Raw genomic sequence first — 57,671 nt, forward strand, 5'->3', positions numbered from 1 at the left:
GCATTATGCGAACCCTCATTCAAATTGGTCCGAAAATTTTAGCTAATCCTTCTGATGAAATCAGCGCTGGCAACTTTATGTGGTCCTGCACCATGGCACTAAACGGATTGATTGCACAGGGAGTTCCAACTGATTGGGCCACCCATATGATCGGACATGAACTCACTGCCTTATATGGTATCGATCATGCCCAAACGCTGGCTATAATTGGCCCTAATTTATACCGCGTGATGTTTTCGAATAAAAAAGAGAAACTGGCGCAATATGCTGAACGGGTATGGGATATCCGTGTAGGCACATTAGAAGAAAAAGCAACTGAAGGTATTGAGAAAACTGTTGACTTTTTCCACTCACTGGGCGTTAAAACCAAATTATCAGAATATACTGCCGATTATAAACAAACTGCAGGAATTATCCAGGAAAGATTTACCAATCGTAATTGGCTTGCATTGGGAGAAAATGGCATTGTAACCATCGAAAAAGTAAAAGAAATTGTTGAGATGAGTTATTGATTTCAAATCATAATTGATCAACAGAAACCATCTGTTGATAAGAAAGGCCTGTTCGTTGAAAATCGGACAGGCCTTTTGATTCTTACTGTAGTTTAGCACTGGTTACATACTTACCTACTAATTTTCTCATGTTACATTAATATTGATTTGTAACGTTCTCGGGATGTTTCTACATCCCGTTTACTTTTCTATCAGCATCTGAATTTCAGCTATTTCGATACACATGCCGCTCATACTTTAGTTAATGTTATCTGTACGGTGTTTTGGTCACCTGATTGAATCTGTCCAATCAGGATTAAACTGCCCGCTAATTTCAATGGTTCAATTAACCAATTCTAACAGTATGAGAAGTAAATGCATGATCGCACTATTGTGCCTGTTTGTCTTTGCAGGGCAGGTTTTGGCACAAGACAAGGAAGTAACCGGAACGGTTATGGATTCCAGAGGAGAACCTCTCTCCAATGCCAATATTCTGGTCAAAGGAACCCGGATAGGAACCAGTACAGATGGTGCCGGAAAATTTCGTATCCTGGTTCCCAATAATGCAAAAACATTGGTGATCAGTTCCGTAAATTTCAGTTCCAGAGAAATTGCCATCACCAATCTTCCATTGAGCATTCAGCTCCAGGCAAGTTCAGACAACCTTTCAGAAGTTGTGGTGGTAGCCTATGGCTCCTTAAAAAAACCGGAACTTACGGGCGCCATCAATACGGTAAAAGCAGCCGATATAGAGAACCGCCCCTTTACCTCCATTGATAAAGCACTGCAGGGGGCGGTACCCGGACTCCAATCTGCAGCAGCTTCCGGAGCACCCGGCTCCATTCAACAGATCCGCCTTCGCGGGATCGGCTCCATCAACGCCAGCTCAGAACCACTTTGGGTAATCGATGGCATTCCAGTTAATACCGGAGATGCATCACGCGCTACTACCTCTGCCAACCTGCTGAGCACATTAAACCCGAATGATGTTGAAAGCATTTCCGTTCTTAAAGATGCATCAGCCGCTTCTGTATATGGATCACGTGCCGCAAATGGTGTGATCCTGGTTACTACCAAAAAAGGAAAATCAGGTAAAACCAGATTCCGCTTAGATATGGAAGCCGGACAGAACGATATCGCCTATTTCAATGATAATTATCGTCCACTAAAAGCGGCTGAATATTTTGATTTAACCAGAGACGGACTGATCAATGCAGGTATAGCCAATGCTGGAAATGTGGATGGTATTATGAGCAGCAACTTTGGCTTTGGCAATGGTGTCGATTTCAACTGGCTGGATGCAACAACAAGAAAATCTCCTCAGCAACAGGTAAATCTAAGTGCCTCAGGTGGAAATGATCGAACCACATTTAATATATCAGGAGGGTATTTCAGGCAGGATGGAACCAGTATTCAAAGTAGTTTCAAACGTTACAATGGAGCCATCAGTCTGGTAAATAAAGCAACCGAACGTCTTACTTTATCAACCAATATAACAGCCGGATTTGTAAATCAGTCATCTCCTCTTGCCGGGGGTGCATTCGGTAATCCTATCCTTACTTCATATTTCCTTTTGCCATCACGCGCTGCCCGTAAATCTGATGGTTCACTGAATATCACGGCACCTGATTTTGGTCCAGGTGCCTTATTTAATACCGTTGCAACAGCAGAGCTGGACAACCGTAGACTTAAACAATTGGGCGTACGTGGAGGTTTCAGTGCTGAATATAAAATTCTCAATAATCTTAAATTCATATCAAGAATAGGAACTGATTATAATGTACTTGAAGAAAACAACTATGAAAATCCATTCCACGGCGATGGCCTGAACACCAATGGCCGTGGATTTTCCTTCTATACGCGTATATTCAACTATACCTGGAGTAATTTATTGGATTACCAGCAAACCTTCAACCAGGAAAAAGATATTACCCTGAATCTCCAATTGGGATATGAAGCCCAGGATTCAAAAACTTTCCAGAGTTCCATTCAGGCAGAAGGCTTTCCTGCAACAACAGCACTTACTTTACCAGTTGTAGCAGCCACACCAATTACAGCAAGCGCAACAGGGTCAGATTATGCTTTCGCATCTGCATTTTCTGTTTTGAATTTTAATTATAAAGACAGATTTATAGTTTCTGGTAGTTTCAGAAGAGATGGCTCCAGTCGTTTTGGAATAAATAATCGATATGGAAATTTTTGGTCAGCAGGTATTTCCTGGAATCTGGACCGGGAAACATTTATTCAGTCCTTGGAGTGGATTGAACAGTTTAAACTAAGGGCCTCCTATGGAACAAATGGAAATGCTTCTATAGGCAATTATGATTGGCAACCGACCTATGCATTCGGGTTTAACTATAACCAACAACCTGGAAGTGCACCCAATACAATCGGGAATCTGGACCTTACCTGGGAGTTAAACAAACCACTGAACATTGGAATGGATCTCGCATTTCTGAAAAACAGGATTACTCTTAATGCAGATTATTATATCCGAAAAACAACCGAACTGCTGCTTGATGCGCCGCTTTCGCGCACTTCAGGATTCTCTACCATCCGTGGAAATTTTGGCTCCATGGAAAACAGAGGAATCGAGTTGAATCTTGGACTGGTACCCGTACGAACCAAAAATTTCGAATGGAACATTTCTGTTAATTATGCTTATAACAAAAATAAAATTCTTGAAACGGTAAACAATCAGGACATTCTGGCCGGTATTTTTATTCGTCGGCCAGACTATGATTTTCAATCTTTTTATGTCCGATTATGGGCAGGTGTAGATCCTGCAAATGGAGATCCGCTTTGGTATACGGATGCATCCAAAAAAGAAACAACCAATAACTGGAATGCAGCGCAGCGTACCATTTTCGGATCTGCCTCTCCAAAATATTTCGGCAGCATCAATAATAGTCTGCGTTTCAGAAACATTACACTGGATGCACAACTCTATTACAATGCCGGAAATTATATACAGGATGCATGGGCTGGTTTTTACATGGGCAGTGGAAATGGAGGTGCATTTAATAAAGTATTGCGTCAGTTCGAAGAACGCTGGAAACAGCCAGGCGATCAGGCGGTATTGCCCAGATATGTTTACGGTGGAAATAAACTGGCACAAAATGCCTCGACGCTTTATCTCTACAAAGCAGATTATATACGGTTGCGCGATATTACCCTGAGTTACCAGCTGCCATCAGAGGTATTGAAACGCATTGGCATTGGTTCTGCCAATTTTTATGTTAGAGGAACCAATCTATGGACATGGGTTCGCGATAAAAATCTTCCATGGGATCCTGAACAGGGAATCAGCAGTCAGACAAATCTGAACATTTTTATCCCTAAATCCCTCACGGTAGGTTTAAACCTTGGATTTTAAACATCTTAATTATGAACATCATGAAACGTATTCAAATAAATATATTGATCACCGCTTTCATTCTCACGGTGACGGCTGGCTGTAGTAAAGATTACCTGGAGAAAAAACCCTACAATGCATTACCTGTGGAATCTGCCATCCAAAGTGAAGCGGATCTGCTGATTGCCGTGAGGGGAACTTATGCCGGATTACGCAACCTCGATCTTTATGGAAGAACCATTCCCCTATTAGGCGATCTTATGGGTGATATAACCTATCAATCCGTTTCTAATTCCAATCGATATACACTGTACAATCAATATGCCATGTCTGTAGCAGATGGAAATGCACTGAATATGTGGACTGCAGCTTATAATGTGATCTTACGAACCAATAATATCATCAATGCAAATATTCAGGAAACGGACAATGTAAAAATCTACAAAGGGGAAGCTTATGGCATTCGTGGATTAATATATTTTGAATTGCTTCGATTTTTTGCCCGGCCTTATACGGAGAGTCCAACCGCTGATGGCGTTCCAATCATACTTGAATTTAGTCCCAATATAAAACCTTCCAGAAAATCGGTAGCCGAAGTATATACACAGATACTTTCCGATCTCGGTCAGGCATATTCTTTATTAGGTAGCTACAGTAATTCATCCCGCATCAGTAAGTTTGCTGCAAAAGCAATCGAGGCAAGGGTACACCTGACCAAAGGCGATAAAACATCCGCCCGCACAGCTGCGCTGGAAGTGATCAATTCCAATGAGTTTACTCTTATAGAGGACGATAATTATGTGGCATACTGGAGAAACCCCGCTCCGCTAACCAATAAACTTGAGACGATTTTTGAAATCTCATCTGATGGAGTATCGAACCTGGGTTTTGATGCACTTGGTTATATCTACAATCAAAATGGTTACGGAGATTTTTTATGTGCTGATGATCTGTTTGCACTTTTTTCAGATACAGATGTTCGGAAATCATTGCTGTCAGAAGGTATCCGGGGCGGAACACCAGCAGTTTTTGTAAACAAGTATACTAATATAACTACCGACCGGGATGACACGAAGGTTATTCGACTAAGTGAGTTATACCTGATAGCAGCAGAAGCTTCTCTTGGCACCGATGATGCAGCAGCCCGCAATTATCTCAACGAAATTGCAACCCGACGTGATCCTTCCTTTACAGGCTACACTTCCTCCGGAGATGTATTATTGGAAGATATTCTGATCGAGCGCAGGAAAGAACTGGCATTTGAGGGACAACGGTTCCATGATCTCAACCGCTTGAAGCGTCCGATTATGCGGAGTGCCAATTTCCCTTCAACTGCCCGCGATATTCCCTACCTCTTCAACAAACGTCTCCTGCCCATACCGCAGGCCGAACGGGATGCCAACCCCAATATCTCACCCAACCCCGGGTATTAGGTGTCAGACAGGTGTTAGAACAGTGTTAGAGAGGTGTCAGACACCAGTTGTAACTGGTGTCTGACACCTTGCCGTTTTTATCCCCCTATATAGCCGAATTAATACCCCTATAGAAAAGCGGTTTGAGTCTACTTTAAAGGAACTAATACGACCTGCCATGACTTTTCAAAAAACACGCTTCGCCCTAATCTTACTTCTGACTTCCCTCTTAAACCAACCTGTACACGCACAAGCACCCTCCGATTTCAACACCATTATGGACCGAATCAGAGCCGGCTTCTCTAACGGAACCGTAGCATCCCATGATTCCAGCGTATTAAGCCTTCGATCCTCTCTTCAAAACAACGGTTCCTGGAACGATATCAATTACGGTTCAACGGCCCAAACTAACTGGCAACCAGGGAATCATTTCGTCAGAATAAGCACACTCTCCAGAGCTTATTCCCGACCCGAAAGCAGTTTTTATGGAAACGATACGCTGCGCCAGCAAATCATCAACACCCTACAATACTGGCTTACCCTTTCACCAGCCCCAACCAGTACCAATTGGTTTTACCTAAGCATTTCCGTCCCAAAAGACATCGGAACCATTCTGATTGCTATGCGTTACAGTCCCGTTCCGCTGCCGGCATTACTTGACTCTTCCCTGATCAGTTGGATGACCAAAGGCACACCTATCACGCAGTCACCGGCCAAAGACGGGTCCAACCTGACCGATGTTGCCCAACATTATATTATGCGGGCCTGCCTTACACAAAACCAATCGCTCCTCAACCAGGCAGTGACGGCTACCTCCAATTCCATTCTCGTTTCAAGTGGAGAAGGTATCCAATCCGATCATTCCTACCGCGCACATGGAGCCCAACTTTATCTTTATGGATACGGGCGCGAATACATTTCCGGCATTTCCAATATCGCGGCCTATGTTACCGGAACCGGCTATGCATTCAGCTCCGAAAAAATGGTCCTCTTCTCCAATATGGTCCGGAACGGTTTCATGAAAGTGAGCAGGGGTGGATTCACTGATTTTAATGTTTATAATCGTAGCATCAGTCGCCCTAATGCCGGACGCGCAGATTCATCGCTTATTCGTAAAGTTCAGGCCATCGATTTAGCTCAGTATTATAACTACTATGAACAAACACTCAACCGTATGAACGGGAACCAGCCGCCATCTTATATGGTTAGTCCCGAAAACGTCCATTATTGGAGAAGCGATTACATGGTACACCATCGAGCATCTTTCCTTTTCTCAGTAAGAGCTGTTTCAACCCGAACCGTAAAAGCTGAAATGGGAAACGGCGAAAATATTAAAGGATATTACCTGAGTGATGGCGCCAATTTCATAGCAGTAAATGGTGATGAATACTTCAATATCTATCCTGTCTGGGAATGGAATAAAATTCCCGGCACAACGGTTCCTGAAATAACGACCTATCCTGTCCGCAGTTCCTGGGGGACCAATCCCGGCACCGCCAGTTTTGTTGGCGCAGTTTCCAATGGCCAATATGGTGCATCCGCATTTGCCATGAATGATTATACTACACAAGCAAAAAAAGCCTGGTTCTTTTTCGACAGAGAGGTAGTTTGTTTGGGTACAGGCATCATTTCAACAGCCAGCCAGCCAATCAATACAACACTAAATCAATGCCTGTTAAATGGATCAGTTAATATAAAAACCAGTTCCGGCGAATCAACCCTGACAATTGGAAATCACAGTTTTAACGGTAACCTTAAATGGGTATACCATAACAATGTGGGCTATTATCTTCACACATCCGGCAATCTGCAATTGAGCAATCAATCGCAATCCGGAACCCAAAAAAGTATCAACACCGGGTACAGCGATGAACTAATTACAAAAGATGTATTCAAGCTCTGGTGGAAACATGGAACGCAACCAGTTAATAACAGTTATGCCTACTCGATTTTACCCGGAACCTCTCTTACAAACCTTCAGCAATATGATACATCAGTAATTCAAATAATCTCCAACTCGCCATCAATTCAGGCTGTCTACCACGATTCACTTCATCAACTACAGGCTGTTTTTCATCAGGCAGACAGTTTGCAATTCAATGGAGTTAAGATTAAAACCGGACAAGCATGTATCCTGCTCTTAACAAATATTCATTCCAATACAATTCAGGTAAGCATTGCAGATCCAACTCAGCTTCTTCAGCAGGCATGGCTAGCCGTTGAAAATCCAGCACTTGGTACAATGCGCCAGTTTCAATCTTCCCTCCCCGAAAATTTAGAGGCAGGGGGCTCTGTCCAGGGCGAAATCAATCTTTCAAGCATGGTTTATACGCCCCCAACCAACTCCCCCGTACTTGCAACAATTATAGCCAATGCAGATGCTTTTGTGAGAGACGGCTCCTATGCTAATACCAATTATCCAAATGGAAATCTGGTAATAAAAACAGATGGCAGCGGTTATTCGCGAAAAGCCTTCCTGCAATTTGATCTCTCTAATTTTAGTGGATCGGTAGACAGCGCATTTCTTCGCCTTTATATCACCAATGCCAACACAACGGTTCAAACCACCAATTGGGAAATCCATGAAATCACTAACAACAACTGGACAGAAACCGGTGTAACCTGGAATAATCAACCGGTAGCCGGACAATTGATCACAACTCTACCCGGACAATCAGCCGGAAATACACTGCTGATTCCCGTTACCTCCCTCATCCATTCAACCTTGGCTGGCAGCAAAAAATGGGGTATCCGGATTAGTTCCACCGCAATCGGCAGCACCACCGATGCGCAATTTGGATCTAGAGAAAACGCAACTTCCCACTATCAGCCGGCACTTTTGCTCCATGGCAGAGAAGGACAATATCAATACCAGTATGACACCCTGGTTGTTGCCCGTGATTCATGGATTCGTTCAGGCGCAGGCTCTGCCGATAAAAACTTTGGAGCAGCCGGTTATTTGGCCATCCGAAATAATAGCACAGATCATCAAATTCCCTATCTGCAATTTGACAGAAGGGGGGAAATCGGAAGAACGATGAAGGCACACCTGCAGGTATTTGCAACTGCGAGCGATACCAGTATCCAATACCTGCTGTATCAACTTAATACGAATAATTGGCTTGAAGGCACAGGGAATTATCAGGGAGCCAATAATTCAGTGATCGGTGCCATTACCTGGAACAATGCACCCATTGCTGGGAACCTCGTCCAAACCGCCACTCAAATCTCCGCCAATCAGTTTATCCGATTTTCCTTAAATCCGAATGATCTGGTTATGAGTGGAGATAGTGCCTTATCCTTCAGAATAATCAGCAGTAAAAACATATATGCAAGTTTAGTCAGCCGCCAAGCTGGAAATTCCAGTCAATATCCAAGCCTGATCCGATTAATGGAAAAACCAACCGGACAATTAAATGCAGCAGCAGCGGTAAACCCATTAATGGAATCACCCAGAAGTCTTACAGCCAATCCTGGATCCATAAGATTCTTTCCAAATCCCGCCCGACAGCAAATAACCATTCAGGCAAATTACCCAATCCAACAAATCCGGCTTTTTTCCAATACCGGACAGCTTGTAAAACAACAAAATGGAAATTTGTCCGGCCAACAAACCATAAATCTTCAAGCATTACCAGCTGGTATTTATAATCTGCAGGTAAGTGGGAAAAAGGAGAACAACATTCGGAAAATTATGATCCTGCCTCAAAGATTACCCTAAAACTTAGCAAACATGCTATTTAAATTATTTATATTCACTAAAACTAATTGCTGAAACGGTTTTTTGCCATATTACTTTTGTCTGTATGCCTTATCAATCTGGCAGGCTATGGTTGGCTGTTTGACTATCTGGAAGCCAAAACAACTAATGCGTTGATTCAACAACTGGACAGACATGAATATCAGGAGGAAGAATTAATCGAAGTCAAATTCCCTTTCCAGGTTCCCTATAATAATGATTGGCCGGATTATCGCAGAGAAGATGGTCAACTTGAAATCAATGGTAAATATTACAGTTATGTAAAAATAAAAATCAGCCAGGATACCATTTACCTAAAATGCCTTCCTAATCAGAATATGAACAAACTTGCTGCGGCCCGGCAGGAAGTGAATAAAAAGTTGAATAATCTACCGTGTGATGATACTGAAAACAATTCCATTGTTAAAAAAGCAAACCTGCTTTTCGGTTTCAATCAAAAAATAACGTCCTACCAAATAGAATCTCCGCAAATCAATCTTACCAGGGAATACGAAATCTACTGCATTGTTCCCATGAGTGGATATACAGGGGAACAGATCCATCCCCCTATAGCCTGATTTCAGTTCCATTGTCTATTCGCATACACCAGCAATTGGTGTTAAATGTCATTCATCCATCTGAAAAGAAAGGCTATGCCGTATATTCCATTAGCAACCCATTTGCCCGGAATAACCGGGCTCTTAGAATATCGAAGGGATACAGCTGCTCCCATTCGGGAGTTGACACAATTCCTGTTACGCGGTCCAAATTCCTTAACAGAAGCGGAACGCGAATTAATCGCAACCATCGTTTCATATGGAAACGAATGCAGGTTTTGTACAACTGCACATGCTACAGCAGCCGATGCATTAATGGGCAACTCCGCAGTTACTGAACAAATCAAAATTGATCACTGGCAATCCACGCTTTCAGAAAAAATGAAAGCTTTGCTGGAAATTGCACGCCTGGTTCGGATCAGCGGAAAAGCGGTTACCGATAATGCCATCGAACTGGCCAAAGCTGCCGGAGCAAGCGACCTTGAAATTCATGACACAGTACTGATTGCTGCTCTTTTTTGCCTTTATAACCGCTATGTAGATGGGCTGGCTACTTCCTTTCCGGATGACCCTTCCTACTTCGGACAGCTTGCCGATCGGTTAGTTAACCATGGATATCACCGTCTTCCGCAAGGCTACGACCACTTGAAAAAATAAGACTCCAGGCGCTCACACCAAATAACTACCAATCATGAAACAACTGTTTTTAATAATTTCCCTCTTTCTCACTATTGCAGTTCATGCCCAGGATATTGTGCTGCAGGGAACAATTCTTACTTCTGAAAACAACCAACCAATCGGAACTGCAAGCATCCGGATAAAAGATAAATTAATTGGCACAACCAGCAACAGCAAAGGTCAGTTTCGACTGGTGCTTTCCAAAACAAAGCTTCCGGTAACGCTGATCATTTCATCAGTAGGATTCGAAGAGAAAGAACTATTGGTTCAGGAAGCAGGCTCCAACTTAGCCATTCTGCTTGATAAAAAATCCGTCCTTCTGAATGAAGTGGTAACCGCAGCATCAAGAATTCAGGAAAGCATACTTTCTTCCCCGGTTACTATTGAAAAAATGAGCCAGCGCTCAATCCGCGAAAATCCATCACTGGGCTTCTACGATGGTCTTCAACACATTAAAGGAATGGAAGTCGTTACCAGCAGCCTTACCTACAAGCAGGTAAATACCCGGGGATTCAACAGCACAGGCAATTCCCGCTTTCTGCAACTTATTGATGGAGTAGACAATCAGACTCCGGGTTTAAATTTCGCAGTTGGCAACCAGTTCGGTGCATCCGATATTGATATAGAAAACGTTGAAATCATACCTGGATCTGCATCCGCGTTATATGGACCAATGGCATTTAATGGCGCACTTCTAATGTATACTAAAGATCCATTCAAATACCAGGGTTTAAGCATTCAGGCAAAAACCGGAATCAATCATATAGGTGAAGAAAGCGCCGGCGTTCACGGGCTCTATGATATCGCCGCCCGATATGCCAAAGCCTTCAATAATAAATTCGCTTTTAAACTTAATGTATCCTATTTGAGCGGCCTCGACTGGCACGCCACCAATTATACTGATGTTAGTGCTCAGACTCCTGCCCCCCAACGAGGCCCCAATAACCCTGGTCGTGATGCACTCAATATCTATGGTGATGAAGTTTCACGTACCATCGAAGGAATCGGACTTGTTTCAAGAACAGGATACGAAGAAAAAGATCTGATGAATTACAATGTATACAGTTTCAAAATGAATGGCGCCTTACATTATAGAATTGCCAACAACTTAGAAGCTATTTATCAGTACAATGTAGGTAGAGGTACAGCCAGTTATACAGGCAGCAGTCGATTTGATTTAAATAATTTTGTTCTGCAAACACATCGGCTTGAACTAAAGAGTAATCAGTTTTACATTCGCAGTTATGTAGTTGCAGAAAATTCTCATGATTCTTACAATACCCGCTCGCTGGGTCAGTTTATTAACCGAACCTGGGTGCAGGATCTTGATGGAAACATAGTACAGCCAAATCAGGCAGACGATATGTGGTTCAATCGATATGAAGCAGCTTATACCGGAAATATTACAGGTGTAAATCCAAACAATCATACAGCAGCCCGGGCTTTTGCTGATATTGGTCGCGCATTACCCGGATCTGACCAATATGAAAGGGCTAAAAATACTTCCATAAAGAATTATGGACTTAGCGGGGCAGGCGTTTTCAGCAATAGTAAGTTTTATCACACAGAAGGGCAATATGATTTGTCAAAAACAGTCAAGGTGATTGAACTATTGTCCGGTGCAAATTTCCGCTACTATGACATGTTTACCAATGGAAGTTTATTCCAGGATAAAGATCAGAAAATCACTATTAAAGAATTCGGAGGATTCCTTCAGGCAGGTAAAAAATTACTGGACGATAAATTGAAACTTACAGCTTCCATACGCTATGACAAGAACGAAAACTTTGACGGCTATTTCACACCTCGTTTTGCTGCCGTATTTACTGCAGCCAAAACACATAATTTCCGAGCATCCATTCAATCAGGCTTTCGCAATCCAACTCCAGTTGATCAGTTCATTCACCTCAACGTAGGCCCAATCACCATCCTTGGGGGTGTGCCCGATAACAGCAAAGGATTACCAGCCTATTCCAATTCTTTCACGGCAGCATCTGTAGGTGACTTTGGCGCAGCTTTTGGGGCAGCAATGCAGAATGGAACACCCTTTCCACAGGCGGTAAATGAAAACAAAGGATTACTGGTGAAATCCAGTGTACCTTATATTAAACCTGAAAAACAAAGAGCATTTGAGGTAGGTTATAAAGGATTATTTGCAAACAAACTATTGCTGGACCTCAATTACAATTATAGTAATTATACCAACTTCATATTAAATACAGTAGTACTTGCGCCTGATAGCGATGTTTTGGGTGCTGATGGCACACCCAATTTTGATGCAGCTGCTGATATTCTAAACGGAGATGTTCGGGCTTTTCAACTGTACACCAATGCCGCGGATAAAGTTTCTGCACAAAGCATTTCTGCCGGACTAACCTACATGACTGAAAATGGATACCAGTTGGGCGGAAATATTACCTGGGCTTCCTTTAATTTACTGGATGCCAATCCAAATAATATTCCTGCATTCAATACCCCTGAATACAGCGCAAATATGACATTTGGCAACCCGAATGTATTTCATAATTATGGTTTTCAACTCAGCTGGCATTGGCAGGATGCATTTGACTGGTATGGCACTTTCAATGGAATGCGTCCGGGAAGAATCAATACCTACTCACTTGTGGATCTTCAGCTCAATAAAAAACTTCCCGGAATAAACGGTATAATTAAACTTGGGGGAAGTAATATTTTGAATCATCAAATTTATCAAAGTTATGGATCACCGCAAATTGGTGCCATTTATTATGTATCCTTCACCTTTGACGGTCTCTTAAAATAACCAGTATGCAACAAGAAAAAATCAGCACTTCGTATTGGCTTCTTTTTCTGATCTGTTTTCTAAGCAGCATCATCGGAGGAACTGTCTCAACCCTTATGGCAGTATACCTTCCGATAGTTGTTAAGGAGCTTAACCTGCCAGCAGACGTTCTCTCTAACATTGGAGCATATATCAATGCCTTATTTATTTATGGCTGGGCAATTGGAGGTTTTAGTTGGGGATTGATAAGTGATCGCATAGGAAGAAAAAAAGCACTTCTGGCAGCAATTTCATGTTATGGCCTGGCAACAATAGCTACGGGATTTCAACAAAGCTGGGAAGGATTAGTTTTGTTTCGTTTCATCAGTGGATTTGGAGTTGGCGGTGTATTGGTTATCTCTTTCTCCTGGCTGAGTGAAATCTGGCCGTCAACTTCAAGAAGCATCACCATCGGGATTCTTTCTATTGGAATCCCGGTGGGCATATTTTCCGCAGGTTTAATTAATTTTTTTATTTCATCCTGGAGAGATGGATTTCTAATAGGCGTACTACCGCTCCTTTTGGCACTGATAGGAATTTGGCTGATAAAAGTGCCTGACTACCGGGCTTCATACAATAAATCTCACAATGAAATTCAGATGCATCATATTGGATTCTTCTCAGAAGAAACCCGCGCAAATCTCCTGACGGGATCTCTTCTGTTCAGTAGCATGCTGATTGGTTTATGGGCTATATTTTCCTGGCTCCCTACATGGATTCAGGGACTGGTTCCCGGAACCAATGCGCAGAAAGAACGAGGATTGAGTATGATGCTAATGGGAATCGGCGGATTAACAGGTGGCTTTTTTTCCGGTTGGATTGTCAATGCACTCGGTATCCGTAAAACCATGGCAATTTGCTTTGGAATGTGCACCATTCTTTCTTTTGTACTTTTTAGGTCGAATTCCAGTTTCCATACTATTGTTCTGGTGGAGATTGGACTGCTTGCCTTCTTTTTTGGCGTGAGCCAGGGAGCACTATCTGTTTATATTCCTCAACTATTCCCATCCGTTATCCGTGCTTCATCCGCAGGTTTCTGTTTTAATATCGGGAGACTGTTTACTGCTACAGCTGTTTTATTTGTTGGAATTCTTGTATCCGGACTAGGTGGTTATGGAAATGCAATTTTTTTGTTTTCCCTTACTTTCCCATTAGGCTGGCTGGTTCTGGCTTCCGGCAGAAAAAAAATAAATAATACTACTACCATTCAACCCGCAAACCCCTGATTTATGCCACATATATCATTACCGACATTCATTCCTGGCATTCGCAGCCTGGTGATTTATCGTCCGGAAACCGGAAAATATCTTTATGAACTGGTGCAACTTTTATTGAGAGGAGATTCCCCGCTTTCAACAGGTGAGCGTGAACTGATTGCCAGCTATGTTTCTTACCTGAATAATTGTCAGTTCTGTTATCAGAGTCACGCTGCTGCAGCAAGGTGTCTGTACGGCGATAAAGAAAAACTGGTGGATGAGGTGTTGAAAGATTTTACCACTGCATCCATCACAACAAAATTAAAAACACTGTTACATATTGCAGGGAAAGTGCAGAAACTCGGAAAAGAAGTACAACCAGAAGACATTGAAGCAGCCAGGGCCGCCGGAGCAGAAGATCGTGACATCCATGATACTGTTTTAATTGCCGCTACTTTCAGCATGTTTAATCGTTATGTAGACGGACTTGGCACAACCATACCTGATAATGTTTCGGATTATGTTGCAATGGGTGAACGTATGAGCAGCATCGGTTATGTTTTACCAAATCAATCTATATAAAAATGGCATACATCAATTTAAAAAATGAACTTCCCGGTATACGTGGATTAATGGCTTATAGTCCGGATACAGCTAAAATTCTGAATGAACTGGCTGAAATCCTATTAAGAGATGATGAGAACACATTGAGCAGAGGAGACCGTGAACTGATCGCCACTTATGTTTCATATAAAAATGACTGTTTTTTCTGTCAGAATGTTCATGGAGCACTGGCTGGTCATTATCTTAAACTAACCATTCCCGAAATTGATGCAATCAAATCAAATGCTGTTTCAGCACCTCTAACTGATAAAATGAAAGCATTATTGGAAATTGCAGGTAGTGTTCAGATGGGAGGGAAATCTGTTCAGGAACAACAAATAACAACAGCCCGGAGTGCAGGTGCTACAGATCGTGAAATTCATGATACTGTATTGATAGCTGCTGCTTTCTGCATGTTTAACCGATATGTTGACGGACTGGCCACCTGGGCTCCTGATGACCGGCAATTATACGTAGACAGAGCACCCATCAGAGCAAATGAAGGTTATATCAATACTCCACTTAACATAACAAAATGAAAATTGCATTTTTAATACTAAGTTTCCTGTTTCTTATAATACTCGAAATTACCCGGGTCTATTTTATCATGCCATTTCCCGGTAGCCAGTACGATGAAACCATTAATATTGCTTATTGGATCCATAAAAATCTCTTTTGGCTCCGTTTGATTGGCTGGCTGCTCATTGCTGTATCACTTTTTCTTGCATGGCGCAACGCTAAAAAATCGCCCAGGTTTATTGCAGGCGCCGGTCTCTCGCTCTATATCATAGTGTTCTATTTTTTCAATTTTAGAATGCTGGCAGAAAAAATGTTTATTCAACCACAGGAAAAAATATTTTCGACCTTAACGGATAATAAAATACCTGAAAGCAAACTGGTGATAGGCATTACACAGAATGGAGAATCAAAGGCATATCCTATTCAAATCATAGGCTATCATCACCAGGTGCGGGACACGGTTGGAAAAATTCCCATTATGGTAACCTATTGTACTGTTTGCCGAACTGGAAGAGTATTTAGTCCAATTGTAGCTGGTCAGCCTGAAAATTTCCGACTCGTTGGAATGGATCATTTCAATGCTATGTTTGAAGACAGCAAAACAGGGTCCTGGTGGCGCCAGGCAACGGGAGTAGCGGTTGCCGGCCCTTTAAAAGATTCAGTCCTTAATGAAATCCCATCACAGCAAACCAGTCTCGCTGCATGGATAAAAGCCAACCCTTCAACTAAAATCATGCAGTATGACCCTTCTTTTATGAAGGATTATGAAGATTTGGAAGAATTTGATATAGGCACAATTAAAAGCAGCCTGGAAAAAAGAGATTCTGCCTCCTGGAAATTTAAATCCTGGGTAGTTGGAATTTACAATGATCGTTCAGCCAAGGCATACGACTGGAATGAGTTGCTTAAAAAGAAATTTATCCAGGATTCGTTGCCCGACTTACCAGTTCTCCTCGTCCTGGAAAAAGATTCTGTTAGTTTTCATGCCTTCAATCGAATGCTTGGCACAAATGCCATAAATTTTGAATGGAAGGAGGAAACACAACAATTGCGTGACCAACTAACTGGATCTCTATGGAATTTAAAAGGCGAATGCACGGAAGGTCCTTTAGCTGGCACACAAATGGATCGGATTCAGGCATATCAGGAGTTCTGGCATTCCTGGAAGAGTTTCCATCCTAAAACAAAAAAATTTCCTGAATAATTACCGATTCTTTTGATGAGTTACCACTCATTCATATTTATAGGAGGAAGAAGAGAAATTTGGCAAGAAATGGGTGAAAGAATTCCCTTTTCTGCTTGAAACCAAACTGATTGAACGCGGTGTCAAAATAGACGATCGATTAATAACCGGGGCAAAACCCCTATTCAACAACAAGTGTTGCTGAAGAACTGGCAAAAGCATTGGGCAGCAAACCTGTAGCCAGAGAACGCTATCCCGACAAAAATTCTATGTTAAGCCTACTCTCAAATTGGAGAAAAATCAACAGCCATCCACCTATTAGAACAATTAATTCAAAAAACACCCAACAAGCAGGAAGCAATAGATTTGCTCAATAAACTGAAAAATTCGAAATAATTGCTTCATCCGAAGATTCAGTAACTATCAAACGAAGATGATCGGTAGAAAGCGGTTCATTTAAATGATGAATAAATTTATGTCCGATGGCAGATCCTGTAAATAAGATCTGCCATTTACCTTTTACAAATCCCTGTATCTGAAATGCCTTAACTCTATGCCCTTCCAGGATATCTTCCTGAACGACAATATCCTTAATTGTAACCGGTTTTTTAAGTTTAAGCTGAATCATTTTCCCTTTACCTGATACTGTAGCCAATGGATTACCAAATCGCTCATCTATCGCCTTTCCCCATTCCTGCAATCGCTGCTGATCCAAATCCGGTACCAATCCCCTGTTATCCGGTGTGATGCCAATAATGAGGGTTGAATTTCTTCCCACTGATTTATTATAGATCTCCATTAACTTTTCAAGTGGGAAAATATGGGCCTCATCACCTGGCTCCCAGAACCATTCATGTCTCCCGTTATAACCCCTGAGAGGTGCATCTGCCATGGCAGGCATCCAGTAACGACCCTCCGGATCTCCCTGTTTTAGCAATGCATAGTCATTTTTAGCAATTCCAGCTAGGGCTGACTCACCCGAACCTGTATGCGAATACGGAAAGGTGGACCAACAGGGATAAGCTACTGTACCGGATTCCGATCCGCCCCATCGGGCTTCCGCCAACTGATCATTATGATAAAAAAGAGCACCCGGCTGATACTTTTTTACAATTGGTAAAACATCAGGTGCTCCTTTAGCAGGATGACTGGCGCCACCATCGAACCAGATTTCAAATAAGGGGCCGTATCGGGTACAGATCTCCGTTACCATGGATTCAACCATTCGATTATAATGTTCCTGCCTGTTTTTTTGCATGGCTGATCCGGGAGCACCATCCACCACAAAATCATGTACCCCATAAAATGAATTCCAGCGAATTCCGATATAAACGCCCGGTTTAATCCCATGTTTGTGGCAGGCATCAACAAAATCTCTCAGCAAGTCCGCCTTGCCATTTCTCCATTTTAAAAGTTTCACATTATAGGGATTCGCATCGGAAGGATAGAGTGCAAAACCCGTTTCATGGGTTGCAGTTATTAAGGCAAACCGGGCGCCTGCAGATTTAGCAGCAAGCACCCATTGCTCCACATCCAATTCTTTCGGATTAAACTGATTATAGTCAGCAACCGGTCGGATCCGATTTTCAGACTGTCGGTATTTCGACGTATCAAACACATGCAAATCATAATGAAATATCATTCCGAGTTCGGCTTCCTGCCAGGCCAGTTGGGCAGCATTAGGTCGCGGTTTCACTGGCAATCCGATTTCATTTGGCCAGGGTACCTGTTTACCGCTTGCCTTATATACCGGCATCGGTGCATTCCAGATTTTTAGCTGATCACTAAGCAAATTTGCCAACTGCTGTACTTTTTCCGGATACCTGTGGGCAAGATCCCGCAACTCACCAATATCTTCTTTAAGATTATATAATTCCAATTCAAGTCTGCGCATCGAATAAACCAATTTCCAGTCGCCCAACCGAATGGCACTGAAATAATTGATACCCGGACCATCCATCCTTTGCCATTTATTTGGAATATGCCAGATCAATGCCCGATCCATTTCTTTTCGGTTATTGCTATTTGTTAGTACAGGTACAAAACTTTTACCATCAATCTGCTGAATCGTCTTGCTTTCCTTAATACCTGCCATTTCAAGAATACTGGGAAAGAAATCTTCAATAATGACCGGTTTAGCTGTACTTGATCCAGCCCTTACTTTCCCTGGCCATTTAACCAGCATTGGTTCGCGGATTCCACCTTCATACACAGAACCTTTACCGGCCCGCAATGGATAATTATGCGTATGCGCAGTTCCGGCTCTTGGAGGTGTATAACTTAATCCGCCATTATCACTCATGAACAGAATTATCGTATTCTCAGTAATTCCTTTTTGTTGTAGAAAATCCATCAGATCTCCCAGACTTTTATCCATTCCTTCAAGCAGACTTGCATAATTGGCTTCTGCAACAGGCAATCCTGCATCAAGGTATTTCTGTACAAATCGCTGATCCGGCTGGATGGGATCGTGAACTGCATAATGCGCCATATGTAGAAAAAAAGGACGCTGTCTGCTGATTGGATCCTCCATCGCTTTAATTGCTTCAAGCGTTAACGCTTCAGTCAGAAATGTTTCCGAACCATGATATTCCTGCAAATCAGGAACCGCCTGCCAGGATGCTTTACCGGGTATATTTCCGTAGTTATCCTTTCCCAGATAACTCTGTGGATGACCCGCTGCATGGCCGGCAATATTTACAAGAAAGCCAAGGTTATATGGATTGGCGCCTGGTGTTCCAGCCGACCCCCAGTGTGCTTTACCAACATGAACGGTGAAATAACCTGCATCACGAAGTAACATCGGCAGAGTTGTTGCCTGTACAGCATGCGGTGTAGGCGTTAACCCCGAAAGTCCGTTGTAATTCCAATCTGCCCGGTTATATTCTTCATCAGCCTGGTCAGTGGGATTGTCCATTTTTGGAGAGGTCCAGTTGGTGACGCGATGTCTGGCGGCATTCATACCAGTCAGCAAACTCGTTCTGCTCGGTGTACATACCGGTGTTGCATAGGCATTGGTGAATTTCATACCCTCCCGCGCCAATCGTTCCATATTCGGAGTATGATATCGTTTATTCAGGGGATAAATACTATCTCCAAATGGAACCGAGGTATCCATCCAACCCATATCATCCAGGAAAAAAAGTACAATATTGGGTTGTTTCTGCTGGTTAAACGCAGTGATGGAAAACACCATCACTGCAGTTGTCAGAATACATTTTTTATATCGCATACAAATTTGTTAATAGCCCGGATTTTGCACCAGATTGGGATTTGCGTCAATCTGTTGTTGAGGAATAGGAAATAATACCTGATGTGCCTGCGCATTATACCCTCTTGCCTGAGCACCCGTAATAAATTTTCCATGACGTATAAGATCTTCTCTCCTCAATCCTTCCGAGAAAAATTCTCGTCCCCTTTCTTCAAGAATAAAGTCTCTGAATGCTTCACTAGACCCAAAATCACCTATTGATACACGCTCAACGTCTGCCCGGTCACGCAACTGATTAAGTAAATCTACAGATTCCTGATTGGGTCCATTCTTTTCGTTTAAGGCTTCAGCACGACTCATTAAAATATCTGCATATCGGATATAAACTATATCATTTCCATTTGCTTCGCCAACTGCAACAGGGTCCGGCATATACTTGAAGCTTCGAGCATTATTCAGGGCAATACCACTCGCATCTTCCACCAATTGCCTTAACACTCCTGAATTATCGGTATACGATCCAATAATCAGATTTCTGCGCTTATCGGATGCCTCAAAGGTTTTATAGAACGAGGTATATGTCCGGAACTGCGCACCAAAATTCACCCAGTTGGAGAGAATTGGATAATTTGGCGGAAATGCATGTGGCATATAATTATTATGAAAACCATTTTGAGCAATGCAGGGAGCCCTATAGATATATTCTTTATTACTTTCGCCAGCAACCGAAAAAAGAGTAGTATACTCCGGCCACAAACTATAGTAATTCAGATCAAGCAAGCGCTGGGTGGTTTCAATAACCTTATCCCAGTTTTTCTGATGAAGATAAAGTTTGGTCAATACTCCAAGTGCAGCACCACGCGTTGCTCTTCCAATCGGATTTTCGGTCACAGGCAAATTGGAAGCAGCGAAATTCAAATCAGCTTCCAGATATGCAACAAATTCGGCAACTCCTGCTCTTGGTGTTGATTTTCCAATCGCTTCAATTTCATCCGGCGAGGCATTAACAGGTACTTCAATTATAGGAGTAGGTCCAAAAATATTAAACAGGAAGTAATAGGAAACGGCTCTAATAAAGCGGGCTTCTCCTTTTACACCATCAATAGTTTCCTGAGGCAGGCCGCTTATTCCATCTACAACACCGAGAACTGTATTTGCACTCGCGATTGCTGAATACATTTTATTCCAGTGTGTATTCAAAAACAAATCCGTTGGAGTCCAGTTGAACTGAATATAAGGAGCCGCATCCCGTTCAAGTCCACCACCTGTCTCAAAAGCTATGTCAGTAGTAAACTCATTCATTATATAAGTATAATTACGGCTGTCATAGGCAACTATACGGGAACGGGCATATGCGCCTGTTAGTAATGCATCTACGCCGGATTTATCCTTTAAAAACGCAGTCGGGTCATATTGTGTATAAACTTCCTCTTCGAGGAATTTTTTACAACCTGATATGGACAGGAGCGACACAGCAAGGAATAATATAGTAAGTTGATTGAATCGTTTCATACAATAAACAATTAAAATTGGAGATTAACACCCATTCTGAAAGTGCGATTTAGCGGATAACTGTTATAGTTTACTTTTGATATGGCCTCACTACCTGTATTGCTGGCATCCGGATCAAAGCCTTCATAATCAGTTATAGTTACAATGTTATCAGCAGCCAGATAAACCTGAACCGAGCGAATGGTTTTCTGCGAACGTAGCGGAACAGAATAACTAAGGTTGGCAGTTTTGAATCGTAAAAAAGAAGCGTCCAATACAGTAAATGAATTAATACTATAGGCCCCTCCATAGGAGGAAGGATTCACCCCGCTTGGATATGGCGCATTCGGATTTTGCGGCGTCCAGCGATTCTCATAATATTTCGCAATACGATTACGGTATTCATTTGTTGGGTAAAACGACTCCAGAACATTCGCATCGAGTGTATTTATCCCGGTAACCAATTGAAAAAATAAATCCAGTGAAAAACGTTTATAAACAAACCGATTGTTTAGTCCGGCTGTAAAATCAGGAAACGGATCACCTAAAATCACACGGTCCGTTGCGTCAATTTTACCGTCTTTATTCTGGTCTCTGAAACGAATATGGCCTGGTTTGGCATTTGGTTGTGGCGAGCCTGCAACTTCTTCTTCTGAGCGGAATATTCCATCCGCTTTATAGCCATAAAAAGATTGCATGGGCGAGCCAACTGCAACAATTTGGTAATTGCTGATAAATCCTCCGGTAGAGCCGGTGATTATTTGAGGAATTGAAGGGGGCAAGCTGGTCACTTCATTTTTAAGAAACGACATATTAAAGGAACTGCTCCAGGTAAAATCGGTCTTGTCAATATTAATACTATTCAGTTGTATATCCCATCCGGTATTTCGTACTGCGCCGGCATTTATCATGATGGAGGTAAATCCTACTACAGAGGGTAATGGCTTACTGAACAACTGATCTTTTGTATCGCGAATATAAAAGTCAACCGAACCGCTGATCCGGCTATTCCATAAACTGAAATCTATTCCTGAGTTAAATTCCTGCGTTGTTTCCCAACGAAGATTTCTGTTTGGTATACGTGTCGGAACCACTCCCTGGGCTATTGAATTCCCAAAAATAGCGGCACCGCCAGCCACCAGGGTTTGCAGGGTCTGGTAATTCCCGATACCCTGATTCCCCAACTGCCCATAACTCAGCCTGAATTTGAAATCAGAAACCTGGGGAAATAAATTTCTGAAAAAAGGTTCTTTTGATACTCTCCAGGCGAAAGCACCGGATGGGAAAAAAGCAAATTTCTGCGCATCAGAGAATCTTGATGTTCCGTCATTTCTGAACGATGCAGTAAGCAGATAACGGTCTTTAAAACCATAGTTAATCCGACCGATAATACCATTTAGGCGGTTTCGGTCCTTGTATGAGCTAACATTATCACCCAGGTCATTATCTCCGCTTTGCAACAGATCAGCTCCGGTTACATCCGATAAAAACCGAATGGAACTAGCATTCACTCCCTGGTATAAAAACTCTTCAAAAGTGGTTCCTGCCAATAAGGAAAGAGAATGATTCCTACCCCATTTTTTATCATACTTCAATAAAAACTCCGCTAACCATTGGGAATTATCCGCACCCGACCTGGATCCTGCCCCCCTGCTGGCCAGCCCGTTTAAAGTACTGCGATCACGGTAGGAAGATCCCATCGAGCTGGATAAAGCACCTCCCAATCGAATTGTACCAACTAATCCTTTAAGAGGTTCAATTTCGGTAGTGAACGTGCCGTACAGGTTATTGTTGAGATTTTCATTCGAAATTCCATTGATAAGAGCCATCGGATTATCCAATGCAATAAATGAATTTGCATAATATTTCCCAGCCGCATCCAGTCCAACCGGTAGCGTTGGATCAAACTGAATAGCTGCATTTATCGGGCCGGCACCTTCATTCACACCATTCGTAACCAAAATGGAATTCTGAATACCTCTCGTAAAATTCATATTCAATTTGAACCGCAAAAATTCTTTTGCATTAAAATTGAAATTGGTTCTGAAGTTGAGTTTTTTAAAATTTGAATTCTGTACCAGGCCATCCTGATTGAAATAGTTAAGACCGGCGTAGTAATCGTGTTTGTCTCCGCCACCGGAAATTGACAATTGGTAATTTTGTACAGGAGCCGCTCTGTTAAAAACCTGCTCTTGCCAATTGGTACCAGCTCCAATGGAATCTATTTCCCGTTGCGAAAAGATGGCGGCCTGACCACCATCAGCACGGATAGCGTTCAATGTTTCCATATACTGCCGGCCATTCAACACATCAATTTTTCTGGCAACAGACTGAATTCCATAACTGGCGCTGAAATTCACCAGCATATCTCCTTTTTTACCGGATTTTGTTGTTATCAAAACCACACCGTTGGCCGCCCGGGTTCCATAAATAGCAGCAGAGGAAGCATCTTTAAGGATTTCGATAGACTTTATATCATCCGGACTTATACTTGTTGGATCAACTCCAGGTAAACCATCTACCACCACCAATGCATTGTTACTTGAGTTGATTGAGCCAGCACCGCGGATCTGAATTTTTGTAGAAGCACCTGGTGCGGAACTGGTCTGACTGATATTGACTCCTGATGCTCGCCCGTTTAACAACTGCAATGCATTCGTGTTGGGCCCCTGTGTAAAGTTTTCACTGGTAAGTGAAACAACCGATCCCGTTACATCTGATTTTTTCAGCGTCCCATATCCGACTACCACAATTTCATTCGCCGTAGTGGCTTCAGGCTCCATTTGTATGGATAATAATTCACCGGTAATTTTTTCTTCCTTTGTTTTATATCCAATCATGGAAAACTGAAGTACCTCACCAATATTCGCCTGTATAAGAAAACTACCATTATTGACTGTGCTTGTACCCCTTTGAGTTCCTTTTACTACTACTGACACTCCTGCCAATGGCTGCTTGTTTTCATCCAGTACAGTTCCCCTGACATCAGCATAGGGAGATCTGATTTCTTCCTTTTTGTCAGCTTCCCGCTTTATAGTCCTTTCCTTAACTACAATGGTCTGTTCAATGATGGTGAAAGTAATCGGTAAATTTTTGAAACATTGATCCAGTGCATCCTCCAGTGAGCCATTTTTAATCTGTATAGATACCCTGCCTGCCTTTTGCAGGAAATCATCCTTGTAAAAAAACTGATAGCCGGTCTGCCGGTTGATTTCGCGAAAGACTTTTACCAGCGTAACATTTTTTTCAGAAAGAGTGACTCGCTGGGCATATCCATTTGCACTCACCTGCAAACAGAAAAGCAGTACTAAAAAAGCAGTCAGTTTCATAACTAGCAACATTTTGGCGATTCTTCTCCTCTCCGGGAGCAGAATCCTGGCAAACATTAAATTCATACTTTTGCTTTGGTTGGGTTAAACAGTAATTACCGGTTTGTATTTAATGGGCAGCCCAATTTCTGCAGGGAGTGGTGCAAACACTTCCTGCTTCTTTTTGACCCCCTTTCGTTATTGCATGACTATTAGTTTTTTTCCATCAAGTTTAAAATGAACACCGCCCGCTTCCAAAATTTTCAACACCTTGTCAATTGAGCTGGCCTTACTTACCAGGCCGGAAAAGGTTTCTTTGTTGAATTCCCCCTGATAGGCAACTTCCACATCATACCAGCGACTGATTTGCCTCATTATGGTTCGAACATCCTTCCCATTAAAGAGAAAAAGTCCATTTTTCCATGCAGTAACCTCCTCCAGATCTGGGGCATCCTGTACAGCAATTGAATTATTTTGTGAAATCCTGGCTTGCTGGCCTGGCCGAAGCAGGGAAAACTGGCTGTTCTTTTCTATTCTGACTGAGCCTTCAACCAGGGTGGTTATTTGCGCGGGTTCATCTGTGTATGAATTGATATTGAAACTGGTACCCAGAACCTGAATAGAGGTTTTTCCTGCATGTACGATGAACGGATGATTGTTATCATGTGCAACTTCAAAATACACTTCACCCATTACTTCAACCCGCCTTAGTTTCTGGTCAAATACTACCGGATATCGAATAGAGGATGCAGCATTCAGCCAAACTTTTGTGCCATCAGGAAGAACTAAACGATATTGCCCTCCCCGAGGCGTTTGCATGGTATTGAAGATCGTTTTCCCTGCTGCATTGATTGAGTTGGCATAGGAAATTTCGCCGTCATTATTTTTTATTATTTGGGAAGCCCCTTGTGTTGCAAGCACTCCATTGGCACTATCATCCAACACCAACTGACTTCCATCTGATAAGATAAGAATAGCTTTCTCTGAACCTGGGAGTATAGTCTTATAATGATCTGAAGAATTGGTTACAAGTTGACCACCTGCGGATTTTTCCGGAATATTCTGAAGAAATATACCACCTAAAGAAAGCAATACGATTACAACTGCCGCTACCCGTACCCATTTTCGCATATACCATTGTAATGGTATTGTTTCTGAAAGCTGATAGGAAGGCAGTGACTTATGAATTTTTTTCCAGGTGCTTTCCAGCAATTCACTAGTGGTTCCAACATTCTCATTCTGTGGGCTGTTCAATTCTTCCTGAATCAGGGCACCCAGGCGATCAGAGTTGGCCTGCTCCCCAAAATAGTGCAGCAGGATGGCAACCTCTTCCGCAGTGCAGTTGTTTTCCAAATAGCGTTTAAAAAGCTCTGATAGCTGTTGCTGATTATTCAATTTCCAGGTATTTCTTACTTATATACGTATTGTAAGAAAGCTTCCTCTGCTCCGGTTGGATTTTTTTTTAAATTAAATGCAGAGATAAACCGTCAACAAGCCAATGGCATAATCCGGATGCCTGAGCAGCCGTTCACGGATTTGCTTGGTGGCTTTTACTATATGATCACTGATAGTGGAGGATGACACATTAAGTAATTGTCCAACTTCATCATATGACCTGCCTTCAATTTTAACCAGATGAAAAACCTGCCTGCGTTGCGGGGGCAAACTTTTAATCAGTGAATGAAGTAGTTCGGCATTTTCTTTTCGATACAATGACTCTTCAATAGAGTCATAAGCCGCTATGGCAGCGTTTTTTATCGAAGCCATCAACTGGCGATCTCGCGCAGCTTTTCTGAAGTAGTCAATGGCCAAATGTTCAGCAATAGTGTTCAAATAGGCGGGGAAAGATTTATCAGGTTCGAGATTTTCCCTTCCGTTCCAGATTTTCAAAAAAACTTCCTGTAATATATCTCCGGTGTATTGCTCAGATTTTGTAATACGCAATAATTTTGATGCTAAACCCGGACTATAATGATGGTATAATTGTTCAAATGCCCATTCACTGCCAGTCGACAATTGACTGACCAGCTCCTTTTCATTATATAAAGAAGTGGTTGGCAAAGCAGTTTGGTTATGTTTTCAAATTCAATGTCTTCCTTTTTTATGAGATCACCAAATGCATACGATTGCACAAAATTAATAATCCTATGCTGCAACGCTGCATTTGGGCGGACTGTCAGTTGTAGCATGAAACATCTATACCTATTACTAATTGCTGTCCTTTTTATGCTCGGCTGTAAAAAAGTAAACAGCAAACATTCCAACCGCAGCTTCATCGGTCGTTGGGAATTAATTCAATATACAGGATTTGGAATACCTAACAACCCGCTCCAAAGAGGAAATGGAAATATCATAGAATTGAATGAAAATGGTGTATACCGTCGTTTTGAAGACGGGGATAAAAAATTTGAAGGCACCTATTCCATCCGCCAGCATACTGCCTGCAGTTATACAGGAAGCTTTTTTAAAACCAATGAAACATCGATTGATCTGGAATCGATTATTTCACTTCAAACGGATACACTATCTATTTTCAGTTCGCCCTGTTTAATGGATGGAGGGGGTGGATTGTACCGGCGCTTATAATCGAACACTAGGAGAATTCGCGCACAGTTCGGCCAAGCAGTTTCAGTTTGCGATCCAGCGCCTCATTCCACAACATTCCATAACTGAGTCGCATACAATGGTTAAACTGATTCTGCAGGCTGAACATTCTTCCGGGAGCAATACTGATGGATTGTTTTAACAACTGATCAAACATAGCAGCGCTGTCAATTTTCTTATCCATTTCAACCCATAAAACAAAACCGCCATCCGGTTTGCTCACTTTTGTATTGTCTGGAAAATAATCGCCAATGGCACGAATGTATTGAAGACTATTCGTGTGCAGGGTCTGGCGAAGTTTTCGCAAATGGTGTTCATATCGCCCTGATTCAAGAAATCGCGCTACTACTTCCTGAGTTATACTGGTGGACGATATCGCATGCAACATTTTAAGACGAAGTAATTTTTCTTTAAAGCGACCCGGTGCCACCCAGCCAACCCGATAACCCGGTGCCAGTGTTTTTGAAACCGATCCGCACCAGAGTACCAGTCCCGCCTTATCGTAGGTTTTACAGGAAGCCGGGCGATGATCTCCGAAATAAACATCCCCATATAAATCATCCTCAATTAATGGAATATTGTTTTTTTCCATCAGTTCAACCAATGCCTTTTTGTTTTCATCGGGCATTAAACTTCCAAGCGGATTATTAAAATTTGCCACCACAAGACAACAGGAAATTTTAGGCAATTCTTTTTTAAGCGCATCCAGCTCAATACCGGTAATCGGATGTGTGGGAATTTCCAGCACTTTTAGTCCCAGACTGCGCGAAAGTTGAAGGATCCCAAAATAAACCGGGCTTTCCACTGCAATGGTATCTCCTGGTTTTGTTACTGCCATAAGAGAAAAAGATAGCGCATTCATGGTGCCCGCTGTTGTAATCAGGTCGCCGGCACCCAATTGAGATCCCCATGCAAATGACCAGCGTGCAATTTGTTGTCGCAGTCGGAGATTTCCCTGAATTTCTTCATACCCGGTACCACTGTCAGGCATTTCACGCATAGCCTGAAGCATAGCTTTGTTCAATTTGGGAATCGGTAATAATTCTTTTGCAGGCGCTCCAAGTGAAAATTGAGTCAGGTCTTTTTTCCCAAGATGGCTATATACCCGGTCGATTAGCTCTGTTACCTGTTCATCACTGGCTGTTTTTTTCGGGCGACTGGTAGCCGGCACGCCCAACCGCATTAATGGGGATCTGCTAACATAAAATCCCGACTGAGGCCTGGATTCAATAAGGGCTTTTCGTTCCAGTTCAAGATAAGCCTGCATAGCCGTGCTCATGCTTACACCCTGCTCGCGGCAGATAGCCCGGATAGAGGGAAGTTTATCTCCTACTTTCCAAACCTCCTCCCTGATTTGTTGCTCGATATTTCCGGCAATTTTCTGGTATAATAATGATTTGCTACTTATCATGTTCAAACTGTACTGGTCAAATTTACCATTTTTGTATCTGTTTTTAAGAACTGTTCTGTTGGAAATTTGCCTTATGAGAGCATATCTGGCATTAGCGATCGTATGTATTGTTTGGGGCACCACCTATATGGCACTTCGTATTGGGGTAGAGAGTTTTCCTCCGTTTTTGTTTTCCGGTATTCGGAATACAGCAGCGGGATTGATTCTGTTAATCATTTTGTTTATTTCAGGCAGACTTCCCCGGCTGGGCATAAAAGAGATCGCTCCACAGTTATTACCGGGAGTTTTAATGGTTGCCATCGGAAATGGATTTGTGGGATGGAGTGAACAGTACATTCCGAGTGGCCTTGCTGCATTAATTGTTTCCATCATGCCGGTTTATGTGGTACTGATCAATTTTGCGACCAGCAGGGAGAAGAAAACACCGTCATGGTCTGTATTGGCGGGATTGACACTCGGATTTATGGGTATTGTTCTCATTTTCCGGGACAACCTGCGGGATTTGGCTAAACCGGGTTATTTATTGGGTATAATTCTGAGTTTTATTGCGGTGCTTTCCTGGGCGGCGGGTACGATTGTAGCGAAGAAACAAAAAACCAGCACGGATGCCTTTACAAATGCATCCCTACAATTGTCGAGTGGGGGACTGGTATTGTTATTCCTGAGTCCGTTTATTGATAATTATGAAGGAGTCTCTGCAATTTCCGCGTCCGGGATCTATGCATTGATTTACTTAATCTTTATTGGTAGCATATTGGCGTACAACTGTTATCTATATGCGTTAAAACATTTGCCGGTAACCACGGTTTCCTTATACACCTATATCAATCCATTCATAGCGTTGTTGCTGGGAGTTTTATTCCTTGGAGAAAGTACCACCTGGATAACCTGGCTTGCATTGGGTTCAACTCTTTGCGGAATATTTTTATTGACGTTTAAACCCGGAAAACGTCAGACACCAGTATAGACTGGTGTCTGACACCTCTCTAACACCCCTCTAACACTGTTCTAACACCTGTCAGACACTTAAGGGTACAACATATACTTCTTCCGCATCTGTTTGTATTGGGATAAGCCCGGTTCCCAGCTTGCCCGGATCTCCGCCTCGGATTTCCCCTCCCTGATCTGCTGCTGGAAAAGATCCGTACCCGCCAGTTTATTGATATCACCCATCTGATTACTCTGGCTGCGATCGAAAAACTTCTCCTTATTTGGATAGGCTCTATATAATTCCATCATCCAGCTAAGATTGATCTTTCCCGATTGCCGCATCAATCCCGCATCATAGTTCATCAAATCAATACCATAACAAACCTGATTCATATGAAGAGGTGTTTCCGACATGCCAGGAATACTTACCGGAGTAAACGCATAACTGTATTTTTCCTTTAAAGCAGGTGCCCCCAATTTGGTAAAAGGCGTCCTCGTACCCCGACCCTGACTTATAATAGTACCCTCAAACAGACAGGTTGCAGGATACAAATCAATACTCTGCTGTGTATTCAAATTCGGTGAAGGAGCTACGGGCAGGGTATAAGGCAAATCATGTGAATAATTCGCCATTTTGATAACCTTCAAACGACAGGGTGGCAATTCACGCAACCAACCCTCCCCATTGATCATTTGAGCAAACTCCGCAATCGTCATACCATGTGAAATCGGAATCGGGAACTGCCCGATTCCCGACTTAAACCGCATATCCAGAATTGGCCCGTCTACCAGATAACCATTCGGATTCGGCCTGTCAAGGATCATCAATTCTTTTTTATGCTCCGAGCAGGCTTCCATCACATCACGCAAAACATTGATATAGGTATAAAACCGGCAACCCACATCCTGAATATCAAAAATCATCAAATCAACATCGGCCAAATCTGCTGCTGATGGTTTCCGCTTGGCACCATACAGCGATATAATCGGCAATCCCGTTTCCCCATCCACCTCATCTTTTACCTTGGCTCCATTACTTGCGTTCCCCCTGAATCCGTGCTCCGGTCCAAACACTTTCACCACCTGCACACCTAATTTCATTAAACTGTCTACCAAATGGCTCTTACCGATAATAGTTGTTGGATTGGCCAGAATTGCAACACGTTTCCCTTTTAAATAGGGCAGGTACTGATCCGTACGTTCGGCCCCTGTTTGAATTGAAGCTGATTTTCTAACGCCGCTGTATAAACGCAAATAAATAAAGAGCGGGAGAGCAACCAAAATAGTAATAATAAGTAGACGTTTCATTTTTCTAAGGTATAAAATATCACTCTTCTGTCCGTATCTTTGCCTGGTCTTTAACACTTCTGGCATGCCGAATGAAATCGATCAACCCGAATCTGGCTGCTTGCTACCACCTGACTTCCGTTATAAGGAAGAACTGAACTTTTATTCTCTTCTGACGCCTCCATTGAATTATTTATCCTCTAATAACTATTTGTATGGATGTTGAAATTCTCTCCCGCATACAATTTGCCTTCACCATTGCATTCCATTATATATACCCTCCGCTTAGCATTGGGCTGGGATTAATTCTTGTAATTATGGAAGGGCTCTACCTGAAAACCGGCCAGAAAATTTATGAAGACATGACCCGGTTCTGGATCCGGATTTTTGCCCTCATATTCGGACTGGGCGTTGCCACTGGCATTATTATGGAATTCGAATTCGGTACCAACTGGGCCACCTATTCAAAATATGTAGGAGATATTTTCGGTAGTGCATTAGCGGCAGAAGGAATTTTTGCATTCGCGCTCGAAAGTGGATTTCTCGGAATCCTTTTATTCGGTTGGAATCGGGTGAGTTCAAAAGTGCATTTCTTCTCAACCATCATGGTTTTTCTGGGATCGATGTTCAGCGCAGTTTGGATCGTTGTTGCCAATAGCTGGCAGCAAACTCCGGCCGGCTATCATATTGTTGGTGAAGGAATGAACGCCAGAGCAGAAATCACTGATTTCTGGGCAATGGTATTTAATCCCTCCAGTATGGAACGCCTGAGCCATGTCTGGATCGGTGCTTTTCTTGCCGGAGCCTTCCTGGTACTAAGTGTCCATGCTTATTATATCAAAAAGAATAAACACCTGGCTATTGCCAAACCGGGCTTTAAAATTGCGCTTGCCGTTGCTACTATTTTCTCCCTCGCTCAATTGTTCACCGGACATAAAAGTGCGGATGGGGTGGCGAAGAATCAACCGGCAAAACTGGCAGCACTCGAAGGTCATTACGATAGCAGTGCTACAGCAGACATGTACCTGATGGGCTGGGTCGATAACAAAACGCAAACTACTACCGGAATCAAAATACCAGGTGGATTAAGCTTTCTGTTACACCAGGATTTTTCAACCCCTGTAACCGGTTTAAATGCATTTAAACCGGAGGATCGTCCCAGTCAGGTAAATGCTGTTTTCCAATTTTATCATATCATGGTAGCCATCGGCATGATGCTGATTGTGCTTACCTGCTATGCCAGCTGGTTATGGTGGAAAGGAACATTATTTGAACATAAATGGTTGATGGGAGTTTTCGTTTGGGCCGTATTACTACCACAAATAGCTAATCAGGCGGGATGGTTTGCGGCTGAAATGGGCCGTCAGCCCTGGGTGGTATACAACTTATTGCGAACATCAGATGCGCTCTCCAAATCAGTTAAAGCGGAACAGGTGCTGGTATCATTGATCATGTTCACCCTCGTTTATGCAACCCTGTTAGTATTGTTTTTATACCTTTTGAATAAAAAAATAAAACACGGACCGGAATCTCAGGCACCCTTAGACGAAAAAGCGGTGGAAGCGAAAAGTATCCGGGAAAACCCAATCATGAACTAATACAATTACCATGTTTCTTGGAATAGATTATACTACCTGGTGGTTTCTTGTTTTTGGAGGAGTTATCAGTGGTTACGCCATACTTGATGGATTTGACCTTGGTGCTGGTGCATTACATCTTTTTTTGAAAAAAGAAGAGAGCCGTCGCATTGCTTTGAATGCCATAGGTCCTGTTTGGGATGGAAATGAGGTTTGGCTGGTTATAGCAGGTGGCGCATTATTTGCCGGTTTTCCAATAGCCTATGCTGCGGTTTTTTCTGCATTTTATCTCCCCGTTATGATATTTCTGATCGGCTTGATCTGGCGGGCTGTGGCAATTGAATTCCGAAGTAAGGAACCAGGTAAAATCTGGCGACTCACCTGGGATATTGTTTACACTTTTGCATGTGTTGTGGTTACACTGTCGCTTGGTTTAATGCTGGGGAATATTGCGCTGGGATTACCTCTTAATGAAGAGAAAGAGTTCACTGGAACAATGCTTTCCTTTTTCAACCTGTTTTCCTTTTTGGTTGCCATGACAACCCTCGCTTTGTTTATGATGCATGGGGCAATTTATCTTGCCATGAAAACAGAAAACCGGTTATATGTGAAGCTTACGGTACTGGCCAAAAACTTTACGATATTCTTTCTGGTTGCTTTTTCGCTGACCACCCTCTACACGCTCTTGTATATTCCTCATCTAAGTGATAAAATTCGCAGTAATCCCCAATATTTTATTTTTCCGGTTATCATGATCCTCGCAATTGCAAGTATACCGCGACAATTAAAAAGAGGTAATTATCGGTTGGCTTTTGTATTTTCTTCTATCACCATTGCCTCCTTATTGGTTGCAGTAGCTGTCGAAGTTTTTCCAAATCTTTTATATGCCAGCAATAATCCGGCTAACAGCATCACCATCCAAAATGCTGCGTCTTCCCGGCAAACAATGAAAACCTTATTGATCATTGCACTAATCGGCACTCCCCTGGTTGCTACCTATACCGCTTTCGTCTTCTGGACCTTCAAAGGAAAGGTAAAACTCGATGAGATGAGTTATTAAAATCAAGAGGTGTCAGACAGGTGTTAGAACTTTGTTCTAACACCTGTCTGACACCTCTCTAACAACGTTCTAACACCTGTCTGACACCTAAAGAGCAGGGGTAATCGTAATATTGCGGAATTCAATCGGACCATGGTCACCCTGGAAATACAAAGGACCTGGTTCACCTTCCTTACTGTCAATGGCACCACCGGTTATTCCCGGAATCTCCTGATAATATACAATCTGCTTACCGTTCAAAAAAACTGTTACATATCGGCCAACCAGCGTAATATCATAACTCTGCCACTCTCCCGCCGGCTTCGCTGCCATCTCTACCGGAGATATAAAACCATAAATCGCACCCAGTAAATCTTTCGCCGGATCCTTTCCATAACTGTCCTCAATCTGAACCTCGTACCTTCCACGCAGATAAACCCCACTATTACTTCCAGTTGGACAACGGAATTCTACATGCAATTTAAAATCTCTAAACTTCTGTGCAGTAGCCAGATTAACACCAGATTTCGGACTCTTCAACACGCCATTTTCCACTACCCACTGGTTATTCGTACCCATTGGCTTCCAGCCATCCAGATTTTTACCATTAAATAAGGCTACCGGCTTCCCCCAAACTGGCGTCTTTGTCGGACGCAAAGCAGGCGCCTTAACCCCGGTAAATGGCCATATCTTTCCATTTGCCTCTACCATTGTTCCCGTTAACTTTCCATCGGCCAAAACTGCTTCAAATTGCTGGTCATTATCCTCCGCTTCCCACTGTGGTGGTAAACTGAAACTCAACTTACCATCAACAAAAAACACCTGTGAAACCGGACGGGCACTTCCACCCATTCCTACAAAATGTCCAACCAGCCGCTTATGGCCCGAATGATTGATCTCCAGCCAGGATGGTTTCGGTACCCCATTTTCTATTACCGTCAAATCCCAGCGACCCTCAATCTGAGGAGCAGCCGATTTTACTGTTATATGATCCTGGGCAGATGCAGCAATGCCTGTTGCAACCAGCCATCCCATAACACTCACATACTGAACAAATTTTTTCATTTTCGATCGATCTTGTTGGTTCACAATTAAATGAGCTACAAATTAAGCCTTTTACCGCTTTTACCATGAGCAACTCACAGACCCCTCACTGCTCAACCTGCCCATTTTTCATTTAAACCATTCAATCCGGCATTTCAAACCACCACAGCAACAGTCTGCACTTATCACCTGTCAAGGGTTCAAACCAGCATTTTCTCATGAAAAAAACAACCCTAATCAGCTTTATTTCAGGTCTGGTTATATTCCTAAGCTGCCAAAAACAGCACCCAACCCAGCCATACCCCCAACCGGATAAAACCAGCCAGGATAAGCTTTTGCGCTCCATTAACTGGGAAAATGGAATGATTACCAATTTTGAATACCACCCGGACAGCTCCCTTCAATTACGAAAAGATGTTACAAATTCCAGTAATCAATCGATCCATTTTATCTGGAAGGACGGTCGGATGATCGAACATTTCAACGAAATAGATATCGCAACCAATGAATACATTTATAACCCGGCAAATCAAATAACGAAAATCATTCACCGGCTAAAAAACAACAATCCAAACAGAACGGAGCTTGAATTTGACTACCTGCCATCGGGACATGTAGATGAATTACACTATTTTGAATTATATGAAGGAGTCAAATCCTTAACTGGCCGATCAAAGTACCTGTATGATGCCAATCAGGATTTATATCAAATAGAGAATTTTGACCAGGATGGGAACCTGCGACTGATCTACCAGATTGAATCGTATTCCCCTCCCTGCAAGCTGCTTCCATGGGTATTTATCTATCCGGGTATCCAAATTAATTTTTCTCTTTATAATTATCCTGTTCTTCAAAAGATGAATAGGTTCCCGGCTTATATCCGACAAACCGGATACGATTTAAATGGAACTATTACCAGCCAGTTTATGCTGGAAAACATTCTCACACTGGATAGTTCTACAGTAAAATCACTGGAAATAAAAACCACTTATCCGGATTCACCACAAAGCAATAGTTCAATATCAGCAGAATTCTCCTACTAACCAGTAGGCCTTTATCCTTAATGTTTATAAGTCTATTATGAAAAAAAATAAAATCAGCTTTGCTCTTTTAACAATTGCAGCCCTTTTAAGTCTGTTAAATCTTTCCTGTAAGCGCGATGAACCAGATGAACCTGTATTTCCAACAAGACAACAATACCTCCTCAAATCAATTCAATGGGAGGAAGGAACGAAATCTGATTTTTCTTACAATCCAGACAGCACCATTAAAGAAAGATCAGACAGGTCCGGCCAAAGAAGGGAACTAACCAGCTTCGTCTGGGAAAACGGCCGAATGGTACAACATGCTCAGGAATCTTCTTTATATACCAATAGTTATAATTATTCAACAAGCGGACAAATTTCAGGTATTCGGAACCGTTATAAAGACATTCCATTAACCAATGGTTATGAACTTAAATTCCAATACCAGTCAAACGGACTTCTGGCAAAAATGCAATATAACCAGATCAATGAAGCAGGGGAAACACTTATTCAGGAAGCCATTTATCAATACAATAACAAAGAGCTGATAAAAATTCAGGGATTTGACAAACTTGGGCGTTTAAAGCTTGAAAATAGTATTGAATCCTATTCCGATTCCTGCGACTTTCTACCATGGGTTTTCATTTCCACAAGCCTATCGCCGCTCTATCAAATCTATAATTACCCGGTTCTGTCAAATATGAAAAAACTCCCGACACGCATCGTTCAAAAGCTTTATGACAATGATGGAATAGTATCCTCTACTTATATTTATATTAATCAGCCAGTTATTGATGGATATGCAATTAAAGAGTTGAAACAGGAGGTTTTACATCCCGATAACCCAACGTATAATTCTGCCAATACAGGAACATTTTTATATTAACTCATTTAGAATGTATTTACTGGTGTGCAGGCTCAGGAAGCTCAAAATAATCTCCTCTTGTTTTATCCAACAAATCTGATATGAGTTCAAAATTCATTGTACCGGGTTGGAGGTTAATAAACTTAGCAACAATTCTGCGATGCCGGTACAAAATCAGGGTAGATTCCAAACTGGCATCAATCTTATTCAGTTTCATTTCCGTTTCAAAATCATCAACTGATGGAACAAACGTAAGTGCAACTCTTTTTATTCCCAATTCCTCACCAAGTTTCACCAATTCCTTTTCTCTGTTTTTTTTCGAATACCCCTGCTCATTAGCATATACAAAATATCCTTTCAGATACTGTTGCCGGGATGTTGATTCCTTTTCCATAAATACAAGCCATTGGCGGATGGCAGCCCAATCAGGCCGGTTACCCACAAACAATATCAACCCATGATATCGCCCATACTTACAAACCGGACATGCCCTGCTGCCCCTATCCGGTCCATATGCATGATAAGGTATAAAAGATGGCTGGTCTTCACCTATCGACAATCCCGATACAACTGCGTTCGTCATTTTTTTCGGATAATTCGGGATATTTAATCCCAGTATGATATCGTGTACTGCCACCTGTACTTTTCCATCCAGCAATACTCGCAACACTCCACTGCCTCCCCTGTTTTCCATGGGATATTTTTTTGTATGTGGGATCAAAAGAGGGTCATCATCAAATACCAGATCATCCACATAATAGGGCAACTTACTGCCCGGTTCAAGAATAAATAAATGTATATGAGCAGGTAATTGATCATTGGGATAGGCAGCCGGACGATTGGTATAAATAGAATATCTGCCCTTTTCGTCGGATTTTACCCAGCCACGGATTCGCCCATGTTGTTGGGCATCTGCAGGCAGACCCGGCCCCCTGGAATAAAGGCCCTGTTCATCCGTCTGCCAATAATAAATAAGAACACCGGATGCCGGATCTACCCCGTTGAGTTCAAATACAGTTCCTGTAATCAGTAATGGTTGTTTTGCGTTGCGCCATCCCTCACTGGTATCCACCGAATTTATCTGTTCAGGCATTCCTGCAAAAAATAATTCACATCCTTCGCAATTTCCACCCACCTGCCCATTTGCCGTTACAGGTTCGCCTGTTGATTGCCCCTTACAGGAGAAAGTTGTGGCCAGTATAACAGGACCAAATAGTAATACAAAAAGTAAAAAGCGGCATTGAGTTATAGTCATCATAGTTTACCAATTTTCAGCAAACTACTCCCTCACGGGTTCGTTTTCCAAACAGAATCAGGTATCCTGTGTGGAAATTAGGCTATCCTGAGTACCAGTGCCATAAGCCTTCCGAAAAGCTGTCACATAATTTCGGCTCAGTCGCACCACTGCAGTATTCATCAGGGTCAGATCATAATCTCCATTCTGTCGGGATGTATAAAATCGTATCGCTTTCAGATTAACAATAAAGGATTTATGTACGCGGATAAACTGAGCAGGATCCAATTGTTCTTCTATACTTTTAAGAGTTCCCTTATGAAGGTATTTTTTCTGGTCAAGATAAATTTGAATATAGGGTGAACTCGCTTCCATATACAAAATCTCCTGCACCGGAACAGGAATTTTTCTGGCTCCATCCGTAAGCAGGAGGTGTGAAATTTGGGCGGATGACAACATAGTCTTTGGTGCCTCCTTAAAATCCACCATCGGTTTCCTCCGCCTGCTCCAAATTACCGGAATACTGTATACTGCCAATAATACATAGAGATATTCTGTAATGGTGAACCAAAGCGTCTGCCTTATTTCGAATTGATGTTCATAAAACAACCCGGATACCATCCAGATTAAAACGGAAAATAAAATCAAATGAAGAAAAACCGGTCCAGTGACTCCAAGCAAAATTTTCAACAGGTTATTCCTTTTCAACCCAACCAATACCTGCAATTGAAGAACCAACAAAGGAATGAATAAGATCCAAAAGCTGCTGAATAAAACGGACTCCGCAGGATAATAGGCACCACCCTGAAAAACAGTGCCAAGATAATCCTGAACCAGTGTTAAAAGTAGAAGTATGCCGGAAAAAACAAATAACCACTTTATGTTGATAAGGCCTTTTATGGATATGTTATTTAGTGAGATCATGGCTTAGTTTCTATTTTGAAAATTACGAAGAAATGATGGGCCTCTCTGAAATCACCCTATATTTGAGATGTAATTGGTTCAGCCTGCTACCAACAGGCTGATTAAAAGGGAACCCGGTGTAAATCCGGGACTATCCCCGTAGCTGTAAGCTTCCAGCCAATTGTTCAGTCCTGCAGCCACTGTCCGCCATAGCTCTAGCGAAGGCAGATGGGAAGGCCCTGAACAAGGAAGCAAGTCAGAAGACCTGCCAGTTCAATTTTAGTAACCGACTTTCGGGTGAAAAGTCAAAAACAAACAGTTATGTCAACACCAAAAAAACAGCCTTCATTTGCCTTTTTGCTTTTGCTCATTTCCGTTGTTGCACTGATGCGCTTACCGATGGAAGCAACAAAATCCGCTCTCGCTAATTTCACTCCTGTGGGAGCCATGGCATTATTTGCCGGATCCTATTTCAAACCCTGGTGGAAAGCCTATTTATTTCCCCTGCTGATTGTATTCATCGGCGATCTCCTGATCAATATGCTAATTTATAAAGGTCAATATGGCCTGATGTATCAAGGATGGTACTGGATATACTGTATTTATATTGTAATTACTTTAATCGGACAATACTTTCTTTCCAAACCCGGCATTTCAAAAATTGCCATGAGCAGCATCGGATCATCCCTGTTGTTCTGGATGGTTGCTGACTTCCTTGTGTGGGCAGGTGGAGGCACCGATCTTCGTACGATGCAACCACTTAGCCGTGATCTGTCCGGACTTTTACAATGTTACTGGCAGGGATTTCCCTATGCATTCAACTTTCTTTTAGGCACCAGCGTTTATGCCTGCCTGTTATTTGGGATCAGTCACCTGGCATTCAGGCAATCCAACACCGTTCAAACCATTCATTAATTCAAAACCTGATGCATTCAATGAATTGTCTCAGCAGCTGGAGCGGAGGCAAGGACAGTGCTTTTGCACTTTTCCTTTCAATTTCAGGTGGCTATGCTCCAAAGGCCCTGCTAAATATGATGAATGAAAATGGCCGCGTCAGCCGCAGCCACGGTCTGCCTCTCGGTATTCTTAAACAACAGGCAGATGCACTTTCTATACCGCTACATGCGGTTCCAAGTACCTGGAATGCGTATGAAGCCAACTTCATAAAATCGCTCCAATATTTAAAAGCAGAATATGCTATTTCGCAGGTAATTTTTGGTGATATTGATCTGGAACCACATCGCGAATGGGAAGAAAAAGTATGTCAGCAAGCCGGTTTACAGGCACAACTTCCCCTATGGCAACGGAATCGTAAGGAATTGGTAATGGAAATGCTGGCGGCAGGATTTGAAACAATGATAGTCAGCTGTCAATCTTCCATGGGACCAACCTGGCTCGGAAGAATACTCAACTCGGATCTGGTAGAGGAATTGGAAGCAATTGGTATAGATGCATGCGGAGAAAACGGAGAATTTCATACACTGGTTACCTTTTGTCCACTCTTCAAAAAACGCATACAACCCCAGATAAGCGGGAAAACCATTCACCAGGATTATTGTTTTCTTGAATTTAAAAGCTAAGCTGCATGATCATCCTGATTACCGGAGGCACCCGAAGTGGTAAATCTTCCTATGCGCAGGAAAGAGCACTTCGTATTGAAGCAAATCCGGTTTATTTGGCAACGGCAAGAAAATGGGATGATGAATTCAACCAACGGATAAAAACTCACCAGGCAGATCGGGACAATCGCTGGCATAACCGCGAAGAAGAATTATTCCCATCCAGTGTGCAATTACCAACCAATACCTGTGTAATCGACTGCGTGACACTATGGTTAACAAATATCTTCCTCGGTAAGCAGCAGGACATAAACAAATCCTTAATCGATTTTAAAACTGAAGCAGACAACCTGGCTAATAGTAATTCTACCTATTTAATTGTTACTAATGAAATTGGTATGGGGCTTCACGCAGATACAGAAATGGGTAGAAAATTTGCCGATCTTCAGGGATGGGCAAACCAATACCTCGCAAAAAAAGCAATAGAGGTTGTGTTGATGGTAAGTGGAATTCCGGTTCGAATCAAATAACTAATCCAGCACCATAAAACTAAACATCCATTTTACCGGATTCTGCCAATCCGTTCCTTTGAACGAACCCACCGGCAATTTAATGAGCACATCATTCCAACCTTTTTTAAAATAGATAGGGCTCGGCTGACGATAATAATAATCCTCATCTGTAAGGGGCGTTTCGGCCGAAACAGATTTGCCGGCTCTTTTCCAATGAGGTGGTTCAATAATTTTGTGGTTAATCCAGATCTTTGATCCCCGTTCATCCCAGGCTCCAATGGCAGGAGCCCTGGTATTCATCGAACGTGAATAATTAGAAAAGCCGATCCAGCAGTTTCGATACCCTGCGTTGCTTGCATAAATACGGGAAGCGGCATACCAGGTAGTGTTTTCCATAGGTACTTTGATGTGGCCGGTAATAACCGGAGCCCACCAATGTCGAAGTATAATTGTTCCACCAACTGCTTCTACTGAAGGTTTCGGATTACTGTTTATAAATCCGGTGGATTCCGGTTCAAAACCACGACCGATTTCACCTTCATTCGTATATGGTCCAAAAAGTTTCCATTGATAGCCCGATTGTGCCCAATAAGGAAAAACATCTCTGGAGAAATATTTTCCTTTATGCGCCATCAGTCTTTTCTCAAAATTTTCAAATGCGTTGAACTCATCTGAAGCTTTTGCCCCAATAACTGTTGTCCATTTTTCCAATCCCCCTCCTCTCCAGCTTCTCTCTGCAAATGCTAACATAGCAGGATAAACTCCATTTAATAATAGATGGTAGTTTTCGTTGACCAGGCGACGATCGTTCCATACACAGATAATTCCGCCCAACATAGTGCCATCTGCTGAAATCCGGTCGCCAATCTGTCGATGAAAAATGGTAACCACAGCTTCATGTGGATCCATATGATTTAAATAAAGATGCCGGGAATCAAGGTATTGTTTCCCTTTCTCTATTGGCGCATCGGTCATCCACAACTGATGAATGGTGGATGTTGGAATATTACCACCCGGACTCCAGCCCAGATGCTGAATTCCCAATGAATCCAGAAAACGGGTGATTTCCGGCAGGAATTTAGTATGGGTAATTTTAACTTCATCACCACCAATATGCAGGTAATTGGGTGAATAGGTTTTTGCAACACTTCCCAATATTTTTTTAACCAATTCTGTCCCTTTTTCACTCTGCATGGAGACCCCTGTTGCCCGCTCAAATGCTGCACTGTGTCCGGGCATATCAATTTCCATAACAAACCGGATATATCGGGCTTCACAATACCGCATTAGTTCCTTTATTTCTGCGATCGAATAATACATGCCAACATCGCGCAGCATGGTGGAATCTGCAGTCAGTTCCGGAAACCCTTCCACCTCCAATCGCCAGGCAATATCTTCCGTTACATGAAAATGAAATGTGTTCAGTTTGTATTGTGCCATGCGATCTATCTGCGCCTTCAGCAATTCTATTGATTGGTAATTTCGTCCCACATCCACCATATAACCTCTCCAGGAAAAGGCAGGCTGATCAAAAATTTCAGCCGCCTGGAAGCTTAGATCAGTGTTCATTAACTGTTTCAGCGTTTGTATTCCATAATAAATTCCTGTGTCTGCAACTGAAGTCAGTTTAATGCCCTGAACAGAAACAGATAATTGATACCCCTCCGTTGAATTAACTTTATTAACCTGTTGCTGCTTTTGAAGTTGAATTGAAAGGCCGTTAGTTGGTTTTCCAATTTGTATAGCGGGATTAGCACCCAACCCCTTCATATGCTCTTTTAACTGATTGGCAAGTTGCAATAGGCTGGTATCCTGAATCTGAATGGACCGGATGCTTTTGATTAGCAGTTTTCCCTCTTTCCATTGTATTTCTGAAGGCATTGGAAGCAAAGAAGGTTGCTGGGCTCCAACTGTAGTTGCAATTAATAATATTGAAAACAAAAACACTGGTTTCATTGCATTCTGATTTGTTTTTTAAATGTAGAAGCAGGCAGACCGGCTTTATTTATGAGATTTCCGGTTGAATAGGGTGCCCATCCATAATAAACAGCTGTAGGTAATTGGCTAAAATTCATTATAACTTTTTTCTTTCGAAGAATAGCCGGACTTTCTGTTTTTCCATCTAAGGAAAAGCCTCGCAGATTTAATCCGTCGCTCGCTTGCAGACGACCGGCAGTATAATCAAACCGTATAATCAACTTCTTTCCCCTAATACAGACTGAATGCAACAACGGACCCGATGCAACAATTGATTTTTTCCCATAGAGCTGATTCAGAGCCCACGCAGACAGTCGTTTACCAACTGCTCTTTTGTTTCGCGGATGAACATCTCTGGGATTTCCGATATCACTTGTAACAGCCATTCCGCTGTATGGAATGGAATCAAGCAACTCCCGCTGCAGGTTTCTGAAAACAGGCCAATATCTTGCTGCATAATTCAATGTGTCTATGGAGGATAATTGTACCCAGTAAAATGGCAATTTGGAATTCTTCCAGCAATCTCTATAATTCTTCACCAGCAACTGCATCAGTGACCCATACTCGAAAACACGATTTTCTTCAAGTGAATTGCTTTCGCCCTGGTAAAATAAAACTCCGGCGATAGGTAATTTTGAAAACCGTGGAATGGCCGCTTCAAAAGCAAATCCTGGTTTATAAGCATGGTTTGGACCGAAATTTTCAGAACTTGGAGAAGATAGCCGTTTTTCCAGATTCTGTCGACCTCTTTCCCTGATCCATTCTGGTAATGCAGGATTATACAACCAATTCCCTTCCAGTTTTTGTTTAAAATCCGGATGAGATGCAATGGCCGCTTTATCTATAAACGTTTCAATTGGAGCACCTCCGACTGCCAAATTTATAATTCCAATGGGTACCCCTGTGTTTGTAACTATTTCTTTTGCAAAATAATAGGCGATGGCAGACATATCCTGTACAGTTTGATCTGTACAAACCATCCATGAACCGGAATAAAAGGAGTCAACCTGCAATCGCATTAAAATAGAGTCCGTATAGGGAACCCCATAAATATACTTACCTGCAAAGCTGGTATTATATAACCGAATCAGGGGTTGATTCGTAGTTGCTTTTTCATCTTTCGCAAATTCGTCCCGTGAAAAGGCCCATTCCATATTGGATTGTCCGGTGCATAACCACACATCACCAATTAGAATATTCTGTCGGGAAATCATTTCATTACCAGATTGTAGTATTATTTTTTGAGGTTTGGTATTCACATTCAATGCTGGTAAAACAAGTCTCCAGGTGGAGTCTTCCTGTACCTTTGTTTCGATTTTAACATTCCCAAATTCAAGCAGTATCTCTGCTTTCGGATTACCCTTTCCCCATACAGGATTTGGTTTGCTCCTTTGCAATATCATATGATCAGCGAAACAATCAGCTAGCTGAAGCTGGGCAGTTACAGAACCTGACAAGCAGAAAAAGAAGAAAAAAAGCCAGTAATTCATTTTTTAAAAATATGTATTATGTAATACATATTAAAATGAAAATAAAAACCGGGATCTAGTCCCGGTTTTGCGCCAACTATTCAAACAGCACCGGCATACTGACCTGGCGTCCTGTGCTTGTACTCACAGTCAGGTAATAGATGCCGGGAACCCAAGAATACCGTGGAATTTGCAGCGATTGGGAATTAATCTTACCTGAGTATACTACAACTCCGCTAACATTTACAAGTTGCAGAGATGCGCCAAGATATAGCTCAGCCACCCAGATTCGCAATAGCTGCCTAACCGGATTTTGTAAAATGCGAATCGACTTTTCCTCCTTCGAGCGAATCATCAACACCGAAGAATAACTGAACTTACCATCCTCATCCACCTGTTTTATCCGGTACCAGGTGGTTGGCTGTGCAATGGGACCTGTCCAGTTGTAGCTATTTAAACCATTACCCTGCCTTCCTGCATTTACAATGCCAGCCCTTTGATAATGGTGGCCATTGGCACTCCATTCAACCTCAAAATGGCTGTTCGAAACTTCCAAACTTGTTTTCCACTGCAATTGCACCTGCCCCATTTCTATTCTACCAGTAAAATCAACCCAGGTTACCGGTAAAATGGAATTGGCAGGTAAGAGTAAGCTCGCTGTAGAATTGGTTTGATACAATGTATTGGTACTGCCAAACTGATTATACTCTATAATCTGAAAATGGTAATCTTTTGTACCATCCAGATTTGTTAATACCACTTCATTTTCAGTACCTGCATATAATATAAAGTTTCCATTCCCCAGAGAAGGGCCTGAACCAAATGCCGGATTGCCTAAATAGGTTTGACCATTCACCGGAAATGCATTTACAGGAATATCCTGCTTCCCGATTACAACCCTTCTTTGCCCATTTCCATTGGTCCAATGCAGGCGGATGGAACTATTTGATAAAACAGACCAGGCCGGATTACTCGCCGGAATAGCCGGAGCCCCGGTTGTAGTAAAACTGGCCGAAGGAGCAGCTGTAGTTAAATACACTGGCGCGCTTGTTCCATTCAATTCAAACACCGAAACATAATACTGAACTCCTTCTTCCAGTCCGGTGATAGAAACAGCATTTCCAGCACCCTGAAATACACCAAATTGATCCGGACTAACTGCTCTTTGCCCATAGACCGAACTTACCAGATAAGTGGTATAATCCACCGGTACAAAACCGACCGGTTCATTCGCACGAACCACCACCAGACTTCTGGCTCCATTTCCAGATGTCCAGTTAACTGTTGCAGAACTTGCACTTATATTACTAAACAGAATATTTTGCGCCGGTTGTTCTGGTCGGGGTAGGGTTTGAAAATTCCCGGTACCAAATGTGCTTGTCAAATAGGCAATGGTTGCTCCTGTTCCCGTATATTCAAATACAGCAAAATGATAGCTTTTCCCAGGTTCCAGACCTTCCACCTGAACGGAATTTGAGGTGCCATCATAAACTATAAATTCATTGGATACAACTTCATCTCCCTGCCCAAAAATTGCATTGTGCAAATAGGAAACTGCATCTGTTGGCAGAAAAGTTACCTCAGTATTCTCTTTCGCAACAACCATACGCCGGTTGCCATTTCCTGAATTCCAACTAAGCTGAACCGAATTTGGCTCCACTTGTGTGAACTGAAGATTGGAGCTGGGAATTGTAGGTCTGCCTGAAGTGGCTCCGGAAACAACAGCAGGATCTGTGAGTTTATATACTGGTGCCAGGTTACCATTCGACTCAAAAACAGCAAAATGATAGAGTGTTCCGGAACTAAGCCCATTGATGGTAATATTCGTGGAGCTTCCATTATAAACGACATAATTTCCATTTCCCAGATCAGTACCCGTTGCCGGATTATTAGATGAACTATAATAAATCAAATCAACCGGTACAGCATCAACCGGACTTCCTGCTTTTATTACCATCACCCTTCTGGAACCATTTCCATTTGTCCATTGAAGGGAAATTGCATTATTTGTTTCGGCTGAAACCTGCAAATTTGAAGTGGAAACAGTCGGACTACCAACAGTTGATCTGTTGCCACTTAAGAAAGAGCTAAGCAGGTATTGCCGATTCGAACCACTGCCCGAGTATTCAAATACAGAGAAATAATAGTTGTTAGCAGGCAACAAATTTTGAATATCAACTGAATTTGCAGAACCACTATACAAAACAAATTGTCCAGGTGCGATCTCATCCCCCTGACCAAAATTTTGATTGGCGGAATAGATCACACCGTCGGCCGGTTGTGCCGTTACTGCAGAACCTGTTCTTGCAAGGATGATACGACCTGCCCCATCACCTCTGTTGAAGGAAATCCGCATACTATTCCCTTCTATGGAGGTAAATGTTAAATTGCTTGCAGGTATTGTTGGTCTGGATGAGGTTGCTGCACTAGCCCTTGCCGGATTATTAGTTTGATAAACGGGACCATTTAATCCATTCGATTCAAATAAGGCAAAATGATATTCACCACCCTGCTGTAATCCGGTAATAGTAGCAGTACTTCCATTAGACCAATATAAAACATAGTTATCTGTCTGAATTAATGCCCCATTTCCATAAGTGGTGGAAGAACTATATGTTCGATACTCCTCGGGAAACACGGTTATCGGAGCTCCAAGCCTTCCTATCAACAATCGCCGCGAGCCATTGCCATTTGCCCAGCTCAGTTGAATAGAATTTGCAGTTACTGTATTAACCGTCAGATTGCTTGCCTGAACGGAAGGAACTGCAACTGTAGTTCCTACAACCACCGGATAGGTGGCGGTAAGATACTGTGGTTGTCCGGCCTGATTTAAATCATATTCAAACAACGCATAGTGATAGTTTGAATTTGCCTCCAGATTCAACACATCTGTCTGATTGCCTGTTCCCTTATAGAGAACAAATTCCCCAGGCAATAGTTCCATGCCCTGCCCGAATTGAGTATTAGCTGTATAAGAAACCAGGTCTTGTGGCAATCCTGCTACCGGTTCATTTTTTCTGGCTACTAAAATTCGTTCGCGGCCCGAACCTATCGTCCATGTTAACCGCATCCGGTTTCCATCTGTAGATGTTACCTGCAAATTAGTGGCAGGCGAAGTTGGTCGGTCAGCGGTTGTAATTGATCCAATTGCTGTAGTTGGACTTAGAAACACCGGTTGAGAATTCCCGTTATATTCGAAAATTGCAAAATAATAGGTCGAACCGGTTCTTAGGTTGGAAACATCAACAAAGCTGGTGTTGCTTTTATAAACAACATATTGACCAGTACCAATTTCTGTTCCGGATCCAAAAGTGGAACTTGCTGAATAACTTATTAAATCGGTGGGTATCGAATTTACCGGTGCGCCCTCTCTGGCTACCACCATCCTTCCTCTTCCACTGCCATTCGTCCAGGATAGTCGGACTCTGTTTCCCGAAACATTCGAAAAAACCAACTGCGACGCCTGCGTTGCCGGAGGAGATGCGGATCTGGTACTTGTTGCAAGAAATGAACTAACCAGATATGCCGGAATGCCTGAAACAAGATTGTATTCGAAAACTGCAAAATGATAATCTGTAGAAGGTTCGAGATTTCTAACAGTAATTGAGGCTCCTGTATTTGCATAAACTATAAACTCTCCGGTAGCCAGCTCAAACCCCTGACCAAACTGATCACTGGCCAGATAACTTATTCCATTCTGAGGGATTGCTGTAACCGGACTTCCTTTTTTTGCCACAACCAATCGGCGGGTACCATTACCATTTGTAACACTGAACGTAAGGTAGGATCCTTCTTTCTGATTTTCGTTAAAAATCGGATTGCTCGAAGGATTGGTCGGAGCCTGACTATAACAGGAAAAATAACTTAGAAAACTGTAGAGAATAAGTAAAAAATACTTCATGGATCGGTTTAAATAATTGACAAATTGAATGGACAATATTGACAACCAACAAACCCGAAACGTTCCACAGTTTAGCTGCCGAAACCGACAGTTGATACATGAAATTGAACATATCAAAAAAGCCGCCCCCAATTAAGCGAACGGCTTTCTGCCAATCCATACTGCTAATTATCAGAATTCCGGTTTAAATAATACGGCATCTGCCACCAGCTTACCAGGTTCACCTGTCCCCTCTATCCGAACATTTGCATCCTTACCTAATTTGAATGTTCCAATTTTCTTCCATTCACCGGATGTTTGTCCGCTTACCTGCAACTGATCCCGATTAATCTGTATCACTTCTTCTTTTTTACCATCGTTCACGACAACTTTGGTATTTGCTGCAAGGCCGGGATACTTCGGCAACACATAGACGTAAACAGAATATTTGCCTTCTTTTTTTATAGCAGGATTAAATCGTACCGACGCCAATTCCCCGGCATTTTCAGCAACTAAAAAATCCGGACCATACCCAATACGTACTTCCTTTTTCCAATCGCCTTTCATTTTAACCGCAATAGGGTCAGCGTTATCTACAAAAATTTCCGGTGTTGACCCATCTGCCAGAGGATCCATTTTTATTTTATTTTGCAAAGCTTTTATATCAATATCCTGCACTGCATTTTTAGTGTCAATTGCCATACTTGCGGCAATGGCACTTGATTGCCCAAGTACCATAAACACAGGTTCCATACGGATAGAACCATAAGCAATATGACTTGCACTCAGACAAACAGGTACCAATAAATTAGTACAATCTGCCTTTTTAGGAATTAAAGAGCGATAACTGATTGGATACGGACCAAACCCGCCGATCTGCACATCCCCTTCATTTTTAACCATTCCGTTTACTACTACCCGCTGACAATTATGTGAATCCATTGTATAAGCAGCCATTCCTACACCGTCAGTTACCACTTCCCGTCCCTGACAATTGGCTTGTGTCATTACATAGTCTCCCACCATACGACGGGCTTCGCGTACATACATTTGCGGCGACCAGTGTCCGGATTCCAAATACTCATCTTTCGGATAACCCCATTCCTGCATCTGCTTTCTATGGTGTTCAGGCATCCGTGGATCATTACCAATAAAATACAAAAGACCTTTTATATAATTGGTATGTTGTTCTGTGATTTCGCGACGACGTGCATAATTTGCTTCCGGATAATCATAATTCATCCCAATCATATCAGTTGAAAAAGGTCCGTTGTTATTGATATCGGTTTTGTTGTTGGGCATCATATCCATTTTAAGGAAATGATTCAGATCACCGGCACCTCTGTAGTTAAGGTATCGCAATAATAATTCATATCTGTCTGCCACATAATCTTTCGGCTTTTCAATAGGAATCCTGTTGGCTGGATCCCTTGTCAGGCAGATTCTGAAATTATAGGCCTGTACTTTTTTATCTCCTGTGCCATTGGGATCAAGTGTGGCCGGACTGATTCCCCATACCAATCCGCTGGAAGGATCTCCGGGTTTTTTATAGGGATCAATTCCATCTGGAAACTGATGCTTATTCAATAACTGAACGCCATTATAAGTTTCACCATATAAGCTATTGGCTTCTCTTCCAACTGTATAACTAACACCTGCCTTTGCAAGTAAATCACCTTCATAAGTACAATCCAGATATACTTTTGCCCGAACGATCTGAGTTGGAGTGGCTGTTTCATTCATCGGATCAACCAGACTAATCTCCGTAATAGCACCGTTATCCTTCTTTAAATCTTTTAATGCCAGCTGATACCAGACCTCCACATTCGCCCGCTTAATATACTCCTTGAATAAAGACTCTGCCACAGATGGTTCAAAAATCCAGGATTCAAATTTTCCATAGTGCTTTCCAAGTCTCCTATAATAATCAAGTGCCAGTCCGGAAATGGCAAATTTGTTACCGATATCAGTATAACCAAGGCCTCCACTTGTCAATCCGCCCAATCTTTTACCAGGTTCAATCAGCAGCACTGATTTGCCCATTTTTTTTGCTGTGTAGGCTGCCATTACACCGGCAGAGCTTCCACCGTAAACACAGATATCAACTGTTTTTACTGTCTGCGAGAAAGTTACGCAGGGAATAAATGCCAGCATAACCAGCAATCGTTTCAATAGTTCTTTCATTTTAGTTCATTTTGATTAATAACCAGGGTTCTGGTCTGCAACCGGATCAATTGCTTTATTATAATTCGTTTCACTTACCGGAATAGGCCAAAGCAGGTGTTTCTCTGCCACTGTTTTTCCTTTATTGGCAAGCACTGCTTCATTTACAATTCCAAGTCGTTTTAATTCATGCCATCTTTTACCTTCATACATTTGCTCATACATGCGTTCCTGTACAACCAAATCAACAAATGCATTCGTTGACCCATAATCAGCCAGAATAAAATCATTGGCAGCCGGCTGATCCATTGGTAATCCATAGGATCTCCGATGAATTTTATTTACCCATTCCAAGCTTTCAGCAGTACCTCCATTATTGATACGGCCATCTGCTTCGGCATACATATAAATAATATCTGAATATTTGTACATTGGGTAATCATTGCCTCCGTTGTTGGCATTCGTTGCCTGCCGGTCAAAGAATTTTTTATTCAGGATAGTATTGGGACCAAGTCCAAATGTCTGATTGTACCAGTTGTATTGATAGCGCAAATCATTTCGATCCCAGTTTTTCATCAATGGATTCGCTTCGGCATCACTGTAATTGGTATAATAACCTCCAGGAGGGAAATAGCCTGAATTCGGATAATGCGCATACATTATATATCCAAAACCCTGCGTATTACCCTGACGGGAAAATTTCAAATAAAATACTTCTTCCGTACTGGTTACCACATCCGCTCCATAAATCTTTTCATAATCGGTTGCCGTGCTTATTGGCACCAGTGAATACTTACCTGAAGCAATTATTTCACCTGCCTTTTGCTTCACTTCCGGCCATCTGTTCAGGTGCATGTAAACATCTGCCAATACTGCCTTAGCCGCCATTTTATTAGGCGCACCGGCCAACCTCGACTGATCAGGTAATCCGGTTTCAGCAGCCAGCAAGTCTTCCAGAATCTGCGCATATACTTCTTCCTGCGTACTCCTCTTAACATCAATGGCATCCATATTTTCCACCGTCCGAATGGGGACTCCCGCCCAATTTTTTACCAGATGAAAATAACTTAAGGCACGTAAAAACCGGGCTTCTCCAATTGCAAAAGCTTTATCCTGTTCGCTCATACTTGTTGCTCCGGGAGCACGATCGAGAATAATGTTGGCATTTCTGATAGCTGTATACAATTCTCTCCAGGAACCATCTGTTCTGGATCGATTGGTATTATCAAGCCCGGCATAATCACTTAACATTGCATGGCTTCCTCTTCCATACATATAATCAGCATAGGTTTCAACCTGAACCGTATATAAACCACCCAGCATACCGCCAGATCTTAAGGGAGGATAAATGGCATTCAATCCTGCATCTACTTCTTCCTTGGTATTATAAAAGGTTTCAACGGCTATTGATTTCGGCTTTTCATCCAGCTGCCTGGTACAGGATGCCAGAAATAAAACGGTACCGGCAAATATTATTCGATAGTTCATGATATTCTGTTTAACTGTGAATGAATCAAAATCCGCTACGAATTCCAAATGTGACGGCTTTGGAAGTGGGATAAGAAAAATAATCGATCCCCATATTGATGGAATTGGAACCACCAAAGGAACTGATTTCAGGATCAAACCAGGAATACTTTGTGAAGGTAATCAGGTTTTGTCCGCTTATATACAACTGTGCATTGCGCAACCATTTAGCACCTATTTTTTCACCCCTAAGGTTGTAGGCCAATTGAATATTCCGAAACCTCAGGAAAGAACCATCTTCCACAAACCGATCAGACATATTATTATTCAACAGTCTGGATATTTTTGGATAAGCTGCATTTGTATTGGTCGGCGTCCAGTGATTTTCATATACATCAACCGGAAGGTTAAGCCCCATGCCCAGATCAAGTGTAATGGTTTTATTCAGGTTGTAAATATCATTACCATGGGAACCCTGAAGGAAAACGGTGAACTCAAAATCTTTATACGACAACGTACTATTAAGCCCATATATAAAATCAGGATTTGGATTGCCGATATAGGTTTTATCAGCAGCACTAATGATTCCGTCTTTTGAAAGATCTTCGTATAATAGATTACCGGTTTCAGAATAACCAGCTTCTTTATATCCATAGAAAATTCCGAGTGGTTGTCCTTCACGTAAAAGGTTTACATGATCGCCAATAGCACCCGTATAAAAAGTCGAACCAAGTATATCCTGTCCGCCATATAATTTGAGTACTTTATTTACACTTCTGGAAAGGTTGGCTGTTAGATTCCACTTGAGATCGGGTGTGCTGATAACAGCAGCATCCAGGCTAAATTCAAATCCCTGGTTCTGAATTTCTCCCACATTTTGAACAGTGCTGGTATAACCCATTGATGCTGGTAGCTGAACTGAGTTCAGGAGATCTTTTGTTATTTTTTTGTAATAATCAAAGGTGAAATGTAGCCGGTTTTCAAGAAAAGAGGCATCCAAACCAGCATCAAACTGATTGGTTGTTTCCCATCTCAGATCACCAGGTAATACGGATCCGGGTGCGAGTGTATTGAACAGGGCATCACCAAAAATAGTTTTACCGGAACTCAGCTGATTCAGTGTCTGGTACGGACTGATGGCGGTACTACCCGTTGAACCATAACTAACCCGTAATTTTAATTCATTCATGAATTTTACCGGCTCAAAGAATTTCTCATCACTTACTCTCCAGGCAAATGCAGCACTGGGAAAATTTCCCCATTTGTTTTCAGGAGAGTATCGCGAGGAGCCGTCGCGGCGTATACTCACGGTGAAAAGATACCTGTCAAGCAGGCTGTAGTTGATTCTTCCAAGGTAGGATAGCAAGGTCCATTTGCTGTATCCTGAACTTGGAATTCCCGGGGTAGCTGCTCCCTGCAGGTTGGCTGTTTCCAAAACATCACTCAAAAAACCATTGCCGCTAGCATTCATATATTCACTCGTAAAGTCCTGATAGGAAAACCCACTTGTTGCAGTTAATGCATGTATACCAAAGGTCTTGGAATAGGTGACAATATTTTCATTCAACAAACTCAGGTTACCGGAAGTACCCACACTTGCACTTCCTATAGAGTTAGTAGATGGTTCAATCATACTATAATAATCTGTTCGATCAGAAGAACGTTCGACACCACCTGAAATCCGGATCGATAACCCATCCATCGGTTTGATGGTTAATGCTGCATTGGCGAGAATCCGATCTGCCTGAATCCGATCTGATATTTTATCGATCGTCGTCATCGGATTAATCAACACATTAGAAATAAACGGATAGGCAGTATTTAAACGGCGATAAGTACCATCGTCATTAAACGGACTGAGAGTTGGTGGTGCCGTCATTATTGCAGAAATGAGATCGCCCCCACGGTTACCTCTGCCCGAATTTTGGCGATAACTGCTGATTCTTGTTAAAGCCAGGCTGGAGGAAACACTAAATATCTTACTGATGGTATGATTTAGATTGGTTCGCAGATTATAGCGGTCAAAATCACTGTTTTTTATGATGCCATCCTGAAGAAAAGCACCGGCAGACAATGCAAACTGGGTTTTTTCATTTCCTCCACTTACAGAAAGGTTGGTATTGGACATCGGTGCTTTCTGCATTACCTGATCCTGCCAGTCAACACTTTTCATGGAACGAAATCCATTGATTTGATCATCTGTGAAATAGGGTGCCAATCCATCATTTGCAGCCTGCTCATTGTAAAGCAGACCATATTGCTCTGCATTCATCAGTTTGATCTTTTTTGCAGGCTGCTGAATGGTATAACTGGTTTCAATATCCACCAATGTGCGGCCACCTTTTTTGCCATTTTTTGTAGTAATGATAACAACCCCATTTGCACCTCTTGAACCATAAATCGCAACTGAAGAGGCGTCTTTCAATATTTCAATTGACTCGATATCTGCATTTTGCAGGAAAGTAGGGTTACCTGAAAAAGGGAAACCATCAATTACATACAGCGGCTCATTACTTCCTAGAATAGAATTGGTACCACGGATGCGAACACTGATTGGACCGCCTGGTGCACCATTATTCTGAATTACCTGAACTCCTGCCGCACGGCCGGTTAGCCCCTGAATTACATTGGTGGTTGGAAATGCATTTAATTCGTCGGCACTGATTTGAGCAACTGAACCGGTGAGGTCCTTTTTCCGCCTTGTTCCATAACCTACCACCACCACTTCATTTAGTCCGCGGATATCATTCTGTAATTGTACGGCTATTTCAGTTCGTTTATTTATAGGAACTTCCAAAATTTTATACCCGATGGATGTAAACACCAGCGTACCATTTTCCGGAGCATTTATCGTAAATACCCCGGCGGCATCTGAATAAACACCTTCTTCTTTTCCTTTAATGGAAATACTAACACCTGCCAAAGCTAAACCATTAGCATCGTTGATTTTACCTTTAATAGTAATGATCCCATCCTGTAAAATGACGGGAAGCCGGCTGACAACCGAGTCCTCACTTAAAAAAAGCTCCGATCGGTCATCCCGGATAATCAGAATTGTATTATGTTTTACAATGTATTTCAGGTCCGTTCCTGCCAATAATAAATTGAGGGTTTGGGCCACGGTTCGATTCCTTTTGGGAATATGAAGATTCCCGAATGGAGCCAGATTGGCTTCCACAAAAGCAAATTTGAAGTTTGTTTGGCGCTCTATCTGAACGATTGCCTCTTTCAGCGATGCGCCGGATAAGCCAACAGATACCCGGGTAGATTCAAGTGCCTGTGCCCTGCCGGGCTCTGCCATCAGCAATTGAACGCTAACCAATAGTACGGTAATCAGGATGCAGCTCACTCTCATAATGAAACGCCAATTTTGGGACGGGGTGATTCGTTGGGGCACAGAAAATGCCTTCCCCCTTACGAGAAATCTCATAACTTTAAACTGTTTTAGATGTTACGCAATATTTAAAACAACCGGCTACCCTGGTTTCCGCTTAGGGTAGCTTTTTTGTTTCCTCTATTATAACAGTATCTCCCTGTTTCCGCCAGGAAGTACCGGTTAATACACTGACGATATCCATTATTTCAGTCAGACTCTTATCACTGAAATCTGCTGTAAACTGCTGTTTCAGTACTATTGAATCCTGTATTATGATTGACACAGCGAATTTTTTTGATAAGACCTCAGCAGCTTCGGGTAGAGATTGATTATCAAACAGTAAAGCCTCGTTTTTCCATTCTATTACTTCTTCGATATTTGCTTTTGTAATTAATTCAACTGGTTGATTTTCTTGCACCACCAGTTGTTCGCCTGGAGAAAGGACAGCCAACGGTTGCTGCTGACCGGCTTTTTCCACTTGTACGCGTCCCTTGGTAACTGTGACAGAAACCCGATTTTCACCCGGACTTGTTTTTACATTGAAACTAGTGCCTAATACCCGCGTTATGATTCCATTGGCATGAACCAGAAAAGGCCTGTCTGCATCATGCTGTACATTAAAAAACCCTTCTCCGCTCAGAAATACCTCTCTTAATCCGGTTGTAAAACGGATGGAATCAATTTTGCCTTTTTTATTGAGTGAAACTATGGAACCATCCGGAAGCGTCTGCATACTGGGCTGCATTTTCGGAATTGCGCCAGCGATAGTGGGTTCATTTGAAATGAGCACATCTGCAGGACGATTTAGCCAGAATAAACCAAGTAAAAACACTACAGATGCAGCAACAGCAAGCTGCCAACCATAGCGACGAACTGACACAACTGGTGATGACGACTTCGTTTTTTGTTGAATTATTTTATATTGTAACTGCTGGTAGGCTGATTGTACCTGCTCAGGTGCTATGGACGCTTCCATGGCCTGCCTGTCCCAAAGCTGGTGCAATTCTTCCGACACCAGATCATTTTCTGAAAGTTCGGATAGCAGGTTCCAAAACTCCGGGCGCTCTTCCGGTGTTAATTTATTCTCCAGGTATTTGCGCAGCAAATACTGTAATCTTATCGGATTCGATGACATGCAGGCAATCGTTTACTACCAACTATGACGTATGCATAAAGAGGGTAGTACTATTGCTTCACAAAAAAATTAAACGGAAACATAAGCTAGCCAGAAAGCCATTCCATCAACCCCGTGCTTTTGCAGAAAATCACGCACAATTTTTAACGACTCCACTACTGTATTCCGGACAGTGTTTCTGGATAACTGAAGTTTTTCTGCAATCTCTTCATGCGTTAAGCCTTCTACCCTGCTCAACGAAAATACCAGCTTTCGTTGCGGCGACAATTGTTCTATTGCCTTCGAAAGCAGGGTTTGGTATTCATGATCCAGCAATTGGTAATCTGCCGGCTGGTTTTGATAGCTATTTAATTCTTTTTCAACGAGTTTACGTATATTCTGTTGCCTTGAAGCTGACCGGAAAAAATCTATTGCTTTATTTGTTGAAACGGTTCGTAGAAATGCGTGCATCGACTGAATATCTCCAATCATTTCTTTTCCAAGCCATAATTTCAAAAAAATATCCGACGCAATTTCCTCTGCAATTTCTTTCGACTTTACAACCTTCAGCAGATATTGATATACAGTGGGATAATATTTATTGAACAACTCCTGGAAAGCAGGTTCGCTTCCCTGCGCAATTTCTTGTATCAGAGTCTGGTCCAATTTCATGGCAGCTATCTTTGGTCCACTTAAAAGTAAGAAAGAATTCCAAATTGATGTACTTTGAATTTTAATATGAAACCTCTATCATATATCGGATTGGTCTTATGCGGCGGAAAAAGCTCCCGCATGAATACGGATAAAGGTTTATTTCAACAGGATGGAATTGCCTGGGCTGCAAAAGCCAGCAACAAATTACAGGCACTGAAGCTTCCGGTTTATCTCTCAGTCAATGAAAGCCAGCGGGCGGGCTATACCAGCCAGTTCGAGGAAGCACAACTGCTCTTTGACAACCCGAATCTACCGGTTCATGGCCCATTAAAAGGGTTGCTTTCTGCTCATATAAAATTTCCGGATCAGGCTATTGTTTTACTGGCCTGCGATCTTCCTGATTTACCCGAACTAATGGCAGATCAACTATTGAAAAAATTCATTCAATATTCTTTCCCTCCCGCCATCTGCTATTCTATCAACCAGCAACCAGAACCTATGTGTTCAATTTTTCATCCTGATACGCTGAAGAAAATTTACAATCAGACGGTCCTGAATAAACTGGAAAAATTCAGCATGCGGTATATTTTGGACAGCTTTGGTTCGCAGTTAATTGAACTTGCCATCTCTGAGCAGGTTTTTTTAAAAAACTATAATTCTCCGGCAGATTTATAGAACCCATCCAATCCTTCCTCGCAAACTGAACAACAGTATTCTTCCGGCAGCTTATCAAACCTTGTTCCTGAAGGAATTCCGGCTTCCACATCCCCCAGCCGGCTGTCGTATACCGTTCCGCATCCTGAACAGGAATACAATTCAGCCTGTATTCTTACCGCCTCCTTTTTCACCCCTTTCTCCTCTTTCCCCTTTTTCTCCTCTTCCTTTTCACTATTCTGATAATATGCAACCACCGCTCTTCGTAATTGCTCATACAATAACCACCTGGGATTGGCAGCACTCACCAGTTTTTCGGATCGCTGATTGGGATTATATTCCTGAGCCATTACAATATCATAAACATGCCATCCCCTTAGCCAT

General features: G+C 42.3%; 40 protein-coding genes and 1 riboswitch (2 of these 41 only partly in view). Of the genes, 21 read left to right on the forward strand and 19 right to left on the reverse strand.

All coding sequences use genetic code 11. The annotated features are described in order from the left end of the window. From B2746_RS18525 to B2746_RS18575, 11 genes are all read left to right on the forward strand, one after another. Positions 1-512 carry the end of an iron-containing alcohol dehydrogenase gene (locus B2746_RS18525; protein ID WP_290797215.1) on the forward strand. It extends 655 nt beyond the left edge of the window, so only the last 512 of its 1,167 coding nucleotides appear in the window; the start codon falls outside the window, past its left edge; it ends in the stop codon at positions 510-512. A gap of 343 nt (positions 513-855) precedes the next feature. After that, positions 856-3,867 carry a SusC/RagA family TonB-linked outer membrane protein gene (locus B2746_RS18530; protein WP_290797217.1) on the forward strand — a complete coding sequence of 1,004 codons (3,012 nt, stop codon included), beginning with the start codon at positions 856-858 and terminating at the stop codon, positions 3,865-3,867. A gap of 20 nt (positions 3,868-3,887) precedes the next feature. Beyond that, complete coding sequence (locus B2746_RS18535; RefSeq protein WP_290797220.1) at positions 3,888-5,279, forward strand: RagB/SusD family nutrient uptake outer membrane protein; 1,392 nt, start codon at positions 3,888-3,890, stop codon at positions 5,277-5,279. Between the two features lie 256 nt (positions 5,280-5,535). Next, the gene (locus B2746_RS18540) at positions 5,536-8,979 is read left to right on the forward strand and encodes a polysaccharide lyase family 8 super-sandwich domain-containing protein (protein ID WP_290797223.1); all 3,444 of its coding nucleotides are present in this window, start codon (positions 5,536-5,538) and stop codon (positions 8,977-8,979) included. Between the two features lie 77 nt (positions 8,980-9,056). Then, positions 9,057-9,575, forward strand: coding sequence for a hypothetical protein (locus B2746_RS18545; RefSeq protein ID WP_290797227.1), 519 nt, complete (start codon positions 9,057-9,059; stop codon positions 9,573-9,575). A 45-nt stretch (positions 9,576-9,620) separates the two neighbouring features. Then, positions 9,621-10,211 carry a carboxymuconolactone decarboxylase family protein gene (locus B2746_RS18550; protein WP_290797230.1) on the forward strand — a complete coding sequence of 197 codons (591 nt, stop codon included), beginning with the start codon at positions 9,621-9,623 and terminating at the stop codon, positions 10,209-10,211. Between the two features lie 34 nt (positions 10,212-10,245). Then, on the forward strand, positions 10,246-13,014 hold the full coding sequence (locus tag B2746_RS18555; RefSeq protein WP_290797233.1) for a TonB-dependent receptor: 2,769 nt from the start codon (positions 10,246-10,248) through the stop codon (positions 13,012-13,014). A gap of 5 nt (positions 13,015-13,019) precedes the next feature. Further along, positions 13,020-14,258: an MFS transporter gene (locus B2746_RS18560; protein ID WP_290797236.1), complete on the forward strand. Its 1,239-nt coding sequence runs from the start codon at positions 13,020-13,022 to the stop codon at positions 14,256-14,258. A 3-nt stretch (positions 14,259-14,261) separates the two neighbouring features. Beyond that, positions 14,262-14,810, forward strand: a complete 549-nt coding sequence (locus B2746_RS18565) for a carboxymuconolactone decarboxylase family protein (RefSeq protein ID WP_290797238.1) — start codon at positions 14,262-14,264, stop codon at positions 14,808-14,810. A 2-nt stretch (positions 14,811-14,812) separates the two neighbouring features. Next, positions 14,813-15,370, forward strand: a complete 558-nt coding sequence (locus B2746_RS18570; protein WP_290797240.1) for a carboxymuconolactone decarboxylase family protein — start codon at positions 14,813-14,815, stop codon at positions 15,368-15,370. Continuing rightward, positions 15,367-16,554, forward strand: coding sequence for a DUF3179 domain-containing (seleno)protein (locus B2746_RS18575; RefSeq protein ID WP_290797243.1), 1,188 nt, complete (start codon positions 15,367-15,369; stop codon positions 16,552-16,554). Before B2746_RS18570 ends, B2746_RS18575 begins: the two co-directional genes overlap by 4 nt. 349 nt (positions 16,555-16,903) lie before the next feature. Here the strand turns inward: B2746_RS18575 and B2746_RS18580 are convergent, their stop codons facing one another. From B2746_RS18580 to B2746_RS18600, 5 genes are all read right to left on the reverse strand, one after another. Beyond that, positions 16,904-19,765 carry a sulfatase-like hydrolase/transferase gene (locus tag B2746_RS18580; protein ID WP_290797247.1) on the reverse strand — a complete coding sequence of 954 codons (2,862 nt, stop codon included), beginning with the start codon at positions 19,763-19,765 and terminating at the stop codon, positions 16,904-16,906. Between the two features lie 9 nt (positions 19,766-19,774). Then, a complete protein-coding gene (locus B2746_RS18585; RefSeq protein ID WP_290797250.1) occupies positions 19,775-21,256 on the reverse strand; it encodes a RagB/SusD family nutrient uptake outer membrane protein in 1,482 nt (493 codons plus the stop codon). 11 nt (positions 21,257-21,267) lie between these two features. Beyond that, positions 21,268-24,564, reverse strand: coding sequence for a TonB-dependent receptor (locus B2746_RS18590; protein WP_290797253.1), 3,297 nt, complete (start codon positions 24,562-24,564; stop codon positions 21,268-21,270). Positions 24,565-24,741: 177 nt separating this feature from the next. Beyond that, positions 24,742-25,896 (reverse strand): FecR family protein, encoded by a 1,155-nt coding sequence (locus B2746_RS18595; RefSeq protein WP_290797256.1) that lies wholly within the window; start codon positions 25,894-25,896, stop codon positions 24,742-24,744. A gap of 114 nt (positions 25,897-26,010) precedes the next feature. Continuing rightward, positions 26,011-26,604, reverse strand: a complete 594-nt coding sequence (locus B2746_RS18600; RefSeq protein ID WP_290797259.1) for an RNA polymerase sigma factor — start codon at positions 26,602-26,604, stop codon at positions 26,011-26,013. Positions 26,605-26,730: 126 nt separating this feature from the next. Here B2746_RS18600 and B2746_RS18605 point away from each other — a divergent pair, with 126 nt between their 5' ends. Continuing rightward, entirely contained in the window at positions 26,731-27,129 is a 399-nt protein-coding gene (locus B2746_RS18605; RefSeq protein ID WP_290797261.1) for a hypothetical protein, read from the forward strand. Positions 27,130-27,136: 7 nt separating this feature from the next. Here the strand turns inward: B2746_RS18605 and B2746_RS18610 are convergent, their stop codons facing one another. Further along, a complete protein-coding gene (locus tag B2746_RS18610; protein ID WP_290797265.1) occupies positions 27,137-28,558 on the reverse strand; it encodes a PLP-dependent aminotransferase family protein in 1,422 nt (473 codons plus the stop codon). A gap of 73 nt (positions 28,559-28,631) precedes the next feature. On the opposite strand from B2746_RS18610, the gene B2746_RS18615 reads away from it, so the two are divergent. Continuing rightward, positions 28,632-29,525 carry a DMT family transporter gene (locus tag B2746_RS18615; protein ID WP_290797268.1) on the forward strand — a complete coding sequence of 298 codons (894 nt, stop codon included), beginning with the start codon at positions 28,632-28,634 and terminating at the stop codon, positions 29,523-29,525. A gap of 59 nt (positions 29,526-29,584) precedes the next feature. On the opposite strand, the gene B2746_RS18620 is transcribed toward B2746_RS18615, so the two are convergent. After that, positions 29,585-30,796, reverse strand: a complete 1,212-nt coding sequence (locus B2746_RS18620; RefSeq protein ID WP_290797271.1) for an exo-beta-N-acetylmuramidase NamZ family protein — start codon at positions 30,794-30,796, stop codon at positions 29,585-29,587. Positions 30,797-30,990: 194 nt separating this feature from the next. On the opposite strand from B2746_RS18620, the gene B2746_RS18625 reads away from it, so the two are divergent. Next, the gene (locus B2746_RS18625) at positions 30,991-32,373 is read left to right on the forward strand and encodes a cytochrome ubiquinol oxidase subunit I (protein WP_290797273.1); all 1,383 of its coding nucleotides are present in this window, start codon (positions 30,991-30,993) and stop codon (positions 32,371-32,373) included. 10 nt (positions 32,374-32,383) lie between these two features. Continuing rightward, positions 32,384-33,412 carry a cytochrome d ubiquinol oxidase subunit II gene (gene cydB / locus B2746_RS18630; RefSeq protein ID WP_290797276.1) on the forward strand — a complete coding sequence of 343 codons (1,029 nt, stop codon included), beginning with the start codon at positions 32,384-32,386 and terminating at the stop codon, positions 33,410-33,412. Positions 33,413-33,499: 87 nt separating this feature from the next. Here the strand turns inward: cydB and B2746_RS18635 are convergent, their stop codons facing one another. Further along, positions 33,500-34,456 (reverse strand): 3-keto-disaccharide hydrolase, encoded by a 957-nt coding sequence (locus B2746_RS18635; RefSeq protein ID WP_290797279.1) that lies wholly within the window; start codon positions 34,454-34,456, stop codon positions 33,500-33,502. Between the two features lie 197 nt (positions 34,457-34,653). Between B2746_RS18635 and B2746_RS18640 the strand changes: the two genes are divergently transcribed. Both B2746_RS18640 and B2746_RS18645 read left to right on the forward strand, forming a co-directional pair. Beyond that, positions 34,654-35,478, forward strand: coding sequence for a hypothetical protein (locus B2746_RS18640; protein WP_290797280.1), 825 nt, complete (start codon positions 34,654-34,656; stop codon positions 35,476-35,478). A gap of 37 nt (positions 35,479-35,515) precedes the next feature. Continuing rightward, the gene (locus tag B2746_RS18645) at positions 35,516-36,346 is read left to right on the forward strand and encodes a hypothetical protein (protein ID WP_290797283.1); all 831 of its coding nucleotides are present in this window, start codon (positions 35,516-35,518) and stop codon (positions 36,344-36,346) included. Positions 36,347-36,362: 16 nt separating this feature from the next. Here B2746_RS18645 and B2746_RS18650 read toward each other — a convergent pair whose 3' ends face one another. Together B2746_RS18650 and B2746_RS18655 are read right to left on the reverse strand one after the other, a co-directional pair. Further along, positions 36,363-37,583 carry a hypothetical protein gene (locus tag B2746_RS18650; protein ID WP_290797286.1) on the reverse strand — a complete coding sequence of 407 codons (1,221 nt, stop codon included), beginning with the start codon at positions 37,581-37,583 and terminating at the stop codon, positions 36,363-36,365. Positions 37,584-37,637: 54 nt separating this feature from the next. Continuing rightward, entirely contained in the window at positions 37,638-38,483 is an 846-nt protein-coding gene (locus B2746_RS18655; protein WP_290797289.1) for a LytR/AlgR family response regulator transcription factor, read from the reverse strand. A 57-nt stretch (positions 38,484-38,540) separates the two neighbouring features. Beyond that, a riboswitch (cobalamin riboswitch) is annotated at positions 38,541-38,749 on the forward strand. A 34-nt stretch (positions 38,750-38,783) separates the two neighbouring features. Between B2746_RS18655 and B2746_RS18660 the strand changes: the two genes are divergently transcribed. From B2746_RS18660 to B2746_RS18670, 3 genes are read left to right on the forward strand one after another with little or no spacing between them, the layout of a single operon-like run. Then, complete coding sequence (locus B2746_RS18660; protein ID WP_290797293.1) at positions 38,784-39,377, forward strand: DUF6580 family putative transport protein; 594 nt, start codon at positions 38,784-38,786, stop codon at positions 39,375-39,377. Positions 39,378-39,388: 11 nt separating this feature from the next. Beyond that, positions 39,389-40,042, forward strand: coding sequence for a diphthine--ammonia ligase (locus B2746_RS18665; RefSeq protein ID WP_290797296.1), 654 nt, complete (start codon positions 39,389-39,391; stop codon positions 40,040-40,042). A gap of 5 nt (positions 40,043-40,047) precedes the next feature. Beyond that, positions 40,048-40,551, forward strand: a complete 504-nt coding sequence (locus tag B2746_RS18670) for a bifunctional adenosylcobinamide kinase/adenosylcobinamide-phosphate guanylyltransferase (RefSeq protein ID WP_290797301.1) — start codon at positions 40,048-40,050, stop codon at positions 40,549-40,551. On the opposite strand, the gene B2746_RS18675 is transcribed toward B2746_RS18670, so the two are convergent. The 8 genes from B2746_RS18675 to B2746_RS18710 all read right to left on the reverse strand — a co-directional run bounded on the left by B2746_RS18675 (position 40,552) and on the right by B2746_RS18710 (position 56,651). Next, the gene (locus tag B2746_RS18675; RefSeq protein ID WP_290797309.1) at positions 40,552-42,489 is read right to left on the reverse strand and encodes a family 20 glycosylhydrolase; all 1,938 of its coding nucleotides are present in this window, start codon (positions 42,487-42,489) and stop codon (positions 40,552-40,554) included. Continuing rightward, positions 42,486-43,913 carry a sialate O-acetylesterase gene (locus B2746_RS18680; protein WP_290797312.1) on the reverse strand — a complete coding sequence of 476 codons (1,428 nt, stop codon included), beginning with the start codon at positions 43,911-43,913 and terminating at the stop codon, positions 42,486-42,488. Before B2746_RS18680 ends, B2746_RS18675 begins: the two co-directional genes overlap by 4 nt. Before the next feature lie 163 nt (positions 43,914-44,076). Beyond that, entirely contained in the window at positions 44,077-47,880 is a 3,804-nt protein-coding gene (locus B2746_RS18685) for a fibronectin type III domain-containing protein (protein WP_290797315.1), read from the reverse strand. A gap of 171 nt (positions 47,881-48,051) precedes the next feature. After that, a complete protein-coding gene (locus tag B2746_RS18690) occupies positions 48,052-50,043 on the reverse strand; it encodes an FAD-dependent oxidoreductase (RefSeq protein WP_290797318.1) in 1,992 nt (663 codons plus the stop codon). Between the two features lie 15 nt (positions 50,044-50,058). Further along, positions 50,059-51,510: a RagB/SusD family nutrient uptake outer membrane protein gene (locus B2746_RS18695; RefSeq protein ID WP_290797321.1), complete on the reverse strand. Its 1,452-nt coding sequence runs from the start codon at positions 51,508-51,510 to the stop codon at positions 50,059-50,061. A 25-nt stretch (positions 51,511-51,535) separates the two neighbouring features. Further along, positions 51,536-54,844, reverse strand: a complete 3,309-nt coding sequence (locus B2746_RS18700) for a SusC/RagA family TonB-linked outer membrane protein (RefSeq protein WP_290797324.1) — start codon at positions 54,842-54,844, stop codon at positions 51,536-51,538. 136 nt (positions 54,845-54,980) lie between these two features. Then, the gene (locus tag B2746_RS18705; RefSeq protein ID WP_290797328.1) at positions 54,981-56,000 is read right to left on the reverse strand and encodes a FecR domain-containing protein; all 1,020 of its coding nucleotides are present in this window, start codon (positions 55,998-56,000) and stop codon (positions 54,981-54,983) included. Positions 56,001-56,069: 69 nt separating this feature from the next. Next, complete coding sequence (locus B2746_RS18710) at positions 56,070-56,651, reverse strand: RNA polymerase sigma factor (RefSeq protein ID WP_290797332.1); 582 nt, start codon at positions 56,649-56,651, stop codon at positions 56,070-56,072. Between the two features lie 66 nt (positions 56,652-56,717). On the opposite strand from B2746_RS18710, the gene B2746_RS18715 reads away from it, so the two are divergent. Continuing rightward, positions 56,718-57,308: a molybdenum cofactor guanylyltransferase gene (locus B2746_RS18715; RefSeq protein WP_290797335.1), complete on the forward strand. Its 591-nt coding sequence runs from the start codon at positions 56,718-56,720 to the stop codon at positions 57,306-57,308. On the opposite strand, the gene B2746_RS18720 is transcribed toward B2746_RS18715, so the two are convergent. Continuing rightward, positions 57,284-57,671: the 3' portion of a rubredoxin gene (locus tag B2746_RS18720; protein WP_290797338.1), read on the reverse strand. The gene runs 1,076 nt beyond the window's last position; 388 of the gene's 1,464 nt are visible here — the last part of the coding sequence; its start codon lies beyond the right edge, outside the window; its stop codon occupies positions 57,284-57,286. The two genes, B2746_RS18715 and B2746_RS18720, sit on opposite strands and share 25 nt — an antisense overlap.

The sequence above is a fragment of the Flavihumibacter sp. UBA7668 genome (assembly GCF_002483205.1).
Classification (GTDB): Bacteria; Bacteroidota; Bacteroidia; order Chitinophagales; family Chitinophagaceae; genus Flavihumibacter.

What these genes read in the sequence shown, in the direction of transcription:
- B2746_RS18530 (WP_290797217.1), top strand. Translation starts at nt 856, where the DNA reads ATGAGAAGTAAATGCATGATCGCACTATTGTGCCTGTTTGTCTTTGCA.
- B2746_RS18535 (WP_290797220.1), top strand. Translation starts at nt 3,888, where the DNA reads ATGAAACGTATTCAAATAAATATATTGATCACCGCTTTCATTCTCACG.
- B2746_RS18540 (WP_290797223.1), top strand. Translation starts at nt 5,536, where the DNA reads ATGGACCGAATCAGAGCCGGCTTCTCTAACGGAACCGTAGCATCCCAT.
- B2746_RS18550 (WP_290797230.1), top strand. Translation starts at nt 9,621, where the DNA reads ATGTCATTCATCCATCTGAAAAGAAAGGCTATGCCGTATATTCCATTA.
- B2746_RS18555 (WP_290797233.1), top strand. Translation starts at nt 10,246, where the DNA reads ATGAAACAACTGTTTTTAATAATTTCCCTCTTTCTCACTATTGCAGTT.
- B2746_RS18560 (WP_290797236.1), top strand. Translation starts at nt 13,020, where the DNA reads ATGCAACAAGAAAAAATCAGCACTTCGTATTGGCTTCTTTTTCTGATC.
- B2746_RS18565 (WP_290797238.1), top strand. Translation starts at nt 14,262, where the DNA reads ATGCCACATATATCATTACCGACATTCATTCCTGGCATTCGCAGCCTG.
- B2746_RS18570 (WP_290797240.1), top strand. Translation starts at nt 14,813, where the DNA reads ATGGCATACATCAATTTAAAAAATGAACTTCCCGGTATACGTGGATTA.
- B2746_RS18575 (WP_290797243.1), top strand. Translation starts at nt 15,367, where the DNA reads ATGAAAATTGCATTTTTAATACTAAGTTTCCTGTTTCTTATAATACTC.
- B2746_RS18580 (WP_290797247.1), bottom strand. Translation starts at nt 19,765, where the DNA reads ATGCGATATAAAAAATGTATTCTGACAACTGCAGTGATGGTGTTTTCC.
- B2746_RS18585 (WP_290797250.1), bottom strand. Translation starts at nt 21,256, where the DNA reads ATGAAACGATTCAATCAACTTACTATATTATTCCTTGCTGTGTCGCTC.
- B2746_RS18590 (WP_290797253.1), bottom strand. Translation starts at nt 24,564, where the DNA reads ATGAAACTGACTGCTTTTTTAGTACTGCTTTTCTGTTTGCAGGTGAGT.
- B2746_RS18605 (WP_290797261.1), top strand. Translation starts at nt 26,731, where the DNA reads ATGAAACATCTATACCTATTACTAATTGCTGTCCTTTTTATGCTCGGC.
- B2746_RS18610 (WP_290797265.1), bottom strand. Translation starts at nt 28,558, where the DNA reads ATGATAAGTAGCAAATCATTATTATACCAGAAAATTGCCGGAAATATC.
- B2746_RS18615 (WP_290797268.1), top strand. Translation starts at nt 28,632, where the DNA reads ATGAGAGCATATCTGGCATTAGCGATCGTATGTATTGTTTGGGGCACC.
- B2746_RS18620 (WP_290797271.1), bottom strand. Translation starts at nt 30,796, where the DNA reads ATGAAACGTCTACTTATTATTACTATTTTGGTTGCTCTCCCGCTCTTT.
- B2746_RS18625 (WP_290797273.1), top strand. Translation starts at nt 30,991, where the DNA reads ATGGATGTTGAAATTCTCTCCCGCATACAATTTGCCTTCACCATTGCA.
- cydB (WP_290797276.1), top strand. Translation starts at nt 32,384, where the DNA reads ATGTTTCTTGGAATAGATTATACTACCTGGTGGTTTCTTGTTTTTGGA.
- B2746_RS18635 (WP_290797279.1), bottom strand. Translation starts at nt 34,456, where the DNA reads ATGAAAAAATTTGTTCAGTATGTGAGTGTTATGGGATGGCTGGTTGCA.
- B2746_RS18640 (WP_290797280.1), top strand. Translation starts at nt 34,654, where the DNA reads ATGAAAAAAACAACCCTAATCAGCTTTATTTCAGGTCTGGTTATATTC.
- B2746_RS18645 (WP_290797283.1), top strand. Translation starts at nt 35,516, where the DNA reads ATGAAAAAAAATAAAATCAGCTTTGCTCTTTTAACAATTGCAGCCCTT.
- B2746_RS18650 (WP_290797286.1), bottom strand. Translation starts at nt 37,583, where the DNA reads ATGATGACTATAACTCAATGCCGCTTTTTACTTTTTGTATTACTATTT.
- B2746_RS18655 (WP_290797289.1), bottom strand. Translation starts at nt 38,483, where the DNA reads ATGATCTCACTAAATAACATATCCATAAAAGGCCTTATCAACATAAAG.
- B2746_RS18660 (WP_290797293.1), top strand. Translation starts at nt 38,784, where the DNA reads ATGTCAACACCAAAAAAACAGCCTTCATTTGCCTTTTTGCTTTTGCTC.
- B2746_RS18665 (WP_290797296.1), top strand. Translation starts at nt 39,389, where the DNA reads ATGCATTCAATGAATTGTCTCAGCAGCTGGAGCGGAGGCAAGGACAGT.
- B2746_RS18670 (WP_290797301.1), top strand. Translation starts at nt 40,048, where the DNA reads ATGATCATCCTGATTACCGGAGGCACCCGAAGTGGTAAATCTTCCTAT.
- B2746_RS18675 (WP_290797309.1), bottom strand. Translation starts at nt 42,489, where the DNA reads ATGAAACCAGTGTTTTTGTTTTCAATATTATTAATTGCAACTACAGTT.
- B2746_RS18680 (WP_290797312.1), bottom strand. Translation starts at nt 43,913, where the DNA reads ATGATATTGCAAAGGAGCAAACCAAATCCTGTATGGGGAAAGGGTAAT.
- B2746_RS18685 (WP_290797315.1), bottom strand. Translation starts at nt 47,880, where the DNA reads ATGAAGTATTTTTTACTTATTCTCTACAGTTTTCTAAGTTATTTTTCC.
- B2746_RS18690 (WP_290797318.1), bottom strand. Translation starts at nt 50,043, where the DNA reads ATGAAAGAACTATTGAAACGATTGCTGGTTATGCTGGCATTTATTCCC.
- B2746_RS18695 (WP_290797321.1), bottom strand. Translation starts at nt 51,510, where the DNA reads ATGAACTATCGAATAATATTTGCCGGTACCGTTTTATTTCTGGCATCC.
- B2746_RS18700 (WP_290797324.1), bottom strand. Translation starts at nt 54,844, where the DNA reads ATGAGAGTGAGCTGCATCCTGATTACCGTACTATTGGTTAGCGTTCAA.
- B2746_RS18705 (WP_290797328.1), bottom strand. Translation starts at nt 56,000, where the DNA reads ATGTCATCGAATCCGATAAGATTACAGTATTTGCTGCGCAAATACCTG.
- B2746_RS18710 (WP_290797332.1), bottom strand. Translation starts at nt 56,651, where the DNA reads ATGAAATTGGACCAGACTCTGATACAAGAAATTGCGCAGGGAAGCGAA.
- B2746_RS18715 (WP_290797335.1), top strand. Translation starts at nt 56,718, where the DNA reads ATGAAACCTCTATCATATATCGGATTGGTCTTATGCGGCGGAAAAAGC.